The sequence below is a fragment of the uncultured Bacteroides sp. genome, from assembly GCF_905207245.1.
Taxonomy (GTDB): Bacteria; Bacteroidota; Bacteroidia; order Bacteroidales; family Bacteroidaceae; genus Bacteroides.
Window position 1 is genome coordinate 1 of record NZ_CAJLKP010000030.1, and the last position, 57671, is coordinate 57671.

At 40.7% G+C, this 57671-nt stretch carries 29 protein-coding genes and 1 pseudogene (1 of these 30 running past the window's edge); 8 read left to right on the top strand and 22 right to left on the bottom strand.

All coding sequences use genetic code 11. From position 1 onward, the window contains the following. Positions 1–41: 41 nt before the first annotated feature. From QZ135_RS10785 to QZ135_RS10845, 13 genes and pseudogenes are all read right to left on the bottom strand, one after another. Positions 42–920 carry a DUF6268 family outer membrane beta-barrel protein gene (locus QZ135_RS10785; protein WP_294608840.1) on the bottom strand — a complete coding sequence of 293 codons (879 nt, stop codon included), beginning with the start codon at positions 918–920 and terminating at the stop codon, positions 42–44. A 129-nt stretch (positions 921–1049) separates the two neighbouring features. Continuing rightward, positions 1050–2054: a histidine kinase gene (locus QZ135_RS10790; RefSeq protein WP_294608842.1), complete on the bottom strand. Its 1005-nt coding sequence runs from the start codon at positions 2052–2054 to the stop codon at positions 1050–1052. Between the two features lie 12 nt (positions 2055–2066). Next, entirely contained in the window at positions 2067–2840 is a 774-nt protein-coding gene (locus QZ135_RS10795) for a LytTR family DNA-binding domain-containing protein (protein WP_294608844.1), read from the bottom strand. A 115-nt stretch (positions 2841–2955) separates the two neighbouring features. After that, a pseudogene (locus tag QZ135_RS10800) lies at positions 2956–7717 on the bottom strand (family 78 glycoside hydrolase catalytic domain). A gap of 10 nt (positions 7718–7727) precedes the next feature. Continuing rightward, complete coding sequence (locus QZ135_RS10805; protein WP_294608846.1) at positions 7728–9191, bottom strand: glycosyl hydrolase family 28 protein; 1464 nt, start codon at positions 9189–9191, stop codon at positions 7728–7730. A 12-nt stretch (positions 9192–9203) separates the two neighbouring features. Then, complete coding sequence (locus tag QZ135_RS10810) at positions 9204–10394, bottom strand: glycoside hydrolase family 88 protein (protein WP_294608848.1); 1191 nt, start codon at positions 10392–10394, stop codon at positions 9204–9206. 22 nt (positions 10395–10416) lie between these two features. Next, the gene (locus tag QZ135_RS10815) at positions 10417–13014 is read right to left on the bottom strand and encodes a glycoside hydrolase family 2 protein (protein WP_294608850.1); all 2598 of its coding nucleotides are present in this window, start codon (positions 13012–13014) and stop codon (positions 10417–10419) included. Then, positions 13011–15710, bottom strand: a complete 2700-nt coding sequence (locus QZ135_RS10820) for a sugar-binding domain-containing protein (RefSeq protein WP_294608852.1) — start codon at positions 15708–15710, stop codon at positions 13011–13013. Before QZ135_RS10820 ends, QZ135_RS10815 begins: the two co-directional genes overlap by 4 nt. Positions 15711–15846: 136 nt before the next feature. Beyond that, positions 15847–17268, bottom strand: a complete 1422-nt coding sequence (locus QZ135_RS10825; RefSeq protein WP_294608855.1) for a glycosyl hydrolase family 28 protein — start codon at positions 17266–17268, stop codon at positions 15847–15849. Positions 17269–17341: 73 nt separating this feature from the next. Continuing rightward, positions 17342–17719 (bottom strand): hypothetical protein, encoded by a 378-nt coding sequence (locus QZ135_RS10830; protein ID WP_294608857.1) that lies wholly within the window; start codon positions 17717–17719, stop codon positions 17342–17344. A gap of 33 nt (positions 17720–17752) precedes the next feature. Further along, positions 17753–19441: a RagB/SusD family nutrient uptake outer membrane protein gene (locus QZ135_RS10835; RefSeq protein WP_294608859.1), complete on the bottom strand. Its 1689-nt coding sequence runs from the start codon at positions 19439–19441 to the stop codon at positions 17753–17755. A gap of 12 nt (positions 19442–19453) precedes the next feature. Further along, positions 19454–22615 carry a TonB-dependent receptor gene (locus QZ135_RS10840; RefSeq protein ID WP_294608861.1) on the bottom strand — a complete coding sequence of 1054 codons (3162 nt, stop codon included), beginning with the start codon at positions 22613–22615 and terminating at the stop codon, positions 19454–19456. A gap of 564 nt (positions 22616–23179) precedes the next feature. Further along, a complete protein-coding gene (locus tag QZ135_RS10845) occupies positions 23180–25855 on the bottom strand; it encodes an alpha-L-rhamnosidase (protein ID WP_294608863.1) in 2676 nt (891 codons plus the stop codon). A gap of 241 nt (positions 25856–26096) precedes the next feature. Here QZ135_RS10845 and QZ135_RS10850 point away from each other — a divergent pair, with 241 nt between their 5' ends. Further along, complete coding sequence (locus QZ135_RS10850; protein WP_294608865.1) at positions 26097–30149, top strand: response regulator; 4053 nt, start codon at positions 26097–26099, stop codon at positions 30147–30149. 48 nt (positions 30150–30197) lie between these two features. Here QZ135_RS10850 and QZ135_RS10855 read toward each other — a convergent pair whose 3' ends face one another. The 3 genes from QZ135_RS10855 to QZ135_RS10865 all read right to left on the bottom strand — a co-directional run bounded on the left by QZ135_RS10855 (position 30198) and on the right by QZ135_RS10865 (position 37288). Then, positions 30198–32276 carry a polysaccharide lyase family 8 super-sandwich domain-containing protein gene (locus QZ135_RS10855; protein ID WP_294608867.1) on the bottom strand — a complete coding sequence of 693 codons (2079 nt, stop codon included), beginning with the start codon at positions 32274–32276 and terminating at the stop codon, positions 30198–30200. A gap of 192 nt (positions 32277–32468) precedes the next feature. Continuing rightward, positions 32469–34193, bottom strand: a complete 1725-nt coding sequence (locus tag QZ135_RS10860) for a RagB/SusD family nutrient uptake outer membrane protein (RefSeq protein WP_294608869.1) — start codon at positions 34191–34193, stop codon at positions 32469–32471. A gap of 20 nt (positions 34194–34213) precedes the next feature. Next, positions 34214–37288 (bottom strand): TonB-dependent receptor, encoded by a 3075-nt coding sequence (locus QZ135_RS10865; protein ID WP_294608871.1) that lies wholly within the window; start codon positions 37286–37288, stop codon positions 34214–34216. Positions 37289–37804: 516 nt separating this feature from the next. On the opposite strand from QZ135_RS10865, the gene QZ135_RS10870 reads away from it, so the two are divergent. Beyond that, positions 37805–41860, top strand: a complete 4056-nt coding sequence (locus QZ135_RS10870) for a hybrid sensor histidine kinase/response regulator transcription factor (RefSeq protein WP_294608873.1) — start codon at positions 37805–37807, stop codon at positions 41858–41860. Positions 41861–41940: 80 nt separating this feature from the next. Here QZ135_RS10870 and QZ135_RS10875 read toward each other — a convergent pair whose 3' ends face one another. From QZ135_RS10875 to rbfA, 3 genes are all read right to left on the bottom strand, one after another. Further along, positions 41941–45444: a glycosyl hydrolase gene (locus QZ135_RS10875; protein WP_294608876.1), complete on the bottom strand. Its 3504-nt coding sequence runs from the start codon at positions 45442–45444 to the stop codon at positions 41941–41943. A gap of 436 nt (positions 45445–45880) precedes the next feature. Then, positions 45881–47113, bottom strand: a complete 1233-nt coding sequence (locus QZ135_RS10880) for an FtsX-like permease family protein (RefSeq protein ID WP_294608878.1) — start codon at positions 47111–47113, stop codon at positions 45881–45883. Beyond that, the gene (gene rbfA / locus QZ135_RS10885) at positions 47110–47442 is read right to left on the bottom strand and encodes a 30S ribosome-binding factor RbfA (protein WP_294608880.1); all 333 of its coding nucleotides are present in this window, start codon (positions 47440–47442) and stop codon (positions 47110–47112) included. Before rbfA ends, QZ135_RS10880 begins: the two co-directional genes overlap by 4 nt. A 138-nt stretch (positions 47443–47580) precedes the next feature. Between rbfA and QZ135_RS10890 the strand changes: the two genes are divergently transcribed. After that, positions 47581–48672 (top strand): HAMP domain-containing sensor histidine kinase, encoded by a 1092-nt coding sequence (locus tag QZ135_RS10890; RefSeq protein WP_294608882.1) that lies wholly within the window; start codon positions 47581–47583, stop codon positions 48670–48672. Beyond that, complete coding sequence (locus tag QZ135_RS10895) at positions 48669–50615, top strand: histidine kinase dimerization/phospho-acceptor domain-containing protein (protein WP_294608884.1); 1947 nt, start codon at positions 48669–48671, stop codon at positions 50613–50615. The genes QZ135_RS10890 and QZ135_RS10895 overlap by 4 nt, the downstream gene beginning before the upstream one ends. 3 nt (positions 50616–50618) lie before the next feature. Here QZ135_RS10895 and QZ135_RS10900 read toward each other — a convergent pair whose 3' ends face one another. The 3 genes from QZ135_RS10900 to aroQ form a co-directional block, all read right to left on the bottom strand. Then, positions 50619–51248, bottom strand: a complete 630-nt coding sequence (locus QZ135_RS10900) for a class I SAM-dependent methyltransferase (protein ID WP_294608886.1) — start codon at positions 51246–51248, stop codon at positions 50619–50621. Positions 51249–51380: 132 nt separating this feature from the next. Beyond that, positions 51381–52838 carry a pyruvate kinase gene (gene pyk / locus QZ135_RS10905; RefSeq protein ID WP_294608888.1) on the bottom strand — a complete coding sequence of 486 codons (1458 nt, stop codon included), beginning with the start codon at positions 52836–52838 and terminating at the stop codon, positions 51381–51383. Positions 52839–52860: 22 nt separating this feature from the next. Beyond that, entirely contained in the window at positions 52861–53283 is a 423-nt protein-coding gene (aroQ, locus tag QZ135_RS10910; RefSeq protein ID WP_294608890.1) for a type II 3-dehydroquinate dehydratase, read from the bottom strand. A gap of 200 nt (positions 53284–53483) precedes the next feature. Between aroQ and xerD the strand changes: the two genes are divergently transcribed. The 4 genes from xerD to QZ135_RS10930 form a co-directional block, all read left to right on the top strand. Continuing rightward, on the top strand, positions 53484–54434 hold the full coding sequence (gene xerD / locus QZ135_RS10915) for a site-specific tyrosine recombinase XerD (RefSeq protein ID WP_294608892.1): 951 nt from the start codon (positions 53484–53486) through the stop codon (positions 54432–54434). Positions 54435–54574: 140 nt separating this feature from the next. Beyond that, positions 54575–56266 (top strand): tetratricopeptide repeat protein, encoded by a 1692-nt coding sequence (locus tag QZ135_RS10920; protein ID WP_294608894.1) that lies wholly within the window; start codon positions 54575–54577, stop codon positions 56264–56266. 131 nt (positions 56267–56397) lie between these two features. Then, complete coding sequence (locus QZ135_RS10925) at positions 56398–57471, top strand: thioredoxin-like domain-containing protein (RefSeq protein ID WP_294608896.1); 1074 nt, start codon at positions 56398–56400, stop codon at positions 57469–57471. A gap of 38 nt (positions 57472–57509) precedes the next feature. Beyond that, positions 57510–57671, top strand: partial view of a YifB family Mg chelatase-like AAA ATPase gene (locus QZ135_RS10930; protein WP_294608898.1) — the 5' end (the start) only. Its footprint extends 1377 nt past the window's final position; 162 of the gene's 1539 nt are visible here — the first part of the coding sequence; the start codon lies at positions 57510–57512; the stop codon falls past the right edge of the window.

A 57671-nucleotide genomic window follows, 5' to 3' on the forward strand; every position in this document is an offset into this window, starting at 1 on the left:
TGCTTCCATATGAATTTCTAATTTTAGAAGTGTCAACTTATTCAGTACACTACAGTAGGATAGAAGTTAGTCTCCTCTTTATCCTTAAACATACTATTGGCAAAGCCTTTCAACGTGCGTTTGGTCAGATCGGCAGACCTGAGCCAATTGCCTCCTACTCCCAGAAACAGGCATGACTTCTCACCTATCTTGTATTCAGGACGCAGATAAGACCGTATCATGGCGGAAGCATATATCATGGACTTTCCGTCCACATCCATCACCGAAGACATTCCATCCATCTCCATAGCCACCAGCCTCAGCTTAAATTGTTTGCCCAACCGCACTGCTCCTGATATCTCCATGCCTGAAGAGAGATTTACATTCACTTCATAATTACCAGAGAGCTGCCAATTAAGGAAGAACATCGGCATGGCAATCGGCACACCGAATGAGTTCGTCACTCCCGCTCCAATACCTAAATCCAAATTTTTCCTGCACTTATATACAAAGATAATCGCACCATTCACCAACACACTCTCCCACGTAATCGCATCCGGTGCAGAATAAATACCTCCACCCACACTCGCAATCATATACCACTTTTTTGAGATAGGACGTACGTGCATCAAACTAAGATTAGCGTTCAGCACTTCATCAGGGTGCATATACGTCAGCATATCCTTATTATTAAGCACCGCATAAGCACCGCTCACCGATGCCGACCACATAATGGGTTGTCCCGCAGCATTCTGTTTCAGGGAGAAAGGTAATGTATAGGCTCCGCTCACTTTAAATAAATCTCCGGAACCCAGTTTATTTCCCGCTTCATCTTTGAAAGAGGATGAAGGCATATACTCCGTTTTAATCACCCCTTGTGCAAAACAGCCAACTGCCACTACCGAGAGCAACAGAAATGTAAGATAAAAGAATCGTCTCATTGCTAATAAATTAGATTATATATTTATTGCAAAGAAATACGCTTAGAACATCCGGCATAAGTGCTTTCCGACCAACTACATCCACAGTCGGCTGAAATTCAGAAATCAAAAGATAAACCGGAAAGAGGATTATTTGAGGAAAGGGATTTTTACCGTAAACTCTGCATTGCTTTCTATGATGGCAATCTCCTTATTATAAAGAGCATATTGCTTTTGCAGGTTTCCCAACCCCACACCGCCCCTGTCTACCGAAGTTCGCAGTTGCAGATTATTGGAAACCATTATGCCATCATCCGCCATGTCAATCCGGATAATAAGAGGACTTTTCAAAGTCGCTATATTATGCTTTATTGCATTCTCCACCAGCAATTGCAGGCTGACGGGGATAATTTGCCGGTTTCCATATAAATCACTTTCGCCGATTTCAATGAACAGTGCATCTTCAAAACGAATCTTCTCCAGGAAAATATAACGTTCCAGAAAAGCCAGTTCCTCCTTCAAAGTAACCATCGGACGATTATTCGTCAACAACAGATACCGATAGACACCCGATAGTTTTTTGGCAAACTGATTCGTCTTCTCTGCATCACTGTAAGCCAGCGAGGCAAGTACATTCAGGCTATTGAACAGGAAATGCGGATTTATCTGTGCCTTCAACGTCTCATATTGGTATTGAATCTTTTCTTTCTCAACGAGTGCCAATTTCTTTTCTGCCTCCATCTGGCTCTGCTGGTAAAAGAATATCTCAATCAGAAGGACAATCATGCAGTTCCAGAGTACCACCGGCAAAGACATTTTCAGTAAGGCATAATCTTCCGGCCAGGGTTCATTCAGAATGATGGACAGAGCATAATTTGCCACTATACCAAATATACTCACCCACACAGATGCCAGTAGCAAATCGACAAACACCCTCATTGTGTTACTGACACAACTCAGATGCCTATGTACAACGAAGATAATGAGGAAATCAATGACACCTACAAGAATACAAGCAGGCAGATTGAGCAGATATTGGGTTTCTAAGCTCAAACTCCGAGGAGCATCAGAAAGCAGTTCCGCCACATACTGAAATGCGAACAACGACACTGCAATCAACAGCACAAAAAGAAGGATATACCATTTATTCTTCATAAGCAGAGAGATTTAGAGTACACCATCCACCCATTTCAGGAAATCGGGCACCCGCACTCGGCTAATCAGTATTTCATGCGGGCACTCAGGGTGCAGGGTCAACTTCAACCGACTGTTGAAGTACTTGGATATTTTCCGGATAGAGTTGATATTAGTTATACAATTTCGGGAAGCACGAAAGAAAGTCCTTTCATCCAACTGTTGCTCCACCTGCTCCAGCGTATAGTCCACAATATAGCGTTTATCGGCGAAAGTATGCAAAAATACCACCTTATCTTCACTGTAGAAAAAGGCTATATCCGCAGTCTCCACATAATGGTATGCATCGCCCTTCTGAATAAGGAAACGGTTCTTTTTGCAGTTGCTCATCAAAGCACTTTCCAACTGCTTATAATCCGGCAAGGAAGGCGCTTCCATCCGAAACTGCACCATCCGGAGCTGCTCAAACTTATTTAATGCCGCTTGCAAATCAGCTTCTTCCACAGGCTTCAGCAGATAATCCACACTATTCACCTTGAATGCCCGGATAGCATGTTCGTCATAGGCGGTGGTGAAGATGACCGGCGTGGTAACCTGAATCTGCTCAAAGACGTCAAAGCTGTTCCCATCCGTCAGACGAATATCGAGCAGTATCAGATCCACTTGATGGTGTTTCAGGAACTGCACAGTTTGCTCTACAGTAGTCGCCCATGCCTCCAACTGATAATCAGGGCGTAACTTCTCCATCATCCGCTTCATCTCTTCGTAAGCAAAACGTTCGTCTTCTACTAACAGGTACTTTATCATTCGGCTCTTACTAATAGGAATCTGCTGTAAATGTACAGATTATCCTTCAAAACCGGCAATGAAAAGATGATTTTCCGACGAAGTGCAGAAATGGAAGGATGAAGTGCAGGTACAATTACCTGCCTTCATCCATCACCATCGAGAATCTATAAGTACCTGACTGCAATGCCAGTGACAGAGTATTTCCTTTTTGTGAATACAGGCTGACTCCCTCCGCCTCTTTCCATGCAACTCCTCCTTCCTTTAAAGTGTCAGGATGAATGCCGGATAATTTCAGGACCGCAGTAGTGTTAGCAGGTATGGTGATTTCCATCGTCAACACACCGGCTTCCAATGTCCAGTCAGAGATTATTTTCCCGTACAGGGAGTTGTAGTGCGAACGTACTTGTTTGGGACCATCTTTTGTAATCCAAGGTTCAATGGTAAATTCCTTATAGCCGGCCTCCGGACGGCGGATACCTCCTAAAGCCTCAATAAACCAACTACCGATATACAAATAGGAACTATGCAAACCCGAACCACGACATTGCCAATCTTCAAAGAACGTACCATTACCATGCTTCAACATATCTCCCCAGCCGGGAAAATCTTCTTTGGTAGCCATCTCAAAAATCAAATCATTACGATGATTATCCAATAAAGTATGCAACAGGAACGAACCGGCAGTAATGCCTCCCCAGAAATGCCCCTCACGCTTCACCAGTATTTCCTGTTCAAGACGTTTCCAAACTTTTGCCTTCAAATGCTTCGGGGGTAAATCGACCAGCAATGCAATAGCAAGATAAGAAGGATATCCATTCACGTAGCTATTATCTTTCGGATTGAAGAAAGTAGCATGCACAGCCTTGCGTACTTTTGATGCCCGGCTCCGGTAAGTAGAAGCTGCTGCTTCATTTCCCAACACACCGGCTATCTGTGCAGCAGTTTCAAGACTGTAAATCCAGTGACAGTTATTAAAGAATAAAGTTTCCCGAGTATCTCCAAGTGCTTTTCCCTGTTTCTCCATAGCCGAACGTTCCGTCCATGCATCCGGCCAAAGCCAGTCGCCCAGAAAACTCCACTTACCTCCCCAACGTACCAGCATGTCATCCTGCGACTTGGTCTCTACAAAAGAAAGCCAGCGCTGAATAGTAGGAAAGCTCTCCGAAAGGATACGTACATCGCCATACTGACGATAAAACTCCCAAGGTAAAGTGATACAGAAACCACTCCAGGATGGTCCACCTCCGCCGATACGGGTAGGGGCAGTATAAGGAACATTCCCTTCCGAATCCTGCACATCACGCCAGTCCTCCATCCATTTACTATAGAAAGCCCCCAACTGATAGTTTCCCAAAGCTGTGCGTGTAGTGGCCAATGCATCTCCTCCGTATCCGCAACGTTCACGATGAGGACAATCAACCACATAGTTACCCAGACTGAGATTTTCAAACGTCCACAAGGTAGTACGATAAATATCATTCAACAGGGGAATATCACATTCAAATCCACCACTCCGGCGATAATCAGGACGAATCATCCAACCACGTATCTGGTCTAATTCCGGTTTATACCGAAGACCGGTAATTTGTACCCAGCGTCCGGTCATATAATTAAAACGGTTACAAAAGGCTCCTTTCCGTTTGGGACCAACTTTATAAATGCTATGTATACCATAGCTGCAAACATCCTTTTCCCTTTCAGAAAATTGGAATACAATTGAATCACCGGGCTGGCCTTGGAGCTGCATCTCAAACCAACCTGCATAATTAATCCCCATATCAACTCTATAGACTCCTGGACTAACTTCCTGAACAGAGAGGGGCTTTATTTCATCAAGTAACCGGTTAGGCTCTGTGCGGTCAGATGATACTATAACGTCAGTAGAATAAACCTTTGCCATAGCCCAACCGGAATCATCAAAATCCGGACCATTCCATCCGTCTTTTTCCAAAGCAGCATCATAACATTCTCCTTCAAAGTGATGCGCCTCCCAGTAACCTAACAAAGTATTAGGACTGGCATGAGTCTTCCAAGTATCATCTGAGACAATTCGTAATCTCTTTCCTGAAGATAATGTGACCTCAGCCTGAACCAATGCCATCGGAATAGCCGGCCTATTCTTCTGCTGATAAGCCGGGAAAACAGCCCAGGAAGTGCCCAACCACAAAGCAATAACATTAGTACCTTTTTTCAGATAGTCCTTGATATCATATGTCATGTAGCGGGCACGTGATTTATGGTCCGTCACAGAAGGTGAAAGAACGGCATCCCCCACTTTCCGCCCATTGACATACAGTTCATGATAACCAATGGAAGCTACGTAAATAACAGCATCCTGCGAAGTTTCCGGTAGCTCATAAGTCTTGCGAAACCAGGGATCTGCCATCACATTATTCACCTTCTTGCCTCCTACACTCTGCGCCTCCATTTCTGCACTGCCTATCCATTGTGCTACCCAATCAGCAGCAAATAGCCCCATACGCCAGTTCGCAGGAGTGCTCCACGCTGACCAATGATTATGTTCGTCGGAGAAACGGACTTTCCAGAAACATCTTTGTCCTGCAGACAAAGGTACTCCTCCATAAACAATATTCACCGACTCAGCAGAATTAACACAACCGCTATCCCAAAGGTCCCCACGGTCTGCATCAAGCAAATCCCGGGAGCTCGCTACAAGAATCTGATAGGCAGTCTGCTTCCGTCCGCGTGCCGGGGTAGTGGCTCCCATTTTCCAACTCAAACGAGGTTGCTGTATATCAATACCTAAAGGATTATTAAGATATTCACATTGCAAATCAAAAGGTTGGAGAGTGGCAATATGCGTGAAAGCCGTACTGCCAGTCAGTTCACCCTCCGGAAAAGCAATCTGCACTTCTCTGCCATTAATAGTCAGGCAAACCTTCCTCTGACTATAAAGCGGATCAGCAACCCATATATCGTAACCTATTTCTTTCTGCTCAAGATAGACAATCACTTGTTTATCAGCAGCCAGCGTAAGTCCCTCTCCTAAATCAATTGTCCCCGGATGATAAAAAACAACGGCATACTGATGATTCAATTTAACAGCCTGCACCGCAGAACTATTTTGAATAATCTTATAATTTTGGGTAGCCGCAAATGTCCGGAACTCCTCCAAAGATCTATCAGGAACCACCATATACACATATTTCCCTTCCTTAGCCTTTACACCATGGCTGATCCAGAGATTAAAAATGTCAGCAGAAATCTTTTTCCCACTTCCACTGATATTAATATCCTTCCAAGCCCCGGTTTGTTTCGGACTGCTGACAGTTACATCTCCTCCTGAAGGAAATAAATAACCAACTTTATCATGATATACCCAAGCCGGATTTTTTGCAGATGCATTTTCTTTGTAAACAGATGTAGTTCCTCCCTCTTTGCCAACTACCATTTCGCCTTTAAAAAGACACTGATTAACAGTTGTAACCACTTCTTCGGGAGCATCTGACACAATGTCTGTCCCTAAACACAAAAGTACATCATCCATAAAAAAGTAAGCCTTTCTGGCCTTTACGCCCTTATAGCAATGCTCATAAGCAATGGCTCCATTCTTGCCGTTACTTACCCCACCTCCAAACCGGTTTCTTCCGAACAGATATCCTTCAAGATGAGCAGAATCCGGCTGGTTGAACAGCCGTAGTGCCGGGTATCTTGTTCCAATTCCACACAGGAAAGATACCTCCATATTCTTTCCCGGAAGTAAGGATATTCGTAGCACCAAGTGGCAAGTTATAACCTTTGAGGTTCTCATTATTAAGCATTTCGGTTCCATTGGTCCGGGTAGAAATCACCTTGGCAGAAAGATAATAGCCGGCGCCATGCTGAACCATAATGTCCGATTTCCAAAAATACTTATTACCGGAAGCAGGAAAGGGAGCACCGGAAAGATGTTTTTTCCAGGCCGAATAATCAGCAGCACGATCAGGATCATTCTGCTCCATATATTCCAGAGTGACAGAAGAAATATTGCTCAGTCCTTCGGGACGTGATATATTACGACCGATTGCACCAAAATCAAACGTTTCCCGATAACCCAACAACCGATGACCGCCCATCAGAAGATTAATAAATATATCTTTTTTCTCTTGTGTAAAATAAGGCTCAAAAGCAGTTCCTTTCACCAACTGCAAATAATATGCAATATCATCTACATACGATAAACCATACCCGCCGGAATATAATTGCGGACGATGCTGATGAAAACTGCCATCCACCTTAATACCTTCGTCACCTTGTTCCGGAACAATCTTAATCGTAGAGGCTATAGACTCGATTCCGGTTCGTATCAGCTCGATATTATCTTCAATACATCCCTTATGAATAGTAACGGCAGACACCCATGTACGGTTTTTGCCTTTATGTCCTTTGTTCCCGGTCAAATCCTGTAGATAAGAAGAGTAATGCAATAGTTTCTTTTCACTAATCTTGCCTTTCAGCAGAATTAACGGAACCATGTAGTCCTGGGGAGCACCAATTTCACCGAACCACCAGTTTCTGGATTTAGGACGTACTTTATACCAATAATCAATACCTGCAACTATTTGTTTCAACAGTTTGCCTGAATTATAATACTTATTTCCAGGTTTCCGGTATGCAACAGCCATTGATTTCAACCGTTTCAGATGAGAACCTGCCGGATAAAAAGAGCCTTCATGTACAGTTACATAGTCCAAGTCCGGGAAACTTCCGTCCGCACGTAATGCAGTCGCATAACCCGCTATTATATCTTCATCCACCTTCACTTCCAAATAGGAAGCAACCAGTCGTCCGGTTATTTCGTCCACTTCTTTCTGTGCATCTACTTGCCCCCCTTTAGCCTCAGCCAGGGAGCAACACAGACAAAGCAAGCAGAATATTAGTTTCAAACATTTCATAAACATACTTCTATTTATCCAGATACTTACCATCAGCCACTATCCCTGAGCTATGCACTGTACGAATAAATCTTGCATCGGCAGGAGCGGCACCTTTACATTGATTCAGTTCTGCCCCGACAACATCATCCAGAAAGAATAACGGACGGGCATCGGGCTTCATTGCATCAAAACGTACATTATTAAATCTCACATTCCTGGCATGACGTACATAAAAACCAGCGGCGGGTAATGTATTACCAAACATTCGATTCTCAGGATAGCTTTTAATCATTTCAGGAACAGGTTTACTTACCATGTCCAAAGTTCCTCCTCCCGGATAACTGATCTGCACATTATTAATCGAAACATTCTCTACACAGCTCGTTTCCACACCGGTTATAGAACAGGTTATCAGGCTTTCTGCAGTTGCTACAATATTGCTGATATTTATATTCTTCAGTACGCCACCCTCTTTCCGATAAGTGCGGTTTCTGTCTCCCAAACGGATGAATATAGGAGTCTGGACATCGCGCATAGAAATATTGGAAACAGTGACACCATCAATAATACCTCCATCAACCATTTCTATGGCAACACCCGAAATAACGGTAACGTCAGCAGAAATATGCTCAAGCTGTTTACTCCAATGGCGAATATTATCTTCCGCTGCCCGGCGAACAACACAATTGGAAACTGCGATGTTCCGGTATCCTCCATGAGAAGCAGTACCAAATTTGATTGCATTGCAATTGCTTGCTGTGACACAATTCGTAACCGTTATGTTCTCGCAAAATTCCGGATGGTCACTCTTGAAGCAAATAGCATCATCCTCCACATCAATGTAGCAATCGGATATAGTTGCATTCTTAGCATCTATATCAAGCCCGTCATTATTATAATTACAATGGCTGAATACCTTCAAACCACGGATAGTTACATCTTCACATTTTTCATAATGCTGCACCCAATAGGCAGAATTACGGAGAGTGACATCGGTCACAACAATACCTTGGCACTCTACAAAATAGATTATCTTAGGACGTTTCGGTCCACCGTCCGCATCATTGCCAAATTGAAAAGCTTTATTTCCACCTTGTCCGTCAATCGTTCCGAATCCAGTAATCGAGATATTCTTCTGTCCACGTGCAAACAAAAGTCCGGAAGACTGATTCATACTACCATCCTTGAAGGGAAAGGCATTATCATAATCCGACAAACGTGTACTTCCCAACAATAAAGTGCCAAAATCCAAATGAAGGTTCACATTTGATTTCAGTTCAATAGGACGTATCAAATAAGATCCAGATGGTACCAAAACAGTTCCGCCTCCTTTCTTCGAACATTCATCTACGGCTTTCTGTATAATAATTGTATTATCCGTTACCCCATCTCCTTTAGCTCCACGCTTAGTCACATCAATTGTTCCGGCTATAAGAGAGGACGAAAACAGCAAAGATATTGCAAACAAGACTATATTACATCTATTCATCATGATATCATTGTTTTAGGGTTTATCATTTAAGGATTTGTATCGGCACAACGCCTCTACGTAGTAATAATCAGCATAGGTCAAAGGCATATCCACTTCCGTACCGGAAGGAATATTACCTACTGAATGTTTCAGAATGAATCCTCCGTTAGTTCCTTCCCCTGCTGTATATGCCGGTGAGGACAAAGTTTGAAGCATTTTTTCGGCTGCCTTATAATATTTCTTAGCCTGTTCTCCGGATACATACTGAGATAGTTCCAATAATCCGGAACAGTTGATAGCTGCAGCAGAGGCATCACGCAAGGCATCCGGTATATCAGGAGCATTATAGTCCCAGTAAGGAATCAGATCTTTTGGCATATTAGGATGATTCAACGTAAATTCTGCTATTTTTATAGCTTGTTCCAGATATTTCCGGTCTTTTGTAAAACGGTACATCATTGTATAGCCATATAATCCCCAGGCCTGTCCACGAGCCCAAGCTGATTTTTCGGAAAAGCCCTGCCCAGCTTGGTAGTGCTTTATTTCACCGGTCACCGGATTATAATTCAATCCATGATAAAGACTATTGTCTGCCCGGAAGTGATTCTTCAAAGTTGTATCGGCATGTTTCACAGCGATATCATAAAATGTGCTGTCTCCTGTGGCCTGAGTAGCCCAGAAAAGTAATTCCAGGTTCATCATATTATCAATGATGACAACATAGTCATCCGGTTTGCGATTATGGGATTTAATACAGCCTACCACCGGGCTGAAACGGGAAATCAACGAACGGGCGCTATTCACCATAATATCTTTATACTCAGGTTTCGGAGCAATGCGGTTTGCATTGCCATAACTGCAATACATCATAAACCCGACATCATGTGTATTCACATTGTATTGTTCCGGTTCCAGCAGTTTCAACATACGTACTCCTTCAGCATATAATTCCTTATTTCCTGTATCCTCGTACAGATAGAACAGAGTTCCGGGATAAAAGCCGCTGCACCACCATTCCGAGTTACTGGTTTTCAGGCGTTGCATGTGTTTGTCATACGTTTTAGGGAACTGGTTACTTCCTTGCAGTTCAGCCCTCATATAGAGATATTGACGAGCGGCATGCTCTAATGCTTTATCTACTTTTACCTTGCCCCCGGCGAATAAATCACCGGAAGAAAAACAACTAATTAGAATCGTAACAAACAATAATGTACTCTTTTTCATGGTTGTATCTTAAATTTATATTCTATTGTTCCACTGCATCCGAGAAAGAATCGACCTGTAACCTTTTGGCAAACTGCAACGAAGGTAGTTCAGTAGTCACTTTAACCGTAACTGGCTTACCAGGCAAAATATCCATATAGTTATCGGATATGAAATTGTCAATATCTCCTTGGAGTGACAAGAAAACGCCTCTCGCAAACACATCACAAGACAAGGTCACCTCATAACCTCCTTCAGTCGGTACAAAGTCTTTATTAATCCGTGCCTCTGCATAATGCATATCTTTTTGCTTTGCCAGAAAATAATTATTAGTGTATTCTGTTCCCGTTTTATCCTTATAAAGAACGTGTATAACGACATCTTCTTTTTTCTCTCCATTCAATAACCCATCCACAGTTTCCTTCCATACGACTGTACTTGTATTAGCCGGAACAGTTATCTGTTTCTTGAATTCTTTCACTACTCCGCTACCATCCAGTCTGAGCACACAAACCGTTAATTTACCAGAAGTACTCTTCAGCCTGTCTGATACCATATATATCTGCAACGCGTTTTCCTTTTCTATTGGCGATACCAGCAAATCGGCAAAAGACTTTACCGTAAAATAATGCTGCGCCTTCCAACGTCCGTAATAGTCGCGGCTTGACCAGGATGCCACCGGCCAGCAGTCATTATGCTGCCATACCAACGATCCCATACAATAGGGCATATCCCTCCGATGTGCCTCCATAGCCATTTTCATAGCATCAGCCTGCAAAAGCTGGCTCATATAAGTAAACGAACGGAAATCTTTCGGCTGACGGTATTCCGACACAAGGAAATCGTTGATACGTTTATTAGCTGCTGTTCCTCCTCGCTGATGCGACATCATCACCTCCGAAGTCAGATTCCAATCCTCAGATAAAGGTGCATACCGTTTAATTGACTCGAATTCCGGAAATGACTGAAAACCATACTCACTGAAGAAGCGGCTCCGCTCACGATTAAATTCAGAAAGAGGTTTCAACCCTTGCCAAACTTCCCAATAGTGCATATCCCCCACCGTATGATTGCGCGTTCCCTTATCATCGGAATAAGGAGATGACTTACGATAACAAGCACCCGGATGAAATTCTTCTACCACAGCCGGCAACGTCACAAAATACTGCTCCTTAAACTGTTTCCAGATAATGTCCGAATAAGCAGGATTCTGTTTGTCATAGTTATTTTTCCAGTTCCAGTTGAACCATGCATCCAAACATTCATTATTACCACACCAAAGGGCTATACAACTATGGTTGCGCAAGCGTCGTACATTATCAATGGCTTCCCTGCGAATGCTTTCCAGTAATTCGCCTTCGGCAGGAAATACACTGCACGCAAACATAAAGTCCTGCCAGATTAAAATACCATATTGATCACACAAGTCATAAAAGATATCTTTCTCATAAACTCCGCCACCCCACACGCGTAGCATATTCATGTTTGCACTGACTGCATCCCGGATTGTTTTTTCATAAATGGAGTCGGTAACACGAGTCAGAAAGTTGTCACAAGGAATATAATTTGCTCCTTTGGCAAACAAAGGCTTTCCATTTAGTTCAAAATAAAAGCTTTCACCATATTCGTCAGGAGCCGTTACCACTTTCAATGAACGGACACCCAGTTTGTCCTCTGTAATATCTATTTGCTTACCACTCAGTTCCAGTATTGTTGCAAAGTCGTATAAGAAAGGTTCTCCCAAACCATTAGTCCACCATAACCGGGGCTTTTTCATGGTAAAAGATACCGGAATTTTATTCAAGCCTTTATTCAAACGAATCAATTTCTGGCACTCGGTACGATTATCTGTACGATTAATCACAGCTACCTTTGCTTCTGTCTCCTTATCTGCCAATACTTCCACCGTGACATCCACTACGGCCCGCTGGGCTGTCACTGATCGCTGGTTATAAAAGACATCATTAATACGAGCCTCATCCCATGCCTTCAGGCTAACGGAGCGCCAGATACCCGAAGTAACCAAACGAGGCCCCCAGTCCCAACCAAAATGATAACCCGCTTTACGAACAAACACTCCGACCTTGCGGTTGAGCAAACCTCCATTCTCGGACTGGTCATTCGAACTGCGATACTGGAAAGGAACAGCTTCCCATTTTGGCATAGCTATCTTAATGGGAGAATGCAAATAAACCTGCAATTCATTGTCATGCTCTTTTAAGAGAGAACGGACATCCGCCTGCCATTCACAAAACATATTATCAGCAGAAAGAATCTTCTTCCCGTTCAATGTTACATCAGCATAAGTATCCAATCCCTCAAAATGTAACACTATATTCTTCTTTGCCAGCAACTCAGGGGTTACATCAAACGTCGTCCGGTAAATCCAGTCTTCTTTATCCACCCACTGCACACCACGCTCATTGAGCCTGTAGAAAGGATCATCTATCAGTTTGTTATCCATCAGGTCTGTATGAACTGTTCCTGGAACAGTGGCTGCATACCAGTTAGTACCCCTCGCCTGCTGGAAGTTCCATCCTTCATGCAAGTACTGACGGACGGGCTGTGCATTGACAGCTGTAAACCAAAAGAGCAGATTCAATAAGGCTATCCAGATTCTTGTTTTTACTTTCGTCTTCATTTGTTTATTTGTTTACGGTCTACATTCCATCCTTTCACTACTATCACCGGCTCTTCAGTTATCTTTTCAGCACTCGTTTCGATAACTACGGATTTACTCTCACCCGGCATCAAAGAAAAGAAATTATCTGTATAGAAAGAAGGGCGAATAGGTTTCAAATCCTGATTAAGGAACTGCAACTGATTGAAAAAGGCGATAGAACCGGACACATTCTTCACTGTAACATCCACGAAATACTTGCCTTCACTCTTTCTTATCTTATAGGCAGTCTTCAATTGGGCTTTTTTCAATTGAGACAATGTTTCAAAGCCTGAAGAAGTAGGACCGGTCAGTGTTTCCTTACCTTCATACTTATCATTAGAGCGCCAGTAGAAATTAGATGAGACTTCTTTACCTTTCTCATCTTTCAATCTCAACTTAATGAAATGTACCTGTGAAATATCTTCAGGGAAGTGAATGGTCAATACATCATTTGCCACACCATCCGAAGGAAGGTCAACCTTTGCAGCCTCTTCGAATACCTTTTTACTGTTGATATCATAAACCTGAGCCACTACTGTATAACCTTTGAATTCCTGATAGAAATCATTCACCACCGATATCGTATTCTTCAGATAATCAAATTGTGCATGCAAAGGCTCCAACGCATTAGCTGTATGATAGAGTGAAGCCGTCGGCTCCAACGACCAATCCCACATACGGGCACAGACCTGACGAACCGAGCAATTATGATACCAGAATAGTAAACCGGAACAAAAACGATCACCGTAATCAAGTTTATTATAATTCCATACTTCCCAAATGCTTTTTGAGTTCATGGCACCCACAAACTGCCCCTTCTGCGCAAACTCGTCAATAGAAGAAGATTTCCCATAATTATTAACTAAATCAGTATACATCGTAGACATCAGATGGAATCCATTCCCATCCAGATAATCCCAAACTTCTTTATTAATAGGCCACAAATCTTTCTCGTCCATCATTTCCCGGAGAATTTCCACCGTAGGAAGTGTCGGAGCACCATATTCGGGATTAAAACCATCCACACGACTACCTCTCGCAGAAGCAGTGTTTTCATAATGTTGCATCGGATTCACCTGCTTATATGGACTTCCATCATGCACACCTGCACATTCCGATTGCATCTGATAGCCACGTGTACCATCAAGTTGTTTCAGTAGTTCAGGTGTACCGCTAACTTCGGAACTCTCATTCGAAGCCACATAATAGGCCAGAGCCGGATGATTACGGATACGCTTCACCGTAGATGCCACATTATTCAGATATACGCTCTTATCCTGCGGATGGCGTGTATCTCCCGTCATCCAGAATTCCTGCCAGATCAACAATCCCAGTTCATCACAAAGTTGGTAGAAGTAATCAGATTCAGCTATGCCACCACCCCAGAAACGAATCAGGTTGATACCAGCCTGACGAGTATACCTCAACTCAGCATAGGTGCGTTCATCCGAAGTACGCAACATTCCCTCAGGAATCCAGTTTGTACCACGAATAAAGATACGCTTACCGTTCACGTAGAATACACGCGATTTATCGGGAGTATTTGTATCAGAGATAATTTCACGAATACCAAACCGGGTTTTAACAGAATCACAGATAGCGCCTTTTACGCTTACTGTCAGTTTCAACTCATACAAGTTCTGAGGACCTTTATTGACTGGCCACCACAAGCGTGGATTACAGATAGTAAGTTGAGGAAACTCTTCCGGAGTGAAAGTCACCATTTTCTCCTCACCCCGCAATATACGGAAAGGTTTTTCCACTACAATGTTCTCTCCTATAATCTCTCCTCTGATCACTCCACTGATCGTATCCGTCGAATTTAACGGATTAACAACTTCAACAGATATAGTTTCACGTGCTACATCATAACCCGGTTTCTGTAGTTCCGACTTCACAAACGGATGACGCAACGCCAATGCTCCTGTTGTATACATAGATATACTTTTCCAAATGCCAGTATTACGGTCACGAATACCATCCATAAAGGTAAAATCCCATCCAACGCTCATAAGCATGGTAGTATTTAAGCCTATGTTTCCATTACCTCCATTATGAAATTCACCTACAGCACCCCAAGGCTTTGACATAGTAGTTCCCGGTACATCTACCGGATAAACTCTGACGGCAAGAACATTCTTATTACCTACTTTCACAAAGTCGGTTATATTAATGTAAGCATTGACAAACATTCCATTGATTGTACTCAGCAAATTACCATTTACCCATACTTCTGCTCGATAATTGATGCCGTCAGGCTGCAACCATATATTTTTCCCTGCGAAAGAAGCAGGGACTTCAAATTCTGTGCGGAACCAATAAGTATAAAACTCACGACCTACTTTTGAAATATCCGGTATCTTATTGGATTCTATTTTATTATTCAGTCCGTAATAGGGTTCAGGATACTTCTTATTATACACAAGAGAATTAAGCACCGTTCCCGGAACAATGGCCGGCAACCAGTTGCTCGTATTATACCCAAGTGATGAAATTTCCTCAGCCGATGCTTTCACGTCCCCTACTTTCATCATCTTCCAAGTATATTCTCCCTGATGCACTTCTTTCGAATCCAACCAGATTCTATCGGTTGTCTTTGCATAGTTTATATTACTGCCCTGCGCGGAATATGAGAGAGACAGGAACAAAAGCAAAAAAATCAATAGTTTATTCATCTTATTCTTTATTTATTTTTTTTCTGCAAGCAAATATAGCCAATGAGTTCTAAACGAGACGTGCGCATTCTTGCCAGATATAGATAGAAAAAGGCAAAATACACACAGCATACATTTTTGACAAGGATACATACAATTATTCAGGCACCTTCACATTTTTACAATCTTTCAAGCGAATCACAGAGAGTTCACTATCCGGAGATTGCAATGCAGAGTCGGTAATTTCAAGTCCGTTTACATCTTCAGCAACAACCGCATGCCGTTCTTCTTTATCACCAACGGTTGAGAGCTTCATATTTATAAAACGAATATTGTCAGCATGTCGTATATAAACTCCATAAGCAGGTAACATCATGCCGAACATTCGATTCTCAGGATAGGCTTTTTCAACCTCCGGTACTTCTACCATCGTATCCGAAACTTTTCCTCCACCTTTCAACTTAAAGTCTATATCACGAATCTCCACATTGTCAACACGAAGTCCGGGAACACCTGTAATGGAACTTGCAACATAACTGGCAGAACTTGCTGTGATATTCTTTATCAATACATCCTTCAGATAAGATTTCTCTGAAGTTTTACGTCTACCCAAGCGGATAAATAGGGGTGTCTGCACATCTTCCATCGTCAAATCGGAAATGACAACATCTTCCATAAAACCACCGTCAACCACTTCAAGGGCCATACCCGCTATACCAGTAATCGGATCAGAAACTCCCGGAACACGTTTTTCCCAAAAACGAAGCAAAGATCTGCTACATTTATGAAGGGTGCAATCAGAGACCCGGATATTGCGAAATCCTCCGGCACTGGCAGTACCAAATTTAATAAAATTACAGTTAGAAGATAGGTCACAATTCTTCACTGTAACATTCTCGACCACATAATCCGGGTCTTCACTCTTGAAACAGATGGCATCATCATCTGTATCAACTACACAATCTGTGATAGTAACATTCCGGCTCTCAATATCAAAGCCATCATTATTCCAATTTGCATGTCCTTCCACATACACTTTACTGATATCAACCCCATCACAACGCACAAAACGGAATGTCCAAAACCCAGAGTTTGATAATTTCACTCCATTTACATGAACCTTATTACAATCGAGCAGGAGTACCAGAGTGGGGCGGTTCGGAGCATCATTTCCTTTATTAAAAGCCGATCCATTACCATCTATCTCTCCCTCACCTGTAATTGAAATATTGTCTGCTCTCTCTGCAAAAACCAGAGCTTTGCGTCTTCCTTTATCAGGATAATCAGCAATATTCTTACTACCCAGAATCGTGGCACCTTTCTCCAGATTTAAAGTAACATTCTTCTTCAACACCAGTGTTCCGGTCAGATACTTTCCGGCAGGTAAAGATACAACGCCTCCCCCTTGTTTGGCACAGTCATCAATCGCCTTTTGAAGACCAGCAGTAGTTAAGGTCTTCCCATCCGTATGAATCGCATATTTGTCTGTTATAGGTTCCGAACTATTCTGTTCTTTATTGGTACAAGCCATAAAGAATAAACAGAAGCAAAACAGTCCCCATGCTATAGTATTATTCATTATTCTGATTCTTTAAATGAATGAGGCTGCGGCAAAATAATATTGACACAGCCTCATCATAGTTATTAATTAATTAGTTAGCTGCAGGTATTACAGTCACTGTCCATTGCTTCACCACCGTTTTACCCGGTGAAGTCACCGTATATGTACGGGGAGTGGAATAATCTTGAAAACCAACAGCCATACCCGGAGTCAGGGTTGCTCCCGCAGAAATGGTTGCTATCATCTTCAGATCAGTAATATCAGCGTCTTTTTTCAGAGTAACCATGACAGTTCCAGCTTCAGAGTCAATCTGAGTCTTATCACTCATAACCCCCTCTGCCCTATTATATACTGTCACATTTGTAATCTCTGCTTTTTCATAAGCCTCGTCTACTGTATAGTCATCATCTCCACATGACACAAAAGCCAGCGCCAAAGCAACGAACATAAAAAATAGTATCTTTTTCATCTTATAGCTACTTTTAAATTATACAATCATCATTTACCACAAAGGATTCTGATCCAAATTAGGATTCTTGTCACGCGCAGACTGTGGAATCGGCAGCAAATAGTCGCGAGGTGCCATGAATGTCTTCTTGCATACAAATACCGTTTCATAAGTAGGAACGATTTCTCCATCAGCTCGTTTTATATAAGTCACAAGGCAACCTTGTGCATCCTTATTCAACACTTCCTCACCAATCTTCCACCGTTGAATATCAAACCATCTTTTACCTTCAAGAGCCAGTTCTATACGACGTTCATGACGAATACGTTTTCTCATTTCACTTTTGTCCAGACCTGTAGGAAGTGCAGGTTGTCCGGCACGGGCACGTATTTCATTTATTGCACCATATACTTCAGCAGTCGGTCCATTCACCTCGTTCTCTGCCTCGGCCAAAGTCAACAAAATTTCTGCATAACGCAAAACGATAAAGTTATGTCCGCCGCCTACACCACGCCCACGATTATCATAGCCGCAAAGCACATCCTGATTCATATATTTCCCAATGTAATATCCGGTTTTTGTGCATGAAGGTTTACCAGCACTATACATTCCGTTGGGGTTCTCCTTCAGATTCAGATTGCCCGGAGTATTCTGGGCAGTATATAATATCTTGTTTTTCCAAGGCTTCCCATTGTAGTGGAGGGTTGCATAGAAACGCTTGTCGCGATTTTCATAAGGAGCTGCAGCATGTTCCGGATTATTCCAGTCAAAAGGTTCACCGGTAGCCATTTCAAATTCATCTGCCAGACTTGCAGTCGGGTGGTCTTTGCTCCAACCATATTCAGCCGGTGTACCGGGTTCAGGAGGAGCCAGAACAGTCTGTGCACTCGACCATCTATACGGATACGCAAACTGGATATCAAAAATAACTTCACTATTGTGTTCATTATCCTCATAAAACATCTCGGCAAATCCATTCTGATATAAAGAATAAGTACCTTTCAAATCACCACTAACTAAAACACGGGCAGTTTTAGCCGCATCTGCATAGTATTTGGAATCTATGATTCCGGCTGCATACAAATAAGTGGCCGCCATCATGCCCAACGCAGCTCCCTTAGTCGCACGTCCCAATTCATCATCGGGCACCGTCACCGGTAAACGGTCGGCAGCATTCTGGAAATCAGAAATAATAAATTGCAATGTAGCCTCCGGTGTAGCACGAGCCAGGAAAATGTCATCCGTGTTGCGGTCAAGCGGTTTATCAATCAGTATAGCTGCTCCGTAATAACGGAATAATTCCAGATAAAACATTGCACGCAGAAAGTATGAATCTCCCATCAAACGTTCTTTCACATTAGCAGGTAGCGGAGAGTCCGGCAAGTTCTTCAAAGCAATGTTAGCTCTACGAATGGAAGAATAACGATTACCCCATCTGTCAATCGGGGCGGAAGAGGCATTGAAGTCAAACAGATTCCATTGATTGGACGCCTTCTCACCAATCTGGATACAGTCATCCGTAAACAGGATATCGACAGCATGGTCGTTCAAGCCATTTACGCTATAATAAGGTCCATCCAAATCTCTGTAAACCTTACTCATAAACAGCATAGCACTTGACTCTGTCAACCAAATACCTTCATCGGTAACAGAATTCGTTGGTTTTATATTGTCCATAAAATCCGTGCACGAAGCATTCAACAGAAGTATGGAACAAAGGATACCATATATTATTTTTTTCATAATTATAATGCATTAAAAGGTTACACTTACACCAAATGAGCTGATAATCTGTTGTGGATATGAGTTGAAAGCTTGGTTTTCAACGTCAAAGTCGTCAGGCATTTTGCTATAAATGGTCCACAAATTATAGAAATCAGCATATAAACGTAAACTCTGCATCTTGGCTTTTTTCAGTAATTGCGGTTTAAAAGTATAGCCAATCTGCAATGATTTTAGCTTCACATAAGCAGTATTCACCATCCAGTAAGAGGATGTTTCATAGTTCTGGTTACGGATAGAGGCAGACAAACGCGGATATTTTGCATTTGGATTCGGGTTAGATTCTGTCCATGAATCCAAGTGTTCACGGCGCGGATGAATGGCATCCTTGAATGGATAACGAACATTACGGTCTCCATTGCTACCCAAATAATAGTCAGAACCGCCAGCTCCCTGAATGAACATACTGAAATCGAAGTTCTTATATTCCAGACGAAGGTTATACCCCCACATCACTTCAGGAGTCTCGTTGAAACCAATAATAACCTGGTCTTCACTATCAATCTTGCCATCACCATTGATATCCACATATTTGATATCACCAGGCAATACGCCCTTCTGATAAGCCCAGTTATCAATATCTGCCTGATCCTTAAATAATCCGGCAGCTTTATATCCCCATGTGCGTCCACTCGGTTGCCCGGTCTTACGCTTTCTTGGATTATTCTTAGTTCCGGGAGCTTCACGAATCTCAATCTGCTTGTCACGAGTAAATCCGAAAGAAACCGAATTAGACATCTTTAATCCACAGTTGAAAGTATAATGGCTGCTCAATGCTGCATCAAAACCGTACCTTTCATCTTTACCGGCGTTTTCCTTAGCCAGTCCAATGCCATATTCGGAAGATACAATCGCATTTGGGCTCAAAATTTTATCCGAGCGTTTGTCCCTGTATACGTCAAACTCAGCAATCAACAAATCATTCCAAAAATTTATGTCTAAACCTATATTAGCTTTCCAGACAGTTTCCCAAGTCAGGAAAATATTAGGTTCAGCCCCCTCCACTAAACTTTGCAATTGGGTAGGGTTTTTGCCGAACACTGCACCATTTTCAATTTTATATTGTGAAAGATAAGAAAATGCATCACCGACAGGATTGCCTGATTTACCATAAGAAGCTCTCAACTTTAAGTTATTGATAAATGAGAAATTATCTTTTATAAATGATTCCTCAGAAAGTCTCCAACCCAAAGATACGGAGGGGAAAAATGCACTTCTACGGTCAGGAGCATATTGGTAAGTCTGGTCATAGCGTCCTGCCAATTCAAGCATATACTTCTGCGCATAGTTATAATTCAGACGCATAACGTAACCTTGTTGACCAAAGCGGGTGGTGGTACCAGAGTTGCTGATAAATTCCGCAACCGGACTACCCATATTCAATTCCGGAATCATAAAATCATAATTCTTTCTACCGGCTTTGGTTTCTACCGTATTACCCCATCTCCTTTCAAATACACCTAATACACCAACCTCATGCTTACCGAATCTTCTTTCATAATTCAAATGAGCCTGAATAGTATAATAAGTCCATTGCTTATTTGTGATGTTAAGAGACGGTTTCGCTTCACCACCTTGTTGTTCTTCAATTTCACCAGCATCATTATAGGCATAAGCAGTGAAAGGATATTGCCATTCTTTTGCATCATAAATCTGACGGTCGTAACTGAATAAAGCCTTTGCAGACAAACCTTTCAAAAATGGCAGTTGCTGATCTAAAGAAACTGTTATATTCTGAAAATTATTATTGTATGTCTTATCAGCTCCATCATGCACCCCCATATACATACTGGAACCACCACCCTGCATGGCTGGTTTTCCGCCAACCATATTGGGGACTGTCGGAGCACACAAACGATACAGGTCTTCCATCATCTTTTTACCATCATAATAATGGCTCTTCTTAGTATCGTAAGCCAGATTGATATCAACACTCACTTTAGTAATGTCTATCGGATGAAAATCGACATTAGAACGGAGATTAAATCTGTCATATCCAGTGTCTTTACCCATCATACTGCCCTGATACATATATCCGAAAGAGGCGAACGCATTGATAAACTTATTACCACCACTCAGAGAGACATTGTGACGAGTAGTAGTGGTAGTCTTCATGTACTCATCCATCCAGTCTGTATTTTTGTAACGGTCGTCAGTACCATCCTTATACTTCTGCAGCAGATCATCACCATATACTTCTTTGTCGCGTCCATCCATTCTCAACGCTTCATTGTATAAGGTCAATGCATCATATGCATTCAGGAAATCAGGAGTATTCATCGGAGTCTGAAAACCAACCGAACCATCATAAGTCAAGGTTACTTTACCTTCTTTTCCTCGTTTCGTATTAATCAGAATTACGCCATTGGCCCCTTTCAAACCGTAAGGAGCAACCGCAGCAGCATCCTTCAGTACAGAAATAGATTCAATATCAGCCTGGTTTACTTTTTCCCACGGGCGTTCGATACCATCGACCAGAACCAGCGGTTTATTACCACGCAACAACACAGTCGCTGCATCCTTTCCCGGCTCACCGGAAGTCTGACGGGTAATAATGCCCGGTATCTGTCCTCCCAACTGATTGGATACATTAGCAACGGGAGCCTTAATCTTATCCCCCTGTACGGTAGCAACAGCCGAGCTCATTGTCATACGCTTCTGAGTACCGTAACCAACTACCACCACCTCATCAAGCAATTGGGTATCTTCCTCTAAAGTAATAACCAGAGGCGTTCCAGCCGTAGCTTTCATTATTTTGGTTTGATAACCAACAAATGAAATTTCTATTGTAGGATTAGGAACATCAACAGGCAAATTAAAGTTACCATCAATATCAGAGATGGCGCCCTGCGTGGTTCCTTTCACTTTAATTGTTGCACCAATGATAGACTCACCTTTGGCATCCACTACTTTTCCTGTTAGTTTTTTAGCAGTTTGCATAACACCTTGAGTGCTTGCCACAACTTCACCGATCTGTGCCTGATTGTCTTTAGCGGCATAAACATCAGTAGTTGTAGCTAAGCCAAGCGACAAAAGTGTCGCCATTAAAATGGACTTCTTAGAAAATGGCATGATATCTTCCAGCCAATAATGCCTAAGAATCATTTTCTTCTGGACATTGAGTTTGTTTCGCATAATTGTGTATTATTAATATTAGAAATAGTTCATTAAGAAACTTACTAAAAGAGAGTGTAATAAAGAATGATTTCTTCTTACTCTAAGAAAATCAAGGAGAATGTTTTTCCATACTTACAGAAATATTAAAGGTTAAACAAATGTTTTTTCTACTCTTTGAAAGGAGGGGTGAATCATGTACGTGCAATCTTCACCCTCTCACTTTACTAAAAATCTTTTTTACCTTAATGCGTAATCAATGCATATTGAAAACATACTAATGATGTTGTTTATACCGGCAAAGTTAGATGGTTAATGGTACATAAACGCATCCAGTATTGCCATTAATATGACAGAAACGGACATCTTGAGAAAACATACATTTTGGGCGAAACTGGACATGTATTGCGGAATAAATCGGTACTTCAGACGTGTTTAAACTGCATCAGAATTGTATCTACTCCCTACCTTCTCCTTATATAAAACAAGGAGAAGGTAAGGAGTAAGTAGGGAGAAGGTAAAGAGAAGGTAGGGAGTAAGTAAGGAGAGGATAAAAAAAAGCACAGCCCAAAGCTGTGCCCTCAATTATTTAGTTTTAATTTCAAAATGATAAGTACCGGTCAGCAGTTCAATGCCATCTCCCTTCTTGCGCATAGCAGATAAAGTAGCGGCATTTATCTCTTTACATTCTATTTTATAAGCTTCATTTAGATATAAGGTAGCAGAGCTGTTTGAAGGAATAGTAATCATATATTGCACCTTACCCCTGTTCTTTTTCCATGATGAAACAATTTCTCCATAAGGGGAAACATGACTTGCTTCAAAAGCATCTAAACCTACTACAAAATTGGGTCTTAATATAATATGTCTGAATCCGGGCTTCGAAGAATCAGGGTAAAGTCCTCCCAATGCTTTATAATACCAAGCGCTGATTTCTCCAAACATGATGTGGTTTAATGAAATATCTTTTTTTCCATCAATACGCCAATTCTCATAAAGAGTAGTTGCCCCATTCTTTATCCACCAACCCCAGGACGGATAGGTGTCTTTGGAAGCAAGTTGATAAGCCAGATCCGCATACCCATTCGCACTCAAAGCATTCAGAATAGTTTTACTACCCAGTAAACCTACATCCATACTACCGTCTTTACTCACTTTCTCTGCTAAGTTGTGAGCCACCAATTCTTTCAGATGTTCAGGGACTATTCCCCAATAGAGTGGTGCGCTTAACTCTGTCTGGCTTCCATCACAATAAATACCTGTTTCTTCATTCAGAAAGCGGGCATTGATGCTATTCTTTATTTTTTGCGCTAAAGCAGAATACTTTTCATAATCTTGTTGTTTGTTCAATATTCTGGCTGTTTTAGCCAGGATATCCGTATCGACATAATAATAGATGGATGAAGTCAGCTCTTTGGAGGAATGTGACTTTATAGGAATCCAATCTCCTAACCCCCAGTCCGTGATGCCCGAAGGGTATGTATAATTCAGATAATCCACATATCTTCTGATATTGTCATACATAGATTCAAGCAAATGTTTGTCTCCATAGAACAGGTAAATATTCCAAGGAATGATAGCCACCGTACTTGTCCAGTCAACACCATTTCCCCAATGATATCCCCATCCCCCTGTAGGAATAATGGCAGGAAGCACTCCATTAGGAGCTTGTTCATCTTGATGGTCGGCCAACCACTTTTCATAAACAGTGATACCATCATAATTATAAAGTCCGGTTTCAATAGCAATATGGGCATCTCCCGTCCACCCATTCTTCTCCCGTTGGGGGCAGTCCGTAGGATAGCCAAACAAGTTTGAAAGGTATGCAGAGTTCGTTGCCGCCCATATCTTATTCAATAGTTCATCAGATGATGATATTCTACCGGCAACAGGAACATCACTGTGCATGAAGTAGGCTTTCAAGCTATTATCAGTCAATTCAACCGGCTCGCTACTTGTTACTTCAACATACTGAAAACCTTTATAATTAAAACGGGCACGAAATGTTTCTTCTCCCGTACCACTCAGAATAAAGATATCCGTTTGAAAAGGATCTGAATCATCTGTAGGGCGATAATGATAATCAATATTAGACATATCTACTCTATTATCTTCTCCGATTCTCTCAGAATGCTTCAAACGAACTTCCGTACCAGGTTTTCCTTTGACGGTCAATTGGCTGACACCTGCTATATTTCGTCCTAAGTCGAATAAATAAATAGAATCAGAAAGTTTAATCATCTTTGCCGGACAGAGCTTCTCCACATCCCGTATAGGATGCATCTGCTGAGATACGATCAGAGGTGACGGAGCAGAAGTGCAACTTACATTTTTCCATTTCTTATCATCAAATCCCGGAGTATTCCAACCGGGTTGTTCCAGCCGCGCATCATAGTGTTCAGCCGTATAAATACTATTGAAAATTACCGGACTCAAAGAGGTTTTCCAGTCCTGACCAGTAGAAATGAATTCCACCTTTCCGTCGTCATATACCACACGGATATCCATACAGAATTTAGGTCTGCCACGCCAAGGCGCCTGATCGAAGTTCCACACAGCAGTAGACTGGTGATTATACCAGCCATTTCCCAATAGTACACCAATGGCATTATTTCCTTGCTTCAATAGCTGTGTAATATCATGTGTCAGATATAAAGTACGCCTATCAAAACGGGTATATGCGGGGTCAAGACGATGGTCTCCAACCCGTGAACCATTGATATAAAGTTCGTATAATCCGGCAACGGCAATATATGCACGGGCTTCCCGGATAGTACGTTTCGCTTCTAACTCTTTTCTGAAATATGCAGCAGGTTTCAGATGTATATTATGAGTATCTGATATCCAGTTACCCTTCCAGTTGTGTTTATCCATTACTCCGGTTTCAAAATAAGTTACGTCACTCGTATACATCTTATTACTATCCCAGGCACACACTTTCCAGTAATATCGCGTGTAAGGTTGAAGCTTTTGTCCGGCATAAACAACCAAAACATCTGATATTGCCTGTTTACCGGAATCCCAGCTATCACCCATTCCCTGAGCAACCCGAACGGAATCTGTACCTACAATAACCTGATAGGCTTCCTGGACATCAACATCAGCCGGCAATCGCCAGCTCAAACGTGGAGAAGTTACATCTATTCCTAACGGGGCAACCAAATATTCACAGCGAAGAACATTAAGTTTCCCTGTTGGTCCGGCTAATAATGATAAATGAAATAATGCAATAAACAAGAATGCTGATAAAATTCGTTTCATAATATAGATTACATTTTTAATGAATGATGCAAAAATAGGCAATAATCAATATAGTAATATCTACAGAAGCGCCAATAATATACGCCGACACGACAAAGAACGTGTCCATCTTCGCCATTTTTGTATAGTTATCGTCCCAAGACATAATTATGCCATTTTAAAGCATTTTTTTCAGATTGAAGCACAGAAAAAAATCATATCTTTGTTTGCATCTAGTACTTAAACAAATATGAATAGCCCCATGAAAAAACATACATTGCTGCTCTTATTATTTTTTTCTTGTGTAACAAATAATATTTATTCGCACAATCTTAGACAAATCAGTAACCGGGATGGTTTATCCAACAGTTCTGTTACTTGCCTGTTTCAAGATGACGAACGTTTTTTATGGATCGGAACCTATGACGGGCTCAACATGTATGACAGTCGGAATATCTATATTTATAAGCCCGACATCAACAACCAAAACAGTTTATCAAGCAATGTTATCAGAAATATAATAGAAACAGACAGTATTTATCTGTGGATCAGCACCAAGTGGGGACTTAATAAGTTATCGCAACGAAGCAATACCATAGAGGCATATTACAATGAATTCGGAGAAAACTCTTATATGGCTAAAGACAGCCACGATAATTTGTATGTTCTCAGTAAACCGGATATCTTGTCTTTCTATTCTAAAGTTGAAAACAAATTTATCGACCTTCCTGTACATAAAGGGATAGAATATAATACAGTATTGGGTATGCTGATTGATGCACAAGATACTATTTGGATCAATCACCAGGGAATCCTGGAGAGATATACCGTATCTGATACAGACTCTGGTCAACCCAACATTAAAAGGCATAGTGATTTTAAACATGCCCGCCCCATAGAGTATGCATTCTACCATAACAAGAAAATTATCATTGTCGACTCCGCCAAGGACATTTATTATATAACAGCTCAAGGCATTCATTTCGTTAAAAATCTGAGTAAGCTAATTAATGAGAGTGGGGAAATCGGTTCCATCATTTTCGATAACGATGATCTCCTCATCGGTTTTAAAACTAACGGCCTTATCCGGCTCGATGCAGCTAAGGGATATGAATTAGAGAAAATAGAAATTAATTGTGGAGTATTCTCATTATGGAAAGATGAACAACAAAACATTATCTGGATTGGTACAGACGGGCAAGGTATATATGCATGGACCAAAGATGAATATGCGTTCAGCAACCTATCTCTGAGCCAGCTACCTATTAACAAAAGAAGACCCATTCGGGCACTTTATACAGACCATCAAAACACTCTGTGGTTAGGAACCAAGGATAATGGCATTATCAGAATTAAGGATTACGATGTTGCGCGGGAATATTCAGCAGCTAATGTAACCCATTTCACTGTCAAGGATGGATTAGCCAATAATGCAGTCTTTGCTTTTACTGCAAGCAAGAAACACCCTATATTATGGATTGGGTCGGACGGTCCCGGATTAAACTATTATTCTTACCAAGACAACAAAATACATCCGCTTATCAACAATACCACCTCAAAAATTACACGTGTACATTCTATGAGTGAAACCTGTGACTCATTGCTATGGATAGGCTCCGGAAGCAGATTATTCAGAATCAGTATTGAAGCACATGGGAATACAATTCAGGCAAAAGAAATACGTACCATTTATTTCAGAGTACCCAACAGACAGCAGTACAATCAAATATATTCCATTTATCCGGAAAATGACTCTATTCTCTGGATTGGAATGCGGGGAAATGGAGTCATTCGTCTGAATACACAAACTGAAGCCTACCGCCTCATCACATTCGACAAAAACGGAATAGCCCCAATGAATGATATTCTCTGTATACATCAAGACAAAAATAAGGTTATATGGGTAGGAAGCAGTTATGGGCTCACCAGACTGACTTTACTACCCAATGGTGAATACGATTATAAAAACTTCAATGAAAATGAAGGATTGCCCAACAATACCATACATGGTATCGCAGAAGATCCTCAAGGCAACTTATGGCTAAGCAGTAATACTGGTATCATTTTATTTGACCCACATAAGAACACATTCCGAAACCTTAATCATAAAACAGGATTAAAGGTAATAGAGTTTAGTGATAACGCTTATTTTCAAGACAATACAAGAAACCGATATTTCTTTGGAGGCGTAGATGGTATTGTATGGATAGAAAATGGAGAAAAAAAGAGAGAAGATTTTATTCCGGATATTTTCTTTACTAAGCTCAGGATATTCAATAAAGATTATAACATATCTGAATTTAAGAAAAGGGAAGGCGACAAAGGGACAATTGTATTGAAGCATAATCAAAATTTCTTTGCTGTTTCTTTTGTAGCTATGGATTTCATTAACGGAGAGAATAGTAAGTACTCCTATAAACTGGAAAATTTTAGCGATGTATGGATGGACACACGTTCCAACGAAGCACAATTTACCAATATTCCTCCTGGCAATTATATATTGCGGGTAAAGTATAATGATGGGAACAGTAGCAATGAAAACTTAACCCAAAGTATATACATCACCATCCTCCCTCCCTGGTACTGGAGCATCCCTGCTCAAATAATCTACTTTCTACTACTTATAGGAGCAGGCATAGGACTTTTCCGATATATTCGCTGGAAGTACGAACGGCGAAAAGCTTCCATTGACAGAAGGCTGAAAGAAAAATATAAAGAAGAAATGTACGAAGGAAAGTTACGTTTCTTCACCAATATTACACATGAATTCTGCACTCCGCTCACACTTATCTACGGGCCATGCGAAAGGATACTCAATTACGCACACAGTGATGACTTTATAAAAAAGTATGCCCAGATTATTAAATCAAATACCGAACGGCTTAACAGCCTGATACAGGAAGTCATCGACTTCCGCCGTATGGAAACCGGTAATCAGATATGCCACATACAAAAATTAAATATCAGCGAATTGGGCAACGAAATCATTGAATCATTTGATGAATTGGCCGAACAGAATCGAATTCAGTTGGAAACAGACATCACTCCGGATATCATCTGGCAAAGTGACTACAGCGGTTTTACTAAAATCCTCAATAATCTTATTTCCAATGCTTTCAAATACACACCGGAAAATGGGATTATCCGTATATCCATAAAAAAAGAAGATACACTAAACATTAAAGTTTATAATACGGGAAAGGGTATCAGTAAAGAGAACCTGCCGTTAATATTTAATCGATACAACATACTCGACAATATCAAAGAAAATAGTATAAAAGGCTTATCATCCAGAAACGGATTAGGGCTCGCCATTTGCCAGAGTATGGTAGAGTTGCTACATGGAACCATTAGCGTGGAAAGTGAAGTAAATCAATATGCCCAATTTATTGTGACTTTACCTGTGCTTGAAGCCGCAAAGAAAGTGGGAAATATACACCAACATGAATCTTCCAAAATGGAACTGCCCAATTATAAAACAGAGGTAACACTATCCGAAGCAGCCAATAGTGAAGAAGAAGATAGCCAACTGAAAAACACAATTCTGATTATTGATGATAATAAAGAATTGTTGTGGATGTTGAAGGACATATTATCAGACAAATATACAATCCTAACTGCCGAAAACGGAGAAGAAGGGTTGGAACTATTAAAACAAGAAACTCCGAATCTGATTATCACAGATATCATGATGCCTAAAATTGATGGAATCACTCTGACTAAACAACTTAAAAGCAATAGGCACACTGCGCACATTCCATTGGTAATTCTTTCGGCCAAGAACACAACCGATGAGAAGATAGAAGGTATAGAATCCGGAGCGGATGCTTACATTCCCAAACCTTTCAATACACAATACCTTAGAACCATTATCAAACAACTTATAAAAAAGCAAGAAGAGTTAAAGCAATACTATAACTCTTCTGCAAGTGCATTTGACTATAGCGGAGGACAATTATTACAAAATGAGGATAAAGAATACCTGCAAACCGCTATAGAGATAATCAATGAAAACATGGATAATGCAGAATTCGGTCCCGATGAATTGGCCGAAGCAATGCAAACCAGTGGTAGAAATTTATACCGGAAGTTTAAAAAACTGAACCAAGCATCTCCCAAAGACTTCATAAAAGAGCAGAAAATGAAATATGCTGCAAAATTGCTGTTAACGACAACATTAAACATACAAGAAGTCATGTATCGGATAGCGGCTACCAACCGGTCGCATTTTTATAAAGAATTTGCCAAACGCTATAATCAAACTCCCAGAGAATATAGGGAAGCCAATAAGCAAAAAGATGACTCGCTTATTTGACGGAGTTTGTTATTTCTTTAGCAATTTCCATGGATAGTGCTTTTGCACTTATTTAATGCTTTTTGCAATATGCTTTATCACTGAACTACCGAAATAGTCGCCGGAAGGGAATGCTATATCCATCTGCATTCCATTCAGACTTAAATGAACAGACTCCTCTTTATACAAAGGATCAGCTACAGCTATTTCATATTGACCGTCTTTCTCCTCCATGTATAACAAAACCTTTTTATTAACCGCTACCACCAAATCATCTGAAAACCGTATTTCACCCGGTTCATAAAAGACGGCAGCATATTGTCTCTTATTCCCATCAGTAATTGCTTGTATCTGCTCCGTGTTGGCTATAATTTTAATTTCATTCTCAAACTTCTTATCTGTAAAATAAGAAAGAGGCTTATCAGGCACTACTATGTAGCAATAATCCTCATGCTGTGGGGTATTACCATGCGAAATCCATAAACTAAAAACCTCTTTCGTTACAGGTTTCTCACTTGCCGTTACTTCAAGTTCCCGCCAAGCACCTGTTTGCTTGGCTTTTCTCAACGTCACACTCTCATTTTGCGGAAAAATATATCCTATATTATCATGATAAGCCCAATCAATCTTTTTGTCGGATAAGTTATCCGTTAGCCGGTATGCATGTCCCGACAAGCCATATGTAACCTCGCCATTTGCCAGACATTGGTTTACCGAAGTACGCACTTCCTGCGTACGGGCTGCTTTAATACTACTTCCCATACATACCATAGCATCTCCCATAAAAAAGTAGGCTTTCCGAGCTTCTACACCCTGATAAGCATGTTCATAAGCCATTACTCCATTATGGGCGTTGCTAACGCCCCCGCCAAATTGATTCGAGCCGAACAGATACCAACGTAACTCAGCAGTCGACTGATTAGCAACCGCCGTTGTTCCCGGCACTCGTGTCCAATCCCAGACAACAAAGACATCATCATACTCATGACCGGTAGTCATTATATTAGTTGCTCCCAATGGCAGATAATAACCTTTCAAATTCTGTCCGTTTAGCATTTCCGTACCATTTGTGCGCACGGAAATGATTTTGGCAGACATATAATAGTCAGACCCATGATGGGTCATAATGTTCGATTTCCAGAAGTGTGTATTTCCAGGCACTGGAAAAGCTGCACCATTAATATGCCTTTTCCATGCCTCATAATCCTTTGCATGAGCAGGATCAACCTCTTGCATTAAATCTAATGTGTGTGTAGACATATTTTTCAAGCAATTCGGTCGACATATCCCCCGCCCAATCGTTCCGAAATCATATGCCTCCCTGTATCCGAACATCTGTGTTCCTTTCAGAAAAACATCCGATACTAACTTTATCTTATCCAAAGTAAAAAACTTTATGAAAGATGTTTTATTAGCTAAAGTAATATACTCTGCCAAATCGGACATCAGTGACATTCCATATCCACCCGAATAAAGTTGAGGACGGTGCTGATGGATACTATTATCTCTCTTCATTCCTTCATCATCTTTCTCTTCTACATATATGGTAGAAGCAATGGAAGAAAATCCTTTGGCTATTAACTCATAATTATCTTCTATACAGCCTTTATGTATCAAGACTACAGATACCCATGTCCTGTTCTTGCCTTTATGTGCCACATTATCTGTCTTATCAACCAGATAAGAAGAAAGCCTCATCAAATCTTCTCTTTTCAGTTCTTTCTTCAACAAAAGAAGAGGAACCATATATTGGGAAGGAGCCCCAATATCCCGGTACCACCAATTTCCGGAATCGGGATTAGTTATCCGGAAATAGTCTAACCCAAGAATTATCTTCTTTCGCAATTCCGACTCATGAAATAGCTTATTTCCAGGTTTACTATAGGCCAACGCTATGTTTCTTAATCTTTTGAGATGACGGTCTGCATCGAAATAGAAAGTCACTGTCTTATAATCAATGTCTTTCCAACTACCATCAGTTTGCATAACAGCCAAATCTTTTTCCGCTTGAGAAACGTCTACCGAATCCGATAAATATTCTCCCAACAATCTATTATATAAAATCTCTATATCCTTCTGTTTCTCTACAGCATAACTGTATTCTCCCCAAAAGCATAACGACAGACATATCAGTAGTAACCTTTTCATAATCATTCTTTTTTACCATAAAAACATCTATAACACTACTTCCTACATAATTGCCCACAGGCAAAGTAAAAACAATAGAGCATTATATTATCAAGATAGACATCCTTTATTAGCCTGTAACTCATTGTATTTAATAAGGAGTTAGCTCGTTGATGAGCTAACTCCTTACATTACATAAGTTCTTAGGTGGAATTAGAAATATCCAGGATTCTGCTCTTCCTCATCAGAACCACGAGGATTCAGTCGGTCAATATGCTTTTGAGGAATTGGACGCAATTTGTGATACTCTTGAATATTCTTCATCGCATCCGGATTCCATTTTTTCACGTACTCAACTAATTTCTCACAACGTACCAAATCTTCCCATCTTGTGTATTCGCCTAAAAGTTCACGTCCTCTTTCATCCAACATAAAATCGACAAAGTTTTCCTTCAAGTCATCTGCTGTCACTTTTATATTTTCATAAGTAGATTCCGTGTTGTCCATTTCTCCACCTTCTTCCAGCCAATATTGAGGTACCTTTTTCTCACCGGACTTCCAGGAAGCACGCTCACGAATAACATTAATCAAATCAGCAGCCAAATTGTAATCCCCTTTACGACCTGCTGCTTCCGCAGCAATCAGGTAAGTCTCACCAAGCCGCATACGTACCCATTCGCGTACCCCTTTCTGTTCATTTGCCGTTTCTCTTAATGGATCCTCATATTTCAGCACAATGGGATAATACCTGTTATTCTTGCTTGGATCATCCTTGTTCCATTGAAAATATTTATATTTATATGTTCTGTTTTTAGGAGCATTTAAACTATAATAAATAGCAGTATCTCCTATGGCTAAAGAAGAAGTCGCTTTATTACAATAGTAAGTCCATTTAAAACTCTTATAGAAACGGGAATCATTTTTACGATCAAATAACTCAAACATCGTCTTATTAGTAGCACGATGAAAACGATAAGGACGGCCGTTAGCTATATCACGCATCATACCAGGTTGATCTTCATACCACGATCCCCAATATAAGTGAGACTTATTTCCATCTCCATTGTATATCGGATCAAGAGTAAACTGAATGGAAAAGATAACCTCACGATTTCCCATGTTGTTAACATCCCACAAATCCGAATAATTATCCAATAAAGTATACTTGGGGCTGTCTATTACTCTTTTTGCATAGTAATAAGCGCTATCCATATCAGTTGACAATTGTCCACGCTGATCAGTTACTGCACTACCACGTGTAAGATAAACCTTAGACAACAAATGAGCAGCAGCATATTTAGTAGCCTTACTTTGTTCTGTACCAGTTGCCGATTCACGAAGATGTTCTGCTGCATATCTTAAATCACTGATAATAAGCTTATAAACATCTGCTACAGAAGAACGTTTGAAGTCAGTCTGAGGTTCTTGTATTGCCTTAGTGACCAAAGGTATTTTGCCAAATTGTTGAACTAAGTCAAAGTAAAAGTATGCACGAAAGAAATTCATCTCAGCACCATAGCTCTCTTTTTCAGCTTCTGATATACTCGCCTCTGGCAGGGCATCTAATACCAAGTTTGTCACTCCGATAGCTTTATAATGGTTTTCCCACAAACTATATAATTTCGATTCTGTTGGTGACAAAGTTGCACTATATAAATTATAGGGATAACTCAAAGCTCCCTCCGCACCTGTTATCAGATCAGTACCTAATTCTGTAAAAACATTAGAGAACTCTCCACCCACTCCAAAACGCATATAAGCATAGGTGGCATCAACAGCAGCCAGTATGCCCTGTTCAGTTTTATAAAAATCACTTGTTATACGAGGAACTTCTTTCTCTGAGAGAAAATCGTCACAACTAATATTTATCAGGGAGATAAATCCGCAAACCATCGTAAAAATTATGCCGATGCTTTTTCTATATTTCATAGTTTTCATTTTATTCTTATTTTATTAGTTTAAAAAGAAACATTCACACCAAATATCCAACTACTTACACTTGGTGAAGCATAGGTTGCCGCTCCTTCCGGATCGACTCCTGTATAGTTTGTAAATACAAGAGGATTCTGTGCAGTAACGTATAAGCGACAATTAGATAAAGTTGCTTTATTAACCAGACTCTTAGGTAATGTATACCCTAATGTTATTGTTTTAACACGTAAAAAATCAGATTTTTCATAATATAATGAAGATTCATACTCTATATTGTCATACAACCTATTAGGACGCGGATAAGCATTAGTCGGATTATTCGGAGTCCAATAGTCAAATTTCACACTATTATTACGATAAGACTGGTGATTCACGCGAACTGCATTTCTCAACATTCCGCCTAAAGTTCCATAAAGAACAACATTCAGGTCAAAACCTTTATAAACAAATGTATTGCTAAGATTAAAAATATGTTTGGGACGTGTTTGTCCAAGGATCATACGATCATTGTCCGCAGTAATTTTATGATTTCCATCAATATCCAGCAATTTAATCATTCCCGGCGCAAATTTGTGACCATTCTTATTATATTGTTCGATTTCTGCAAGATCTTCTGGAGTATCCTGCCAGATACCTATTTTCTTATAATCATAATATACCCCAAGCGCTTCGCCTATAAACCAGCTATTGCCTATATCATCTACTTTTCCATTATACAACTCTACTATTTCTTCCTTATTAGTTGAATACATAAAATCTGTAGACCATGTAAAGTCTTTATTTTGTATATTTACAGTAGATAAACTAACTTCAATGCCTTTATTCCTTGTCTTACCAACATTAGTAAGCACACTCGTATAGCCAGAGACAGCAGGTAACTGACGGTCAAGCAGCAAATCATGTGTATTTTGCAGATAAGCATCAACCGTTCCGCTCAAACGCCCACGGAAAAAGCTGAAGTCGACACCTACATTCCATTGCCCGGTAGTTTCCCAAGTCAATGTTTTATCCGGCAAGCTGGAGGAGGTATAACCAATAACCATATTTTCTCCATAATTATAATACTTCTTTGATAACAATCCCTTTGTTTGATAAGGATTAATAGAAGTATTGGCAGTTACACCATATCCAAAACGCAATTTCAAATTATCAAGTTTATCAAAATTCTTAAGGAAACTTTCCTCATTTACTCTCCATGCCAATGAAAAAGCAGGGAAAGAAACCCACTTGTGCCCGTCTGCTAAGCGTGAAGAGCCATCATAACGCATTGAGAATGTAGCATAATACCTGCTTTTATAATTGTAATTCAAGCGACCCATGAAAGAAGCAAGGCTCCATACCTGGTTATTACTGTCATATCCTGTTATATCCAATGCTGATGCAATGTCATTAAAAAGCAGATCATCCGAAGGTAAATCCTGAACAGTAGCACTTAAACTTTCAGTTCTATTGCGCTGAATAGATTGCAGCAAGGTAACCCCGATAGAGTGTTTTCCAAACTGCTTATCATAGAATAACAGATTTTCAAATGTATAAGCATAGGTTTGTTGAGTAGCATTCTTTGCCTGATTAGGATTACCTTGTCTTGCATTTGAAGATAAAAAAGAGTAATCCTGACGAGAATGGAAATCAATACCAATATTTGCACGATACTTAAGTCCATCCAACGGAAGCTTGATTTCTCCATAATAACTACCTAAGAAACGGTTAATCTTCAACGGATTTACTACAGCATTAGGCTCCAAATATTGAAGAGGATTCCACCATTGAGAGTCACCACCCGAGGTCATCAACGTAGGTACTCCATCATCATCATACAATCGTCCAAGCGGATTAACACGCCAGCAATCCTGGAAATTCGAACCTCTATTCTGCAATGAATGACTAAAATGTGACTGCCCTCCTATCTTCAACCAATTAGTAACCTCCGCATCAACACTCAACTTTACTGTATAACGCGAGTAGTCTTGATTCTTATAAATACCTTCATTCCTGAAGTATGTAGTATTAAAAGCAAACTGCATTTTATCACCTCCACCTCTAATGCCGAGTTGGTGGTCAGTCACTATACCCGTACGTTCTACTTCGTTCCACCACAAAGCACCGGAACGCACTTTACTGGGATCATAATTACCGCTTTCATCATAAGCCATTGCAACAGACTGCCAAGTGTAATCATCGCCAGTAAACGAAGGTAATGTTTTATCCAGTTCCATATTAGGTACTGCAGAGTCGTATTGTCCGGCAGCCCTATAAGCTTCACGCACATACTCCGCATATTCTGCTCCATCCATTAATTCCAGCTTATTTTGAATGGTCTGGATGCCATAATAACCATTATAATCAACCTGTACTTTTCCTTTCTTACCTTTCTTCGTTGTGATAATAATAACTCCATTAGCACCTCTGGAACCATAAATAGCTGTAGCTGAGGCATCCTTGAGAACCTCTATTGATTCTATATCACCAGGTGCAAACAAATTAGGAGCTGTTGAAATAGGAATACCATCCACTACATACAACGGATCATTTCCTGCTTTGATAGAACGTGTACCACGAATAAGAATAGAAGGAGTAGAACCCGGAGTCCAACTTGTGTTTTGTATCAGTACACCCGGAACTTTACCTTGAATAGCTTCCGCTGCAGATAACGCCGGACTCTGTAACAGTTTTTCCGAATCAACAGACGTAACAGAGCCAGTTAAATCACGTTTTTTTACAGTTCCATAACCTACTACTACAACTTCGTCCAATTCTGAAGCAGCCTCAGTTAAAACAACATTCATCATTGTTTGTGTGCCAACCTTTTTCTCAAGGACATCGTAACCGATATAGCTAAACTTCAAAATCGAATTTGATGAAACATTCAAATCAAACTTTCCATCTATATCCGTTACTGTACCATTAGAAGTACCAAGTTCTACTACACTGACTCCTATTAACGGTTCATTTTTCTCATCAGTGACTAATCCCTTAATATTTTTCTTTCCCTGACCATAAACAGTAAACAGAGATAAACACAACAATAGTAGGATTGCAGAAAATCGTTTTCCTCCTATTTTTCGTTCATTTTTGTTCGTTAGCATAAAAATGTTTTTCATATTAATATATTTTTAAATTGGTTCTATTTTAAAAGGCATTATTAAAGAGACAAATCCCCTTAAAGCATGAGCAATTCACCAAAACTCAAATTATCAAAAAGTACTCTAGTGATATCTTTTTAGAAATACTCAAAAAGTTAAAAGAGTGTTTTTCCATATTCATCGTTATTTTTAGAAATTAATAATATGTATCTTTTCTCAATACCTACAAAAAAACTAATACACTATTGAAAACGTTTGATGTTGTTTCTACATGCAAAATTAGCGTATAAGCAATACGCATATATACAATATCTCGCCAATATCATGCTTATATCCGCAATGTGCAAAGAAAATACACTTATGGCGAAATTGAATACAACTACCTTTTAGCAGAGGTTATTCCCCGAATAATAAAACCTAAGTTTTAACTAAAGCTTATCTTGTTAAAACCCAAATTCAACCAGATAGAATTTTGGAATACTCAATCAGAGCACTATCTTTGTTCGCCAGTTATTAACGCCAAGTAGACTACTAATGAAATATTATATTCAAGTTTCTTTGTTGTTACTATTTTGTTTTATACAAAATGTCGGTTCACATAACCTTAGACAAATTAGTAATCGTGACGGTCTATCAAATAGTTCCGTTACCTGTTTATTTCAGGATGAAAAACGATTCTTATGGATTGGTACTTATGACGGTCTCAATATGTATGACAGCCAAAAGATATATGTATATAAGCCTGATATCAACAATCAAAACAGCCTTTCAAGTAATGTTATCAGAAAAGTTATAGAAACAGATAAAAACTATCTATGGATTAGTACAAAATGGGGGTTAAACAAACTATCACAACGAAGTAACACCATAGAAGAATACTATAATGAATTTGGCGAAAATTCATATATCGCCAAAGACAGCCAAGACTATTTATATGTATTTAATAGGCCCAATACATTATCCCTATATTCAAAATTAGACAATAGATTTATAAATTTCCCTATCTATAATGAGAAGGAGTTGGACAATGTATCGAGTTTCATAGTTGATTCACAAGATACGGTATGGATAAACCACAAAGGCACAATGGAAAGGTATACCATATCCGATAAAAAAACGAATAATCCTCAAGTAGTCAGACATCCGGACTTCATATATCCACACCCCATTAAATATGCTTTCTACAGTGACGAGAAAATAATCATGGTAGATTCTGAAGGAAACATATTTTACAAAGACAAAGAGAAGCTACATTTTGTCAAAAAGCTAAAGCAATTGATTCAGGAAAGTGGTAAAATCGGAGCTATTGCTTTTGATAATGATGACATTCTTATTGGATTTGAAACAAATGGTCTTATACGACTAATAGCTGAACAAGGTTACCAAGTAGAGAAGTTCAACATCAATTGTGGTGTATTCTCTTTGTGGAAAGATGAACAACAAGATATTATCTGGATTGGCACAGACGGCCAAGGGGTATATGCGTGGACAAAAGACGAGTACACATTTACTAACATATCACTTAATGAACTTCCAATCAGCAAGAAACGGCCGATTCGTGCCGTTTACACTGATAAATATAACACCTTATGGTTAGGTACAAAAGATAACGGTGTAATAAAAATCAGCAATTACGATACTTCAAAAGAGTATTCAAATGATAACGTTACACATCTTACAATTCAAGAAGGGCTCACTAATAATGCTGTTTTCGCATTTGCACCAAGCAATGTATATCCTGTTCTGTGGATAGGCTCCAATGGTCCCGGTTTAAACTACTACTCTTTTTCGGATAATAAAATTCACTCATTAATCAACAATACAAATCAAGATATCGTCCACGTACATTCCATGAGTGAGACAAACGACTCACTATTGTGGGTAGGGGCAGGAAATACTTTATTGAAAATAAGCATCCAACAACATAAGCAAGGGCTTGAAGCTAAACAAATTCAAGCATTTAACTTTAAGGTCCCGCATAAGCAGAAAAATAATCAAATATATGCCATATATCCGGAAAATGACTCTATTATCTGGATTGGGATGCGTGGCAATGGTGTCATCAGGTTAAACTCTCTTACTGAAGATTATTCTTTCATCTCTTTTGATAGAAACGGCATAGCTCCTATGAGTGATATATTATGTATACATCAAGACCAACATGAAGATATGTGGTTAGGTACAAGTTATGGGTTAACTAAACTAAAATTCTCGTCTAATGGCAATTATGATTATAAGAATTTTAATGAGAATGAGGGGTTACCTAACAATACAATACACGGAATTATTGAAGACAAAGAGGGGCATCTATGGTTAAGCAGTAATACCGGCATTATATTATTTGATCCTCAAAAGAATACGTTCAGAAACTTTAATCACAGGACAGGGCTAGATATAACTGAATTTAGTGACAATGCATATTTTCAAGACAAAATAAGAAACAGATACTTTTTTGGGGGAGTAAATGGTATAGTCTGGATAAAAAAGGAGAAAAAGGAAAGAAGCAATTTCGTACCCGATATCCATTTTACTAAAGTAAGGATATTCAATAAGGAATATAATATTCATGAATTTGAAAAGAAAAATAGTAATCCCCAAAATATCGTACTGAACTATGACCAGAATTTCTTTGCAATCTCTTTTGTTGCCACCGACTTTATCAATGGCGAGAACTGCAAGTATTCCTATAAACTTGAGAATTTCAACGATGTATGGATGGATACACGCTCCAATGAAGCTCAATTTACAAATATTCCTCCCGGAGACTATACACTGAAAGTGAAATATAATGACGGAGGAAATAACGATGATAATTTAATCCAGAGCATCCGTATCGTCATTCTTCCTCCCTGGTACCAAAGCCTTGCAGCTCAAATCATATATGTATTACTGGTTATTGGAGCAGGATTTGGTTTCTGGCATTATATCCGGTGGAAATATGAACGGAGAAAAGCCATTATCTCCAAGAGACTAAACGAAAAGTATAAAGAAGAAATGTATGAAGGTAAACTGCGCTTCTTCACTAACATCACACATGAATTCTGCACGCCACTTACCTTGATCTATGGGCCATGCGAAAGAATATTGCAGCATGAGAACAGCGATGCTTTCATCAAAAAGTATGCTCAGATTATAAAGTCGAATACAGAGCGCCTCAATAGCCTGATACAGGAAGTCATAGATTTCCGTCGCATGGAAACCGGTAACCAGATATGCCACATACAGGAACTGAATATCAGCAAACTGGCAAAGGAAATTATAGATTCATTCGGCGAGTTGGCAGAGCAGAATCAAATCCATCTGGAAACTGATATCTGTCCGGAAATTATGTGGAAGAGTGATTATAGTGGATTCACAAAGATTCTGAATAATCTTATCTCAAATGCATTCAAATATACCCCCGAGAATGGCACAATCCGCATATCCATACAAACTGAGGGAGACAAGTTAAATCTAAAAGTTTATAATACGGGAAAAGGAATTTGCAAAGAGAGTATTCCACTCATATTTAACAGATATAGTGTACTTGATAATATTCAGGAGAATAGTATTAAAGGGCTTTCTTCCAGAAATGGTTTGGGGCTTGCCATCTGTCAAAGCATGGTAGAACTGCTACAAGGTACTATTAAAGTAGAAAGTGAAGTGAACCAATATGCTCAGTTCATAGTGAACCTGCCACAACTTGAAGCAACAGAAAAAGCGGAACGTATACTGAATGAAGAAGCTCCTAAATCTGAACCTTTAAACAATAATACCAATACTGAAGTAACTGAAAGAGGCAATCACCAGAAAGAATCCAATCAGCCGGAGACAACCATTCTGATGATAGATGACAACAAAGAGCTACTGTGGATGCTAAAAGATATACTATCCGACGAATACTCCGTTTTAACGGCAGAAAATGGTGAAGAAGGGCTTGCCATATTAAAACAAAAAACGCCGGACCTCATCATCACAGATATTATGATGCCCAAAATTGATGGAATCACTTTAATCAAACAGCTCAAAAGCAACAAGCATACCATGCATATTCCATTGATTATCCTCTCTGCAAAGAATACAACCGACGAAAAAATTGAGGGTATAGAATCTGGGGCAGACGCTTATATCCCCAAGCCATTCAATACTCAATATCTGAGGAGCATCATCAAGCAACTATTAAAAAAGCAGGAAGAATTAAAGCAATATTACAACTCCTCAGCAAGTGCCTTTGAATTTAGCGGCGGACATTTGCTACAACAGGAAGACAAAAAGTTTATGGAAACTGCCGTTGAACTAATCAATGAAAATATGGACAACACTGAGTTCGGACCGGAAGAACTTGCAGGAGCCATGCAAACCAGTAGCAGAAACTTATACCGCAAGTTTAAAAATCTGGACCAGCTACCTCCTAAAGATTTCATTAAAGAACAAAGAATTAATTATGCTGCCAAACTACTATTAACCACAACGTTGACTATACAAGAAGTCATGTATCGGACAGCTTTCACAAATCGGTCACATTTCTATAAAGAGTTTGGCAAACGATACAATCAAACCCCTAAGGAATACAGAGAAAGCAATAAACACAAAGACGATTCTCTCAACTAAAAAGAGCTCGTACATAAATACTTAAGGCAAGAATGAAAATGATATTCACTCTTGCCTTAAATTTAGATTCAGGAAACACCTTATATATTCAGGCTCTCTATTTTTCCGGCCGTTAACGTGACTGGTCCCAATAAACCGGACTCAACAAGAGGTGAGGTCTTGTCATAATGTTTCCAGGTTGTAAATGCAATTCTGCCTCCTGCAGGTTTCGGTTTACCCTGTATATACCATTCAGGAAGTTTCTTGATACCACCATTGCGCAATGTAGAATATTTATTTGGAATATCCTGATAACCATAAACATTCTCCTCAGGCATATGCTCATCACCAATCAACCGGTTCACCCATAAATTTGTTACACGGATTTCTATTGTATTATCTCCTTTATGTAATAGCTCTTGTATATCAATGGCATAGGGAGGAGCCCAACAGATACCAGCACGTTTTCCATTCACCACCACTTCAGCAAGTACTTCTACACGACCCAGGTCCAAACGTAAACAAATACCGTCTTGTAAATAGGCACTATTGATAGACAGTGAATATAGATAAGTCATCGTTCCCGAAAAATGACGAACCCCAAAGTCTTCTTCTAAATGTAATGAATGCAACCGGGCTAAAGTGATTTCTTCAGTTGCTCCCATATTTCGAGGGAACCGAACAGTCCAAGGGCCCTCTAACGGAATACACGCAGGAAGAGTGTCAACATGCTTCCGAAGACTTGTGTGCTCTGCCGCAAACTCATAAACACCAACCTGCCATGCAATAAACCGATGATTGGGCAACCATGAAATCACCTGCTCACTTGGATGGAACGGAACAGGCATCCCCTTTTGGTAAAACTTGGTTATCTCTGTCTTGTCAATACTGGAAGGATGGATGCACAGATTGCAGAGCCCACCTTCATAAGTATCTGCTTTACACAGCAAATCCGAATGAGATGTTTCAAGATGCACGGTTGTGTGTGAAGTTGTTCCTGCTCCGGCATATACTCCATTTATCCAAAGATGCGGTGTATTATTCTGATAAACCAAAGCTAAATGAGTCCATCCCGATAATGGTCTGGGATTTCGGTATACGGCTTTATTATGTATAGTTCGTTCATAGACAACTACTCCATTACGGCCTACTGATAATCCAACGGAACTATGCCCGTTTCCATGCCGCCGCTCTCCCTCCAAAGGGTAAATAGCAAAAAATCGAGTACGCATATCACCGAGTTCCTGTTCTTCTGTTATGGCTATATCCACCTCAGGCTTTATCCAACAAGTAACACTAAAATTTGCAGATAAAGAATGCTGTATCGCTACACTTCCAGTAGTCGGAAACAAAGAAACTCCATTGTATTTCACATCTGTATACTTCCCTTGTATTTCAGCTTTACGAAAAACAACGAACATAGATCCTGCAGGAGTAAGATTAAGAGGTATTTCTACACCCTCGTAATCAGTGCGATAGACCGGACACTGTAGAATTTCAGTTGTATAAGGATCCCATAACTCCGGAATATAACCTTTTATCCGGAAATGAGCCGTTCCTTTCTCGTGCGCTCGCTTACGATTTGCAACGAAGTATATCTCGGCTCCTTCTTGTTGATAATGGATAGCATGAACAGATGAATTTCCTGTCTCAGAATGATAAACAAAGTCGGGAGACACACCTAACCGATTAAGAATGATTTGCAGTTCTTCACCTTCATGCACGTTCGGGTGCTGCCAAACTTTTTGCACCAGTGCAGCAAACTCATCCTCTTTCTCTCCATCACACAAACCTAAGGTATGCAGTGGCCTTTGCCCAACCAATACCATTCCCTCACCCACCAATCGGTCCAGTATCCGCAACGTATGTAATGACATTGTTTCAGATTTAAGCAATACTAAGAGCTTATAGCCATCAAAACATGTAGCGGGAAGAATAATTTTTCCATCCTTGATACGTGCCTTGTCCAGCATTTCAGTATTTACCATGTCATAATCATATCCTTCCGGAGGAGACAATGGGGTTTGTTCCGGTTCAATGGTACTGCCAAAACTATCATCACCGTTATGATAAAGAATATCACCATAGAAAGTTGAATTTTGGAAAATGTGTTGACAACGATTCAAATAATCAATCCATGCTTTTCCCGGTTTCCACCATGTATTGGTACGGTCGAAGTGCAGCCCCCACGCTCCCATTGTCATTCCCGGAGCAGCAGTAGGATGTGGCTGATGAGCAAATCGATGAAAATAAATCCTACTAAGTCCCCGGGTGAACATATAATCACCTAATGACTTTAAGGCATATGGATACTGTAACCATTTATCTGCATCCGGTTCAGAAGTAAAAGCCTCGGCACCAACTACCTTTCCACCAAGTGTATGTGCTATTGAAGCCACCTGTTTGACGGTACGATTATATTTATAATTTGCCCAAAGCACAGTCTGACCACACCAGAATTCTCCCATATTAATGTCAAGCTGTTGTGCTACTTGCAATTCTTCCATCATATTGCCACCATAAGGCTCTGTATAAGTTATGATACCCTTCTCTTTACACCGTTTTTGAAAATGGGCATAGTAACGCTCAGCAAACATATCAGCTCTGGTTCGGCGAAAGTCAAATCGGAAACGCCTCGTACTTTCCTCGCTCTCAACTACTTTATTGGCTAATGCAGGTAAAAACGGATACAGTGCATACCCATGCTTTTGTTCAAAGCAGGCAGGCATGTCAGAAGTCCAATCCTGGTCGCCCGTCTCATAACTATCTATCAGCAAACCAATCTTAGAATGTCTGGCTATTTTCTCCATTGTAGGCATCAGCCTCTTAAACATACAATCCAGATGATAGTCCAATGCTTCCGTACTGAATTTATCACAATCCAACCCGGTCGATTTAGAGGGAGCTGACTTGTTTTTCTGATCTTTGGCTGTTTGTCCGAAGCGCATAATCAACCACTCGCCGGCAGGAGCATCCCAAGTCAAAACGCCCTCCTTATCTAGTTGATCTGATAATTCAAGAACTGACGACTTAGGTATTATCTCCATATTTGCCGGGATAGCCAAACAATATGTATCTATATAATAGTCAAACATATGTTTGGGGGTGGGCAACTGCATCCTGATTTGTTTTCCGCCTGTTACTTTAGTTTCATTCCATGTTATTATCTGCATAGCCTTATCCGGAGTAATCCAAGGGCCGCCACTGGATGACCAGCCGGGACAGTTGTGCATTGCAAACTCCAAGCCCAACCTTTCCGACTCTTTGAGCGTATGCAACATAAGGTCTACCCACTCATCACTAAGCGATTCTACCGGACCAATGGGAATGCCACTTCCTGCTTCAAACAATTGATATCCCGCAATGCCATTCGCTTTCATGGCTTCAAGGTCACGGGTTATACCCTCTTTGGTTATATTACCATTCATCCAATGCCACCACGTATAAACTCCGGAAGAGAAAGGCGGATTACGGAAAGCAGATTCGAGAAGTGTTGAAGAAGATTTAGATACCTTGTTCTTACATACTTCCATAGCAAAAGCAGGACTAACCAAACTAACAATACCTGCTGATGACAAAATTTTAAGAAAGGTGCGTCGTTCCATGAATAAAAAGATTTTTAGGTAGGTTCTATTAATCATTGTTTCTACATGCAAATATAGGAGCCTGACAACAGATACATATATGGTATCCTGCCATAATGATATCTAAACCTGCAAAATACAAAATGAATACACTAATGGCCAGATTGAATACACCTTCTGTTAAACCCGACACACACAAGCTCGCCTTTTTGCCATAGTATTGGCAAGGTCTTGCCAAGCCTATGGCAAAGTCTTGCCACCGCGATGGCAAAAGTTTGCCAATGCAGTGGCAAAACCTTGGCAATATAGCGACAAAACCTTGGCAATGTAATAGCAATAATCAAAAGTGAAAGAGAGTATATCTTTCAGCTACGCCCAAAACGTCAGATACTCTTTCAATGACAGGAAGTTAAAATCCCTGAGCTGTTACTAAAGAACCGGTCAACAAATGATTTTATTATTTCTTTAGTAACCGCCGCGTCAAATAGTGCACCGGATACCATACAGAAAGGAAACCAACAGCAATAACAGTAACAAATATCAGTATCACATCTGTTGCATGAACACTGACGGGATAAGCATCCACAATGAAACTGCCACTGCCACCGCCTAAAGAGATAATGCCAAAACGCTGCTGGAGATAACAAAGCAACAGACCGAAAACAATGCCTGCAAGTGCGCCGAATAAAGAAATCAAGCGTCCCTCAAATAAAAAAATACGGGCTATCAGACGATCGTCAGCACCAAGATTGCGCAAAGTCTCCACATCTTCGCGCTTATCGAGAATGAGCATGGACAGGGAACCTATAACATTGAAGCAGGCAATGGCAAGAATGAATGTGAGGAAAAGATAGGATATGAACTTCTCTATTTCCATGATACGGAATACGTCAACCTGTTGTTCGTAACGGTTTAGTACCGCAAAATCATCTCCCAGGATACGGGAAATTTTCTTCTGAACAGCCGATACATCAGCATCCGGTTTCAGTTTCAATTCAATGGCAGATACCTCCGTATCATAATTAAAGAGATTACGGGCAAAATCAAGGGAGGTAAGAATATAGCGCGCATCATATTTCTGCTGATTCACTACAAACACCACACCGGGCGAGAAGAGATAATCACGATTGAAAGAAGCGGAAGGGTTAGCCATATTCACCCGCACATTCCGTTTAGGTGCATACACTTGCAACGGGTCGACAAACTGGAGTCCCGTACCTAATTCAGAAATTAGTTCCACTCCCAAAACGCCATAATCAACAATAGAATCATGCAGAATAAATTCACCTGCACCATAGAGCAGACTATCAATGGAAGTCAGTTGTTCGAAGTTATCTTCCACTCCTTTAATGACTGCCATGGCCTGGCGGTCTTTATACTGCACCATGGCATTCTCCTCCAGCGTCTCTGTCCAGACATCAATTTCAGGCAAAGCACGTACTTCCCGAAAAGTCTCAGCATTCGGTTCAAAGACTTTCCCCTCCCGAACCGTTATCTTCAGTTCGGGGTCGAAAGCCGTAAAGAAGCCTGCCACCATATCCTGAAAACCATTGAACACGGAAAGGGTACATACCAACGCCAGCGTAGCCAATGCTACCCCGCACACCGAAATGCCGGAAATAATATTGATAGCATTGTGCTTCTTCTTAGAGAAGAGGTAGCGGCGGGCTATGTAGAAGGGAAGGTTCACTTCAGCAATTCATCTATTTTCTCAAGATAATCCAGCGAGTCGTCCACAAAGAACTTCAATTCAGGAATGATGCGGAGCTGATGGCGCACACGTGTTCCCAACTCATAACGAATAGATTTCATATTCTCATTGATATTCTTAATCATTTCCTCCGCCTTTTCCGAAGGAAAGATACTGAGGTAAGCACGCGCCACGCTCAAGTCGGGACTAATGCGCACTGCACTGACCGACACCAATATGCCCGGCATGGACTTAGTTTGCAACAAGAAAATATCACTCAACTCCTTTTGGAGCAAACGACATATTTTATTCTGTCTGGTAGTTTCCATACTATACTATTTCTTAATTTAGATACAAAGTTACTGAAATATCTCAGTTAGCCGATAATTTATACTTTTTTTAGCACGATTATTGAGACAATGTATTTATAATAAAATTACCTTTGCAACGACACTAATCAAAAAAACATGAAAAGACCTGTCTTCACACTACTATTTCTGTTTTCCTTGCTTCTTAGCAATTACGCTAACCAAGACAGTAAACAAGATAGCCTATGGAAAGTTGCCAATCAGTATATGCAAGAGCAGCAATATGAAAAAGCTGCCAATCTATATAAAGAATTAGGAGAAAAGATTGATACTGCTTACAAAGAAATCAACTCCCACAAAGTAAAAGATTTACGTAACACATACTCCATTGACGAATTGCAATTGGCTAACAACCAACAGCAAAACCATTTACTGTTAGTAGCTCTCATCATATTACCTTGTTTCATCATTGCTGCAATTTTCTGCTTCGTCTACCTGAAAAGGCAAGCCAAAAAGTTGATGCTCTCAAAGCGAAAGTTACAGAAAGCAGAGAAAGCGGTAGAAGATTCAATACGTAACAAAAGTCTCTTTATTTCAAACATGAGCCATGAAATCCGGACACCATTGAATGCATTATCCGGTTTTTCCGACGTACTGACCACTCCCGGCATCGATGATGAGACCCGGAAACAATGCAATGATATCATTCAGTTGAATTCCCGTCTGTTACTGAATCTGGTGAACGATGTGGTAGACATATCCTGTCTTGACATAACGAATATGAAGTTCAACCTTAAACAATGTGATGCAGTAGATTTATGTGAAGGTATCATCCAGACCCTGGAAGGCATCAAGCAAACGCAGGCTGAAATCTTCTTCAAGACAGAACTTCCTTCTTTGGAAATTGAAACTGATACCCTTCGGCTGCACCAAGTACTAATCAATATATTAGTCAATGCTACCAAATTCACAAAAGAAGGAAGCATCACTCTGCAACTGGAGCAAAACAAAGAAGGCATGGCGCAATTCTCCGTCACCGATACCGGTTGCGGCATTCCATTAGAAAAACAAAGCAGAATATTCGAACGCTTTGAAAGAGTAAACGAGAAATCGCAGGGAACTGGTCTCGGACTAGCCATCTGCCAGCTCATCATCAACCGCCTTGGCGGAAATATCTGGATAGACCCACAATATACCGATGGTTCACGCTTCGTCTTCACCCACCCATTAAAGCAGGAGGACAAAGCATGAAAAGAGTAATATTAATCATCTTATTTATGGTGGGGATACTTTCCCAGGCAAAAGCACATTCACCGGCTTCAGCAGATGAGCAATTCCGCGACAGCGTTTTTCAGGCAGTTAAATCAGAGAAAAACGATACACTTCGCTCAAGAATATTAAGAAGGGCATTCCAGCAATATATAGGTCAGGAGAAAGCTATGGAATATCTGGATTCTGCTCTCGTGCTTTCTAAAAGAAAAAAAATACAGGAAGAAGAACTATACACCCTTTTTGACTATTGCCGCCACTATGAATTTTGTGCAGATATCCGAAACATGGAACAGTATTTCCTAAAACTGAAAGAAGCCAGTTATCAATATAAAGACTACTCGCTTTATTATACAATCTGGTTAGGTATGCTACAAATCAGATGTGCTCAGGGAGATACGGAATATGCCATTATGCAGGCACAGGAAATGAAAAAGGAAGCACTCCGGATTAATTACGAAAGCGGAGTATTCGTTTCGCTCATTGCGCTGGCACAGTCTCTGGATTTTACAGAGCAATATGATAAAGCCATTGCAGTCTATAAACAAACTTTGGAGGAAAACCCGGATGCCAACAATTACTCCCTATTATTGATTCATAAAAGTTTAGCGAAGATATTTCTGGCACAAAAGAGTTATGCAGAAGCGCTTAAAGAGTTAGAGCAACAACAAAAGGTACAGGAAAAGATAGTAGCAGAAGACCCGCAAACTATTAACACCTTAAAAAGCAGTTTTCTGGAAATAGAGATAACTTTCGGCATGATTTATGCAAAAACCGAAGACAAGGAGAATCTCAGGTTACATTTGGAAAGAGCCGGGAAGTATTATGATAAAGAAAGCTTTTTCAGCTATTACATAGATTATCATGCCTTATGGGGTATGTACTATAAACTCACAAAAGAATGGGACAAGTGTTTCCACGAGTTCAATCACGCCATATCAGCCTTCCGCGGGGCAGAACCTTTCCACGAGAATAGCATTCTCAAAATGAAAGCGGAAGCTCTACTTGAAGCAAACAAATATGAAGAAGCTGCCAGCATCTACAAAACAACGGTCTTGAAAGGAGACTCTCTTAACAAAGATATGCTGCAACGCCACGAAGAAGTATATCAAGCCAACTATAAAATCCAGAAAGCCCTATTGGAAAAGGAAGTGATGAAAAAGCAATACCGTTGGATATATGTCGGTGCATCTACCGCCATTCTGATATTGCTGCTTCTTGCCATTCTGCGAGCTTTTCTAATTCGCCGCCAATTACGTCATTCGGAAGAGGAGACCCGGCAAGCATTGAAAACGATAGAAGCGGCCGACAAGATGAAAGAATATTTTCTGCAAAACATCACCTATGAGATACGTATACCATTAAATACTGTGGTAGGATTTTCAGATCTATTATCTGCCGAACAGGATCTTTCCGAGGAGGAGATACAGGAATATTCGGCCGCCATAAAGAATAACTCCGAAAAGCTACTGGCCCTGATAAACAACATCCTTGATTTATCACGCCTTGAAGCTGGCATGATGCGGTTTAACGTACAGGAATGCGATGCTGTACAACTTTGCCAGGAAGTGAAAATGATGGTAAATATGCAGACTACCATGGTGAATCCACACTTCTATACGGAGCTTGAAACACTGCCCATCCAGGCAGATAGCAGATGGTTCCTCAAACTGCTTTCATCATTATTGTCTGTACCAAGACTATATGCCGGAGAAGTTTGCCAAGTGAACTATGCACTGACTCAAGAAGCTCAATATCTTAAAATTACAGTAAAAGGAAGCCCTCTCTACCATATATGGGAAGACGAACAGGAGCAACGTATCCTGCACGATATCAACCGGCTTTATCTGGAGGCATTCAAAGGAAGTTATCAGGTTTCGGAGGGAGAACAAAAAGAAGTTACGATTACCTATCCCTTGTCTTAGAGGTTATTTCTTACGGATAATCGTCAGTCCGTCACGCAAAGGAAGAATCACCTTTTCTACACGTGCATCTTGGGCAACAAGGTCATTAAAGGCTTTAATACCTATAGTTTGGAGATCTGTGCGATGTGGTTGTTCCTCAAGCACATGTCCATCCCACAATGTGTTGTCAGCAATGATATAACCACCATCGGAGAGGCGGGGCAACACCATTTCATAATAATCTATATACCTACGCTTGTCACCATCTATAAAGGCGAGATCGAAAGTAATATCAAACTGTGGAATCATTTCCAGTGCATCACCTATATAGAATTTGATTTTATCTGCATAAGCAGAGTTCTCCAACCAAGGCCGGGTGAAATCTTCCTGCTCATCATTGATTTCAAATGTATACAGCATTCCGTCTTCCGGCAAACCTTCGGCCATGCAAAGAGCTGAATAACCACTATAAGTACCTATTTCCAGGATACGACGGGGACGTATCATCCTGACAAACATCTTAAGCATACGTCCCTGCAAGTGCCCCGACGCCATGCGTGGATACAACAACTTAATATGTGTATCCCGATAAAGAGCTTTCAGATATTCACCCTCATCGTCGATATGCTGCAAAATATATTCGTCTATAGTCACTGGGGAAATTGAGAATTAAAAATTGAAAAATGATAGTTGATAAATTGAGAATTGAAAATTAAGAATTAAAAAATACTATGCAGCATAACAGCGCAGCTATTTTTCAATTCTTAATTTTCAATTCTCAATTTATTAAAGGTACCGGTTCTTATTGGGTAATACGCTTTCTCCGGAATACTTCAAGGCATCTCCCACGACATTAATTTCGAGGAAAGAAGTATGTGTTCCGGCTTTACCGCTACTCAGATAACCCACCATGTCTGTTTCAGACAGACGGCCTTCTTTCAGCAGACGACGCAAAGCTGCAAAATAATAATCCTGTCCGTTGGCAAGTTCAGGCATATAGATAGCTTCCACACCATAAGAAAGTGCCAGGTGACGCATTGTTTTTTCTTTATAGCAAATAGCCAACACTGGATATTTACCACGGAATGCAGCCAGGTTACGGGCAGTGCGTCCGCTATAACTATCAGTAATAATAGCGCGTATCTTCAACTTTGAAGTGGCTTTTACAGCTTGCTTTGCCAGGAAGGCAGTCACGTCATTACTGTTTTCATCCAATGGGATACGGATATCGTTATCAGCCAGTTTATCTTTTTCCGCCTGTGCGGCAACTTTTGTCATTGTCTTCACAGCATCCAGCGGATATTTGCCATAAGCTGTTTCACCACTCAACATCAAAGCATCCGTACGGTAATAGATGGCATTAGCAATATCCGTTACTTCTGCACGGGTAGGACGCGGATTCGTAATCATTGTATGGAGCATCTGGGTAGCTACGATTACCGGTTTTTTGGCCAGAATACACTTGCGGATAAGCAAACGCTGAATACCGGGAATACGTTCCTGCGGTACTTCGATGCCAAGGTCACCACGAGCTACCATCACACCGTCGGCTACTTCCAGAATTTCGTCAATGTTATCCACACCTTCCTGGTTTTCAATCTTGGCAATGATGCGGATATCACTGTTATGAGCATTCAGTATCTCCTGTATATCAAGAACATCCTGCTTATTGCGCACAAAGGAGTGAGCTATGAAGTCAATATCTTTTTCGATGGCATAAAGGATGTTATTACGGTCCTTTTCAGTCAGAGAAGGAAGATTGATACGTACACCCGGTACATTAACGCTCTTACGACTTCCCAGCGTAGCTTCATTCTGCACCTCGCACTCTAAATATTCGGGAGTCTTATCTACAACTATCATTTCCAGATCGCCATCGTCGATAAGAATGTGGACGCCAACCGATACATCATGCACAAAATTAGGATAAGAGACAGAGATGCACTCACGGGTAGTAGGGAGGTCAGGATTGCCCACCACTTTCACCTTGTCTCCTGTCTTATAAGGTATCGGTTCTTCACTAATAGTGGTGCGGACTTCCGGACCCTTTGTATCCATCAGGATAGCAATGCGGTTGGACACCGCACGAGTATTATTTATCAATTTATCAAGGCCGTCATATCCGAGATGCGCCGTGTTCATACGCACCACGTTCATACCGGCTTCAAACAAGCCTTTTATAAAATCAACGTCACAACGTTTATCTGAAATGGTTGCAACGATTTTAGTCTGTTTCAATAACATAATCTTATACCTATTTATTTAATCATTTATCACTTATCAACGCTTCGAGCGCCAAACGGTAGGAGTTTAAACCGAAACCGCAAATCACACCTTTACAGGCGCAGGCAATCATAGACACGTGCCGGAAAGCTTCACGGGCATGCACATTGGAAATATGCACCTCGATGACCGGAGAAGTCACTGAACGGATGGCATCTTGCAGGGCAATAGAAGTATGGGTGTAGGCACCTGCATTCAGGATGATTCCATCCACCTCAAAACCTGTTTGCTGAATTTTATCTATCAGCTCCCCCTCAATATTTGACTGGAAATAGTCTATTTGCACATCAGCGTACTTCTTACGAAGTTCAGCAAGGTAATCCTTAAAAGTAACACTGCCGTAAATGGAAGGTTCACGTTTACCCAATAGATTGATATTCGGGCCGTTAATTATTTGTATCCTCATAACACAATTTTTTATACCTTTGTCTCCCGAAAGTATCAGCTCCGTACCAACTCCGTATGAAGTCCGTACGAACTCCGTGTCAGGTCCGTATCAGCTCCGTGCCAAGTCCAAGCCTATAGATACGGAGCAGGTACGGAGGAAGTACGGATCAGATACGTTTGAGAAACGTTTAAATCACGGTGCAAAGGTAGAAAAAAGAAATGAAATTAGACGAAAAAACAAGAAATAAGGAGAAGGAAGCATTGATAATCAGAAAGTACCAGCAATATCTGAAGCTGGAAAAAGCTCTTTCTGCCAATACGCTTGATGCCTATCTGACCGACCTCGACAAGTTGCTGCGTTTCCTGAATGCAGAAAATATCAGCATGCTCAAGGTCACTCTGGATGATTTGCAACGTTTTGCCGCCGGACTGCACGACATCGGCATCCACCCCCGTTCACAAGCACGCATCATTTCCGGCATAAAGTCATTCCTCCACTTCCTGGTCATGGCGGACTACCGGGAGGATGACCCCAGCGAATTGCTTGAAGGTCCTAAAATCGGCTTCAAGCTACCGGAAGTGCTCACTGTAGAAGAAATAGACACCATCATTGCCACCGTAGATATGAGCAAAAAAGAAGGACAGCGCAACCGGGCCATTCTTGAAACCCTGTACAGTTGCGGACTGCGCGTTTCGGAGCTATGCAACCTGAAACTATCCGAACTGTATTTTGACGAAGGTTTCATCAAAGTGGAAGGAAAAGGCAGTAAGCAGCGACTGGTGCCTATCTCCCCCCGTGCCATCAAAGAAATAAAGTACTGGCTGCTCGACCGTAATCTTGGCAAAATCAAGAAAGGATTTGAAGATTACGTCTTCCTCGCCCGCTGGGGAAACAGCATCTCCCGTATCATGGTTTTCCACCTGATTAAGGAGCTGGCAGAGAAAGCCGGAATCACTAAAAATATCAGCCCGCATACCTTCCGCCACTCCTTCGCCACGCACCTGCTTGAAGGTGGTGCCAACCTGCGCGCAATCCAGTGTATGCTGGGGCATGAGTCCATTGCAACTACGGAAATTTACACGCATATCGACCGCAATATGTTGCGCAGTGAAATCATTGAGCATCACCCCCGGAACATCAAGTTCCGAAAAGAACGGGGATTTCATTAAATTATAATAAAATTAGCCACTCATTTCTTAATCTGACAAGAGATTTAATATCTTTGCGATGCTATTACCTTAGTGGTAATAGGCACTGAGAGAAACCAATAGACTAATTTCAATTACAAACAATTAATTTATACCTAAGAATGACTAAGAAATTGTATCTGCCTTTGTTAATGGCACTGGTTGTTGCTCTTTCATCATGTAGCAGCAAAATGGGTGAATTGTCTTCTGATTACTTCACCGTAACTCCTCAGGTCCTTGAAGCTATCGGTGGCAAAGTCCCTGCCACTATTAACGGAAAGTTCCCAGAAAAGTATTTCAACAAGAAAGCTGTAGTGGAAGTGACTCCGGTTCTGAAATGGAACGGTGGAGAAGCAAAAGGACAGCCTGCCCTGTTCCAGGGAGAAAAAGTGGAAGGTAACGACCAGACCATCTCTTACAAGATGGGTGGTAACTACACCATGAAAACTTCTTTCGACTATGTTCCCGAAATGGCTAAATCAGAGTTGTATCTGGAATTCAAAGCTACAATCGGCAAGAAAACAGTAACTATCCCTGCTGTAAAAGTAGCTGATGGTGTGATTTCTACTTCCGAATTGGTTGAGCAAACACTGGGCAGCGCTAACCCCGCTAATGGTGACGATGCTTTCCAACGTATCATCAAAGAGAAACATGACGCTAACATCATGTTCTTGATTCAGCAAGCCAACATCCGTTCCGGTGAATTGAAGACTGCTAAAGAATTCAACGAAGAAGTGAAGAACGTAGACGCTGCTGTAAACAAGAAGATCAGCAACATCGAAGTTTCTGCTTATGCATCTCCCGATGGTGGTGTAGGTCTGAACACTAAGTTGGCCGAAAACCGTCAGGACAACACTGCAAAGGTTATAAACCAAAACCTGAAGAAAGCCAAAGTAGATGCAGCTATCGATACTAAATACACTGCTCAGGACTGGGAAGGCTTCCAGGAACTGGTATCTAAATCCAATATCCAGGACAAGGAATTGATTCTTCGCGTTCTGTCTATGTACTCTGACCCTGAACAAAGAGAACAGGAAATCAAAAACATCTCTTCTGTTTACAAGAATTTGGCTGACGATATTTTGCCGCAATTGCGTCGTTCTCGTTTGACTTTGAACTATGAAATCATCGGTAAGTCTGACGAAGAAATCGCTAACCTGGCTAACTCTGATGCTAAGCAACTGAATATCGAAGAATTGCTGTATGCAAGTACACTGACTAACGACCCTGCTAAACAAGAAGCTATCTTCATGAAAGCTACTCAGATTTATCCGAACGATTACCGTGCTTATAACAACTTAGGTAAATTGGCTTATCAGGCAGGTAACATTGACAAAGCTGAAAGCTACTTCAAGAAAGCTGCTTCTATCAACAACGCTCCTGAAGTTAACATGAACCTGGGTCTGATTGCTCTGATTAAGGGTGACAAGGCTACTGCAGAATCTTATCTGGGCAAAGCTTCCGGCGCAAAAGAACTGAACGAAGCTCTGGGTAACCTGTACATAGCTCAAGGTCAGTATGACAAGGCTGTCAGCGCATTCGGCGGCACAAAAACCAACAGTGCAGCTTTGGCACAAATCCTGGCTAAGGACTACAACAAAGCTAAGAGCACATTGGCAAGTGTAGAAAAGCCAGACGCTTATACTGAATATCTGATGGCTGTGTTGGGTGCAAGAACCAACAATGCTTCTATGGTAACCAGCAGCTTGAAGAATGCTGTTGCAAAAGAACCGTCACTGGCTAAGAAAGCAGCTTCTGACCTTGAATTTGCTAAGTACTTCACAAATGCAGATTTCATGAGCATTATCCAGTAAAAACTCGCACTAATCTAATTAGTGTTTTCATACAACAAATGTTTTTTATAGAATGCCCGTCATTGAGAAATGTCGGGCATTTCTTTTTTATTATCCGTAAAAGCCGTACTTTCGCAAAAAAGTATTTAGAAATGAAGAAAGTCTGTCTATTATATCTTTTACTAATCGGCCTGTCAGCCTGTGGTGGAAAGAAAACCGATGCAATCACTCTCAGCGGAGAAATCAAAGGGCTGGGAAGTGACACCCTATATTTATATGGTGCAGACAGAATGTACGACCGCATGGATACACTGGTAGTCGAAAAAGATAAATTCTCCGCTACACTTTCTGCCGACACACTGGTAACGACTATCCTGTTATTCAACGACGGTACGGAGTATCCACTTTTTCTGGACAAAGGAAACAAAATACAGATAAAAGGTTCTAACGCCGAATTATCCTCTTTACAAATAAACGGCAATACTCCCAATGTGGAACTGACAGCCTTCAACCAGGAACTAAGAGGACTGGGTACTCCATCAGTGAAAGCTTTGGAAGAAAAAGCTGAAAACTTCATCAAAGACCATCCCGCTTCATTGGTCAGCATCTATTTATTGGATAAATACTTCGTGCAGGCTTTGCAACCGGACATAGAGCGCATCAAAATGCTGGCTGACCGCATGACCGGAGAGTTGAAAGACCGCCCGTATATGCAAGCATTATTGAGTCGCATTGATGAAGATGAGAAAGTGGCGGTAGGAAAAGCAGCACCATACTTCCGCCTGCGCAATGCGGAAGGCAAGGAGGTAACCCGTTCCACCCAGAAAGACGAATATCTATTGATGCAGTTCTGGGCTTCATGGGATACCATTAGCCGGGAAGCAAACGCCATGTTCCGCCGCATCTATAAAAAAGAACAGAAAAACAAAAACTTCAAGTTGATGGGTGTGTCCCTCGATCTGGATGAAAAGACGTGGAAAGAAGCCATCAAAAAGGATACTTTGAAATGGGAACAAGTCTGTGATTTCTCCGGCTGGAATGGAGAAGTAGTTAAGCTATTCGCCATACAGAAGCTTCCTACCAATATACTTATCGGTCCTACCGGAAAGATAGAAGCTAAAGATCTGGATGAAAAGGCAATCGAGAAGAAGTTGAAAGAAATACAAGAAGAAAAAGAAAAGAAAGAAGCAGAGAAGAAAAGGAGCAAACGACAAAGCCCCCGCTAATAATTGATAATTAACAGTTAATAATTAAAATAAGACACGTGCTAATCAAAGTTTTCGGAGCGGCTGTACAAGGCATTGACGCAACCCTCATCACAATCGAAGTAAACAGTTCACGAGGTTGCATGTTCTATCTTGTCGGGCTGCCTGATTCCGCCGTCAAGGAAAGCCATCAACGCATTATTTCCGCATTGCAGGTCAAT

Excerpts from the sequence above, each read along its gene's own strand:
- QZ135_RS10785 (WP_294608840.1), bottom strand. The coding sequence starts at position 920 with ATGAGACGATTCTTTTATCTTACATTTCTGTTGCTCTCGGTAGTGGCA.
- QZ135_RS10790 (WP_294608842.1), bottom strand. The coding sequence starts at position 2,054 with ATGAAGAATAAATGGTATATCCTTCTTTTTGTGCTGTTGATTGCAGTG.
- QZ135_RS10795 (WP_294608844.1), bottom strand. The coding sequence starts at position 2,840 with ATGATAAAGTACCTGTTAGTAGAAGACGAACGTTTTGCTTACGAAGAG.
- QZ135_RS10805 (WP_294608846.1), bottom strand. The coding sequence starts at position 9,191 with ATGATGAATAGATGTAATATAGTCTTGTTTGCAATATCTTTGCTGTTT.
- QZ135_RS10810 (WP_294608848.1), bottom strand. The coding sequence starts at position 10,394 with ATGAAAAAGAGTACATTATTGTTTGTTACGATTCTAATTAGTTGTTTT.
- QZ135_RS10815 (WP_294608850.1), bottom strand. The coding sequence starts at position 13,014 with ATGAAGACGAAAGTAAAAACAAGAATCTGGATAGCCTTATTGAATCTG.
- QZ135_RS10820 (WP_294608852.1), bottom strand. The coding sequence starts at position 15,710 with ATGAATAAACTATTGATTTTTTTGCTTTTGTTCCTGTCTCTCTCATAT.
- QZ135_RS10825 (WP_294608855.1), bottom strand. The coding sequence starts at position 17,268 with ATGAATAATACTATAGCATGGGGACTGTTTTGCTTCTGTTTATTCTTT.
- QZ135_RS10830 (WP_294608857.1), bottom strand. The coding sequence starts at position 17,719 with ATGAAAAAGATACTATTTTTTATGTTCGTTGCTTTGGCGCTGGCTTTT.
- QZ135_RS10835 (WP_294608859.1), bottom strand. The coding sequence starts at position 19,441 with ATGAAAAAAATAATATATGGTATCCTTTGTTCCATACTTCTGTTGAAT.
- QZ135_RS10840 (WP_294608861.1), bottom strand. The coding sequence starts at position 22,615 with ATGCGAAACAAACTCAATGTCCAGAAGAAAATGATTCTTAGGCATTAT.
- QZ135_RS10845 (WP_294608863.1), bottom strand. The coding sequence starts at position 25,855 with ATGAAACGAATTTTATCAGCATTCTTGTTTATTGCATTATTTCATTTA.
- QZ135_RS10850 (WP_294608865.1), top strand. The coding sequence starts at position 26,097 with ATGAAAAAACATACATTGCTGCTCTTATTATTTTTTTCTTGTGTAACA.
- QZ135_RS10855 (WP_294608867.1), bottom strand. The coding sequence starts at position 32,276 with ATGAAAAGGTTACTACTGATATGTCTGTCGTTATGCTTTTGGGGAGAA.
- QZ135_RS10860 (WP_294608869.1), bottom strand. The coding sequence starts at position 34,193 with ATGAAAACTATGAAATATAGAAAAAGCATCGGCATAATTTTTACGATG.
- QZ135_RS10865 (WP_294608871.1), bottom strand. The coding sequence starts at position 37,288 with ATGAAAAACATTTTTATGCTAACGAACAAAAATGAACGAAAAATAGGA.
- QZ135_RS10870 (WP_294608873.1), top strand. The coding sequence starts at position 37,805 with ATGAAATATTATATTCAAGTTTCTTTGTTGTTACTATTTTGTTTTATA.
- QZ135_RS10875 (WP_294608876.1), bottom strand. The coding sequence starts at position 45,444 with ATGGAACGACGCACCTTTCTTAAAATTTTGTCATCAGCAGGTATTGTT.
- rbfA (WP_294608880.1), bottom strand. The coding sequence starts at position 47,442 with ATGGAAACTACCAGACAGAATAAAATATGTCGTTTGCTCCAAAAGGAG.
- QZ135_RS10890 (WP_294608882.1), top strand. The coding sequence starts at position 47,581 with ATGAAAAGACCTGTCTTCACACTACTATTTCTGTTTTCCTTGCTTCTT.
- QZ135_RS10895 (WP_294608884.1), top strand. The coding sequence starts at position 48,669 with ATGAAAAGAGTAATATTAATCATCTTATTTATGGTGGGGATACTTTCC.
- pyk (WP_294608888.1), bottom strand. The coding sequence starts at position 52,838 with ATGTTATTGAAACAGACTAAAATCGTTGCAACCATTTCAGATAAACGT.
- aroQ (WP_294608890.1), bottom strand. The coding sequence starts at position 53,283 with ATGAGGATACAAATAATTAACGGCCCGAATATCAATCTATTGGGTAAA.
- xerD (WP_294608892.1), top strand. The coding sequence starts at position 53,484 with ATGAAATTAGACGAAAAAACAAGAAATAAGGAGAAGGAAGCATTGATA.
- QZ135_RS10920 (WP_294608894.1), top strand. The coding sequence starts at position 54,575 with ATGACTAAGAAATTGTATCTGCCTTTGTTAATGGCACTGGTTGTTGCT.
- QZ135_RS10925 (WP_294608896.1), top strand. The coding sequence starts at position 56,398 with ATGAAGAAAGTCTGTCTATTATATCTTTTACTAATCGGCCTGTCAGCC.